At 66.2% G+C, this 55,209-nt stretch carries 51 protein-coding genes, 2 tRNA genes, 3 rRNA genes and 1 riboswitch (2 of these 57 running past the window's edge); of the genes, 35 read left to right on the forward strand and 21 right to left on the reverse strand.

The window, feature by feature from the left end:
* From ACSQ86_RS04395 to rrf, 5 genes are all read left to right on the forward strand, one after another.
* Positions 1–417: ribosomal RNA gene (locus ACSQ86_RS04395) — 16S ribosomal RNA — on the forward strand; it begins 1,118 nt to the left of the window's first position.
* Between the two features lie 69 nt (positions 418–486).
* A tRNA-Ile gene (locus tag ACSQ86_RS04400) sits at positions 487–563 on the forward strand.
* Positions 564–590: 27 nt separating this feature from the next.
* A tRNA-Ala gene (locus ACSQ86_RS04405) sits at positions 591–666 on the forward strand.
* 321 nt (positions 667–987) lie between these two features.
* Positions 988–3,860, forward strand: a 23S ribosomal RNA gene (locus tag ACSQ86_RS04410).
* Positions 3,861–3,978: 118 nt separating this feature from the next.
* Positions 3,979–4,091 (forward strand): 5S ribosomal RNA (gene rrf / locus ACSQ86_RS04415).
* Together the 16S, 23S and 5S rRNA genes with 2 tRNA genes alongside form the textbook arrangement of a ribosomal RNA operon.
* Positions 4,092–4,165: 74 nt before the next feature.
* Here the strand turns inward: rrf and ACSQ86_RS04420 are convergent.
* Positions 4,166–5,089: an MBL fold metallo-hydrolase gene (locus ACSQ86_RS04420; protein ID WP_436308540.1), complete on the reverse strand. Its 924-nt coding sequence runs from the start codon at positions 5,087–5,089 to the stop codon at positions 4,166–4,168.
* Positions 5,086–6,777 carry an AMP-binding protein gene (locus ACSQ86_RS04425; protein WP_436308541.1) on the reverse strand — a complete coding sequence of 564 codons (1,692 nt, stop codon included), beginning with the start codon at positions 6,775–6,777 and terminating at the stop codon, positions 5,086–5,088. The genes ACSQ86_RS04420 and ACSQ86_RS04425 overlap by 4 nt, the downstream gene beginning before the upstream one ends.
* Before the next feature lie 103 nt (positions 6,778–6,880).
* Here ACSQ86_RS04425 and ACSQ86_RS04430 point away from each other — a divergent pair, with 103 nt between their 5' ends.
* The gene (locus ACSQ86_RS04430; RefSeq protein ID WP_436308542.1) at positions 6,881–7,765 is read left to right on the forward strand and encodes an esterase/lipase family protein; all 885 of its coding nucleotides are present in this window, start codon (positions 6,881–6,883) and stop codon (positions 7,763–7,765) included.
* An 18-nt stretch (positions 7,766–7,783) separates the two neighbouring features.
* On the opposite strand, the gene phhA is transcribed toward ACSQ86_RS04430, so the two are convergent.
* The 3 genes from phhA to hppD are packed head-to-tail and all read right to left on the reverse strand — an operon-like array spanning position 7,784 to position 10,631.
* Positions 7,784–8,653 carry a phenylalanine 4-monooxygenase gene (gene phhA / locus ACSQ86_RS04435; protein WP_436308543.1) on the reverse strand — a complete coding sequence of 290 codons (870 nt, stop codon included), beginning with the start codon at positions 8,651–8,653 and terminating at the stop codon, positions 7,784–7,786.
* A 19-nt stretch (positions 8,654–8,672) separates the two neighbouring features.
* Entirely contained in the window at positions 8,673–9,476 is an 804-nt protein-coding gene (locus tag ACSQ86_RS04440) for a transporter substrate-binding domain-containing protein (RefSeq protein WP_093109450.1), read from the reverse strand.
* Between the two features lie 27 nt (positions 9,477–9,503).
* Positions 9,504–10,631: a 4-hydroxyphenylpyruvate dioxygenase gene (gene hppD, locus ACSQ86_RS04445; RefSeq protein ID WP_093109451.1), complete on the reverse strand. Its 1,128-nt coding sequence runs from the start codon at positions 10,629–10,631 to the stop codon at positions 9,504–9,506.
* A 165-nt stretch (positions 10,632–10,796) separates the two neighbouring features.
* Between hppD and ACSQ86_RS04450 the strand changes: the two genes are divergently transcribed.
* The 4 genes from ACSQ86_RS04450 to lnt all read left to right on the forward strand — a co-directional run bounded on the left by ACSQ86_RS04450 (position 10,797) and on the right by lnt (position 14,625).
* The gene (locus ACSQ86_RS04450) at positions 10,797–11,270 is read left to right on the forward strand and encodes an Lrp/AsnC family transcriptional regulator (RefSeq protein WP_093109452.1); all 474 of its coding nucleotides are present in this window, start codon (positions 10,797–10,799) and stop codon (positions 11,268–11,270) included.
* 108 nt (positions 11,271–11,378) lie between these two features.
* A complete protein-coding gene (locus tag ACSQ86_RS04455) occupies positions 11,379–12,104 on the forward strand; it encodes a GNAT family N-acetyltransferase (protein WP_436293819.1) in 726 nt (241 codons plus the stop codon).
* 71 nt (positions 12,105–12,175) lie between these two features.
* Complete coding sequence (locus tag ACSQ86_RS04460) at positions 12,176–13,054, forward strand: HlyC/CorC family transporter (protein ID WP_093109454.1); 879 nt, start codon at positions 12,176–12,178, stop codon at positions 13,052–13,054.
* On the forward strand, positions 13,051–14,625 hold the full coding sequence (lnt, locus tag ACSQ86_RS04465) for an apolipoprotein N-acyltransferase (protein ID WP_436308544.1): 1,575 nt from the start codon (positions 13,051–13,053) through the stop codon (positions 14,623–14,625). The genes ACSQ86_RS04460 and lnt overlap by 4 nt, the downstream gene beginning before the upstream one ends.
* Here lnt and ACSQ86_RS04470 read toward each other — a convergent pair.
* The 6 genes from ACSQ86_RS04470 to ACSQ86_RS04495 all read right to left on the reverse strand — a co-directional run bounded on the left by ACSQ86_RS04470 (position 14,585) and on the right by ACSQ86_RS04495 (position 20,153).
* A complete protein-coding gene (locus ACSQ86_RS04470) occupies positions 14,585–15,943 on the reverse strand; it encodes an FAD-binding oxidoreductase (protein WP_436302823.1) in 1,359 nt (452 codons plus the stop codon). The two genes, lnt and ACSQ86_RS04470, sit on opposite strands and share 41 nt — an antisense overlap.
* 7 nt (positions 15,944–15,950) lie before the next feature.
* Positions 15,951–16,757, reverse strand: coding sequence for an ABC transporter permease (locus ACSQ86_RS04475; protein WP_093109457.1), 807 nt, complete (start codon positions 16,755–16,757; stop codon positions 15,951–15,953).
* Positions 16,754–17,596, reverse strand: a complete 843-nt coding sequence (locus ACSQ86_RS04480) for an ABC transporter ATP-binding protein (protein ID WP_436302824.1) — start codon at positions 17,594–17,596, stop codon at positions 16,754–16,756. Before ACSQ86_RS04480 ends, ACSQ86_RS04475 begins: the two co-directional genes overlap by 4 nt.
* 7 nt (positions 17,597–17,603) lie before the next feature.
* Positions 17,604–18,599 (reverse strand): ABC transporter substrate-binding protein, encoded by a 996-nt coding sequence (locus tag ACSQ86_RS04485; protein WP_244503970.1) that lies wholly within the window; start codon positions 18,597–18,599, stop codon positions 17,604–17,606.
* A 67-nt stretch (positions 18,600–18,666) separates the two neighbouring features.
* Complete coding sequence (locus ACSQ86_RS04490; protein ID WP_093109459.1) at positions 18,667–19,533, reverse strand: creatininase family protein; 867 nt, start codon at positions 19,531–19,533, stop codon at positions 18,667–18,669.
* Positions 19,534–19,565: 32 nt separating this feature from the next.
* Positions 19,566–20,153: an NAD(P)H-dependent oxidoreductase gene (locus tag ACSQ86_RS04495; protein ID WP_436302826.1), complete on the reverse strand. Its 588-nt coding sequence runs from the start codon at positions 20,151–20,153 to the stop codon at positions 19,566–19,568.
* Positions 20,154–20,329: 176 nt separating this feature from the next.
* On the opposite strand from ACSQ86_RS04495, the gene ACSQ86_RS04500 reads away from it, so the two are divergent.
* The 4 genes from ACSQ86_RS04500 to ACSQ86_RS04515 are packed head-to-tail and all read left to right on the forward strand — an operon-like array spanning position 20,330 to position 23,634.
* Positions 20,330–20,992 (forward strand): redoxin domain-containing protein, encoded by a 663-nt coding sequence (locus ACSQ86_RS04500; RefSeq protein WP_436302828.1) that lies wholly within the window; start codon positions 20,330–20,332, stop codon positions 20,990–20,992.
* A gap of 18 nt (positions 20,993–21,010) precedes the next feature.
* Positions 21,011–21,664, forward strand: a complete 654-nt coding sequence (locus tag ACSQ86_RS04505) for a 2OG-Fe(II) oxygenase family protein (protein ID WP_436302829.1) — start codon at positions 21,011–21,013, stop codon at positions 21,662–21,664.
* A 19-nt stretch (positions 21,665–21,683) separates the two neighbouring features.
* Positions 21,684–21,884: a DUF6494 family protein gene (locus ACSQ86_RS04510; RefSeq protein ID WP_093109463.1), complete on the forward strand. Its 201-nt coding sequence runs from the start codon at positions 21,684–21,686 to the stop codon at positions 21,882–21,884.
* Positions 21,885–21,909: 25 nt separating this feature from the next.
* The gene (locus tag ACSQ86_RS04515) at positions 21,910–23,634 is read left to right on the forward strand and encodes a SagB/ThcOx family dehydrogenase (RefSeq protein WP_436302830.1); all 1,725 of its coding nucleotides are present in this window, start codon (positions 21,910–21,912) and stop codon (positions 23,632–23,634) included.
* Here the strand turns inward: ACSQ86_RS04515 and ACSQ86_RS04520 are convergent.
* Positions 23,631–24,266, reverse strand: a complete 636-nt coding sequence (locus ACSQ86_RS04520; protein WP_436306254.1) for a TetR family transcriptional regulator C-terminal domain-containing protein — start codon at positions 24,264–24,266, stop codon at positions 23,631–23,633. The two genes, ACSQ86_RS04515 and ACSQ86_RS04520, sit on opposite strands and share 4 nt — an antisense overlap.
* A 229-nt stretch (positions 24,267–24,495) precedes the next feature.
* Between ACSQ86_RS04520 and ACSQ86_RS04525 the strand changes: the two genes are divergently transcribed.
* From ACSQ86_RS04525 to ACSQ86_RS04550, 6 genes are all read left to right on the forward strand, one after another.
* Positions 24,496–25,566 (forward strand): asparaginase, encoded by a 1,071-nt coding sequence (locus ACSQ86_RS04525; RefSeq protein ID WP_436302831.1) that lies wholly within the window; start codon positions 24,496–24,498, stop codon positions 25,564–25,566.
* A 238-nt stretch (positions 25,567–25,804) separates the two neighbouring features.
* Positions 25,805–26,710 carry a glycine--tRNA ligase subunit alpha gene (gene glyQ / locus ACSQ86_RS04530; RefSeq protein ID WP_093109466.1) on the forward strand — a complete coding sequence of 302 codons (906 nt, stop codon included), beginning with the start codon at positions 25,805–25,807 and terminating at the stop codon, positions 26,708–26,710.
* A gap of 3 nt (positions 26,711–26,713) precedes the next feature.
* The gene (gene glyS, locus ACSQ86_RS04535) at positions 26,714–28,864 is read left to right on the forward strand and encodes a glycine--tRNA ligase subunit beta (protein WP_436302833.1); all 2,151 of its coding nucleotides are present in this window, start codon (positions 26,714–26,716) and stop codon (positions 28,862–28,864) included.
* A 10-nt stretch (positions 28,865–28,874) separates the two neighbouring features.
* Positions 28,875–29,456: a D-glycero-beta-D-manno-heptose 1,7-bisphosphate 7-phosphatase gene (gmhB, locus tag ACSQ86_RS04540; RefSeq protein ID WP_093109468.1), complete on the forward strand. Its 582-nt coding sequence runs from the start codon at positions 28,875–28,877 to the stop codon at positions 29,454–29,456.
* Positions 29,456–30,211 (forward strand): lysophospholipid acyltransferase family protein, encoded by a 756-nt coding sequence (locus tag ACSQ86_RS04545; protein ID WP_093109469.1) that lies wholly within the window; start codon positions 29,456–29,458, stop codon positions 30,209–30,211. The genes gmhB and ACSQ86_RS04545 overlap by 1 nt, the downstream gene beginning before the upstream one ends.
* Before the next feature lie 9 nt (positions 30,212–30,220).
* Positions 30,221–31,111 carry a M48 family metallopeptidase gene (locus ACSQ86_RS04550; RefSeq protein WP_436302834.1) on the forward strand — a complete coding sequence of 297 codons (891 nt, stop codon included), beginning with the start codon at positions 30,221–30,223 and terminating at the stop codon, positions 31,109–31,111.
* Positions 31,112–31,123: 12 nt separating this feature from the next.
* On the opposite strand, the gene ACSQ86_RS04555 is transcribed toward ACSQ86_RS04550, so the two are convergent.
* The 6 genes from ACSQ86_RS04555 to ACSQ86_RS04580 all read right to left on the reverse strand — a co-directional run bounded on the left by ACSQ86_RS04555 (position 31,124) and on the right by ACSQ86_RS04580 (position 37,760).
* The gene (locus tag ACSQ86_RS04555) at positions 31,124–31,894 is read right to left on the reverse strand and encodes an SDR family oxidoreductase (RefSeq protein ID WP_093109471.1); all 771 of its coding nucleotides are present in this window, start codon (positions 31,892–31,894) and stop codon (positions 31,124–31,126) included.
* Between the two features lie 56 nt (positions 31,895–31,950).
* Complete coding sequence (locus ACSQ86_RS04560; RefSeq protein ID WP_436302835.1) at positions 31,951–33,762, reverse strand: ATP-binding response regulator; 1,812 nt, start codon at positions 33,760–33,762, stop codon at positions 31,951–31,953.
* A complete protein-coding gene (locus ACSQ86_RS04565) occupies positions 33,755–34,384 on the reverse strand; it encodes a response regulator (RefSeq protein ID WP_436308545.1) in 630 nt (209 codons plus the stop codon). Before ACSQ86_RS04565 ends, ACSQ86_RS04560 begins: the two co-directional genes overlap by 8 nt.
* Positions 34,385–34,445: 61 nt before the next feature.
* The gene (locus ACSQ86_RS04570; RefSeq protein WP_436302836.1) at positions 34,446–35,360 is read right to left on the reverse strand and encodes a pseudouridine synthase; all 915 of its coding nucleotides are present in this window, start codon (positions 35,358–35,360) and stop codon (positions 34,446–34,448) included.
* A gap of 13 nt (positions 35,361–35,373) precedes the next feature.
* Positions 35,374–36,702, reverse strand: coding sequence for a leucine-rich repeat-containing protein kinase family protein (locus ACSQ86_RS04575; RefSeq protein ID WP_436302837.1), 1,329 nt, complete (start codon positions 36,700–36,702; stop codon positions 35,374–35,376).
* A complete protein-coding gene (locus ACSQ86_RS04580) occupies positions 36,699–37,760 on the reverse strand; it encodes an MBL fold metallo-hydrolase (protein ID WP_436302838.1) in 1,062 nt (353 codons plus the stop codon). The genes ACSQ86_RS04575 and ACSQ86_RS04580 overlap by 4 nt, the downstream gene beginning before the upstream one ends.
* Positions 37,761–37,858: 98 nt before the next feature.
* Here ACSQ86_RS04580 and ACSQ86_RS04585 point away from each other — a divergent pair, with 98 nt between their 5' ends.
* The 9 genes from ACSQ86_RS04585 to iaaH all read left to right on the forward strand — a co-directional run bounded on the left by ACSQ86_RS04585 (position 37,859) and on the right by iaaH (position 47,198).
* Complete coding sequence (locus tag ACSQ86_RS04585) at positions 37,859–38,254, forward strand: MerR family transcriptional regulator (protein ID WP_093109477.1); 396 nt, start codon at positions 37,859–37,861, stop codon at positions 38,252–38,254.
* A 41-nt stretch (positions 38,255–38,295) separates the two neighbouring features.
* Positions 38,296–39,003, forward strand: a complete 708-nt coding sequence (gene can, locus ACSQ86_RS04590; protein WP_093109601.1) for a carbonate dehydratase — start codon at positions 38,296–38,298, stop codon at positions 39,001–39,003.
* 4 nt (positions 39,004–39,007) lie between these two features.
* Positions 39,008–40,819: a bifunctional isocitrate dehydrogenase kinase/phosphatase gene (gene aceK, locus ACSQ86_RS04595; RefSeq protein WP_436302839.1), complete on the forward strand. Its 1,812-nt coding sequence runs from the start codon at positions 39,008–39,010 to the stop codon at positions 40,817–40,819.
* 164 nt (positions 40,820–40,983) lie between these two features.
* Positions 40,984–42,168: an acetyl-CoA C-acyltransferase gene (locus ACSQ86_RS04600; RefSeq protein WP_436308546.1), complete on the forward strand. Its 1,185-nt coding sequence runs from the start codon at positions 40,984–40,986 to the stop codon at positions 42,166–42,168.
* Positions 42,169–42,280: 112 nt separating this feature from the next.
* Positions 42,281–42,796 (forward strand): hypothetical protein, encoded by a 516-nt coding sequence (locus tag ACSQ86_RS04605; protein WP_436302841.1) that lies wholly within the window; start codon positions 42,281–42,283, stop codon positions 42,794–42,796.
* A gap of 141 nt (positions 42,797–42,937) precedes the next feature.
* Positions 42,938–44,185, forward strand: coding sequence for a glutamate carboxypeptidase (locus ACSQ86_RS04610; RefSeq protein ID WP_436302842.1), 1,248 nt, complete (start codon positions 42,938–42,940; stop codon positions 44,183–44,185).
* A 22-nt stretch (positions 44,186–44,207) separates the two neighbouring features.
* Positions 44,208–45,338, forward strand: a complete 1,131-nt coding sequence (locus tag ACSQ86_RS04615; RefSeq protein WP_093109482.1) for an acyl-CoA dehydrogenase family protein — start codon at positions 44,208–44,210, stop codon at positions 45,336–45,338.
* Positions 45,339–45,464: 126 nt separating this feature from the next.
* Complete coding sequence (locus ACSQ86_RS04620; protein WP_280142657.1) at positions 45,465–45,596, forward strand: hypothetical protein; 132 nt, start codon at positions 45,465–45,467, stop codon at positions 45,594–45,596.
* 81 nt (positions 45,597–45,677) lie between these two features.
* On the forward strand, positions 45,678–47,198 hold the full coding sequence (iaaH, locus tag ACSQ86_RS04625) for an indoleacetamide hydrolase (protein ID WP_436302843.1): 1,521 nt from the start codon (positions 45,678–45,680) through the stop codon (positions 47,196–47,198).
* Here the strand turns inward: iaaH and ACSQ86_RS04630 are convergent, their stop codons facing one another.
* The gene (locus ACSQ86_RS04630; RefSeq protein ID WP_436302844.1) at positions 47,199–47,924 is read right to left on the reverse strand and encodes a response regulator transcription factor; all 726 of its coding nucleotides are present in this window, start codon (positions 47,922–47,924) and stop codon (positions 47,199–47,201) included.
* A gap of 112 nt (positions 47,925–48,036) precedes the next feature.
* Here ACSQ86_RS04630 and ACSQ86_RS04635 point away from each other — a divergent pair, with 112 nt between their 5' ends.
* The 5 genes from ACSQ86_RS04635 (at position 48,037) to ACSQ86_RS04655 (ending at position 53,301) form a co-directional block, all read left to right on the forward strand.
* Positions 48,037–48,474, forward strand: a complete 438-nt coding sequence (locus ACSQ86_RS04635; protein ID WP_436293802.1) for a YchJ family protein — start codon at positions 48,037–48,039, stop codon at positions 48,472–48,474.
* Positions 48,475–48,665: 191 nt separating this feature from the next.
* Positions 48,666–49,508 (forward strand): DUF3047 domain-containing protein, encoded by an 843-nt coding sequence (locus tag ACSQ86_RS04640; protein WP_436302845.1) that lies wholly within the window; start codon positions 48,666–48,668, stop codon positions 49,506–49,508.
* 3 nt (positions 49,509–49,511) lie between these two features.
* The gene (locus ACSQ86_RS04645) at positions 49,512–50,489 is read left to right on the forward strand and encodes a rhodanese-like domain-containing protein (protein ID WP_436293801.1); all 978 of its coding nucleotides are present in this window, start codon (positions 49,512–49,514) and stop codon (positions 50,487–50,489) included.
* A gap of 27 nt (positions 50,490–50,516) precedes the next feature.
* Positions 50,517–50,621, forward strand: a riboswitch (TPP riboswitch).
* A 79-nt stretch (positions 50,622–50,700) separates the two neighbouring features.
* Positions 50,701–52,581 (forward strand): phosphomethylpyrimidine synthase ThiC, encoded by a 1,881-nt coding sequence (gene thiC, locus ACSQ86_RS04650; protein WP_436302846.1) that lies wholly within the window; start codon positions 50,701–50,703, stop codon positions 52,579–52,581.
* Positions 52,582–52,617: 36 nt separating this feature from the next.
* Positions 52,618–53,301 (forward strand): HAD family hydrolase, encoded by a 684-nt coding sequence (locus tag ACSQ86_RS04655; RefSeq protein ID WP_093109490.1) that lies wholly within the window; start codon positions 52,618–52,620, stop codon positions 53,299–53,301.
* A gap of 16 nt (positions 53,302–53,317) precedes the next feature.
* Here ACSQ86_RS04655 and ACSQ86_RS04660 read toward each other — a convergent pair whose 3' ends face one another.
* Entirely contained in the window at positions 53,318–53,515 is a 198-nt protein-coding gene (locus ACSQ86_RS04660; protein ID WP_436302847.1) for a hypothetical protein, read from the reverse strand.
* Positions 53,516–53,587: 72 nt separating this feature from the next.
* On the reverse strand, positions 53,588–54,646 hold the full coding sequence (locus ACSQ86_RS04665; RefSeq protein ID WP_436302848.1) for an AraC family transcriptional regulator: 1,059 nt from the start codon (positions 54,644–54,646) through the stop codon (positions 53,588–53,590).
* Positions 54,647–54,776: 130 nt separating this feature from the next.
* On the opposite strand from ACSQ86_RS04665, the gene ACSQ86_RS04670 reads away from it, so the two are divergent.
* Positions 54,777–55,209, forward strand: the 5' end (the start) of a protein-coding gene (locus ACSQ86_RS04670; protein WP_436302849.1) for an isovaleryl-CoA dehydrogenase. It continues 740 nt past the right edge of the window; 433 of the gene's 1,173 nt are visible here — the first part of the coding sequence; the start codon lies at positions 54,777–54,779; its stop codon lies beyond the right edge, outside the window.

The raw sequence follows: 55,209 nt of genomic DNA on the forward strand, positions 1-55,209 counted from the left end.
GTTGCTACATTTAGTTGGGCACTCTAGTGAGACTGCCGGTGACAAACCGGAGGAAGGTGGGGATGACGTCAAGTCCTCATGGCCCTTATAGGTGGGGCTACACACGTCATACAATGGCTGGTACAAAGGGTTGCCAACCCGCGAGGGGGAGCTAATCCCATAAAACCAGTCGTAGTCCGGATCGCAGTCTGCAACTCGACTGCGTGAAGTCGGAATCGCTAGTAATCGTGGATCAGAATGTCACGGTGAATACGTTCCCGGGTCTTGTACACACCGCCCGTCACACCATGGGAGCGGGTTCTGCCAGAAGTAGTTAGCCTAACCGCAAGGAGGGCGATTACCACGGCAGGGTTCGTGACTGGGGTGAAGTCGTAACAAGGTAGCCGTATCGGAAGGTGCGGCTGGATCACCTCCTTTCTGGAAACAAGCCACTTAAATTGAACGCCCACACTTATCGGTTGTTGGAAGATGTCGAGTCTTCGACATGGGTCTGTAGCTCAGCTGGTTAGAGCACCGTCTTGATAAGGCGGGGGTCGTTGGTTCGAGCCCAACTAGACCCACCATTCCTTCCGATAGTCTCGTGAGGACCCGGGGGATTAGCTCAGCTGGGAGAGCACCTGCTTTGCAAGCAGGGGGTCGTCGGTTCGATCCCGTCATCCTCCACCATACACCGGTAGTTTGAAATTCAACACCAAAGAGGCTTTGTGCGTGAGCATGAGGCTTCTTTGTTGTTGATCGAGATCTCTTGATCAATCGGCTGTTCTTTAAAAATTCATAGAGTCGAATCAGCGTTGCTGATGGAAACTGCACATTCGTAAAGGTTTAGTGCAGACCGTGCCATCAGCGACATGAATTTTTGATTGCGTCAAATGAACTTCAATTTCGAGTCAAATCGAAAGTATGAAGACGGCATAACGCGTCAGGTGAAAGACCTGACATATTCCTTGAAATGATTTTGGTTTCTGTGAAGAAACGTCAAAGTTATAGGGTCAAGTGAATAAGAGCACGTGGTGGATGCCTTGGCGATGATAGGCGACGAAGGACGTGATAGCCTGCGATAAGCTTCGGGGAGCTGGCAAATTAGCTTTGATCCGGAGATTTCCGAATGGGGAAACCCACCGAAAGGTATCGCATGATGAATACATAGTCATGCGAGGCGAACCGGGTGAACTGAAACATCTCAGTAGCTCGAGGAAAAGACATCAACCGAGATTCCGAAAGTAGTGGCGAGCGAAATCGGAAGAGCCTGTTAGTGATAGCACAAGACTTAACGGAACAGCTTGGAAAGGCTGGCCATAGCGGGTGATAGCCCCGTACGTGAAAAGACCTGTGTGGTACTGAGCTAACGACAAGTAGGGCGGGACACGAGAAATCCTGTCTGAATATGGGGGGACCATCCTCCAAGGCTAAATACTCATCATCGACCGATAGTGAACTAGTACCGTGAGGGAAAGGCGAAAAGAACCCCGGGAGGGGAGTGAAATAGATCCTGAAACCGCGTGCTTACAAAAAGTCGGAGCCTCGTAAGGGGTGACGGCGTACCTTTTGTATAATGGGTCAGCGACTTACATTCAGTGGCAAGGTTAACCGAATAGGGAAGCCGTAGAGAAATCGAGTCCGAATAGGGCGTCCAGTCGCTGGGTGTAGACCCGAAACCAAGTGATCTATCCATGGCCAGGATGAAGGTGCCGTAACAGGTACTGGAGGTCCGAACCGACTAGTGTTGCAAAACTAGCGGATGAGCTGTGGATAGGGGTGAAAGGCTAAACAAACTTGGAAATAGCTGGTTCTCTCCGAAAACTATTTAGGTAGTGCCTCAAGTATTACCGTCGGGGGTAGAGCACTGTTTTGGCTAGGGGGTCATGGCGACTTACCAAACCAAGGCAAACTCCGAATACCGACGAGTACAGCTTGGGAGACAGAGCACCGGGTGCTAACGTCCGGACTCAAGAGGGAAACAACCCAGACCGCCAGCTAAGGTCCCTAAAATTGGCTAAGTGGGAAACGAAGTGGGAAGGCTAAAACAGTCAGGATGTTGGCTTAGAAGCAGCCATCATTTAAAGAAAGCGTAATAGCTCACTGATCGAGTCGTCCTGCGCGGAAGATGTAACGGGGCTAAGCCAGTTACCGAAGCTGCGGATTTGCAATTTATTGCAAGTGGTAGGAGAGCGTTCTGTAAGCCTGTGAAGGTGCGTTGTAAAGCGTGCTGGAGGTATCAGAAGTGCGAATGCTGACATGAGTAGCGTTAAAGGGGGTGAAAAGCCCCCTCGCCGTAAGCGCAAGGTTTTCTACGCAACGTTCATCGGCGTAGAGTGAGTCGGCCCCTAAGGCGAGGCAGAGATGCGTAGCTGATGGGAAACAGGTCAATATTCCTGTACCGATGTGTAGTGCGATGTGGGGACGGATCTTAATAGGTCATCCGGGTGTTGGATATCCCGGTTTAGTTGGAAGTAGGCGATGGGTAGGCAAATCCGCCCGTCATATACCGAGGCCAACGATCGAGCCAGCTTGCTGGTGAAGTGACTGAACGAGGTTCCAGGAAAAGCCACTAAGCTTCAGCTACACACGACCGTACCGCAAACCGACACTGGTGCGCGAGATGAGTATTCTAAGGCGCTTGAGAGAACTCAGGAGAAGGAACTCGGCAAATTGACACCGTAACTTCGGAAGAAGGTGTGCCCTATTAGTGTGAAGTGAACAACGGAGCATGAATGGGTTGCAAAAAATCGGTGGCTGCGACTGTTTATTAAAAACACAGCACTCTGCAAACACGAAAGTGGACGTATAGGGTGTGACGCCTGCCCGGTGCTGGAAGATTAAATGATGGGGTGCAAGCTCTTGATTGAAGTCCCAGTAAACGGCGGCCGTAACTATAACGGTCCTAAGGTAGCGAAATTCCTTGTCGGGTAAGTTCCGACCTGCACGAATGGCGTAACGATGGCCACACTGTCTCCTCCTGAGACTCAGCGAAGTTGAAATGTTTGTGATGATGCAATCTCCCCGCGGAAAGACGGAAAGACCCCATGAACCTTTACTGTAGCTTTGTATTGGACTTTGAACAGATCTGTGTAGGATAGGTGGGAGGCTTTGAAGCAGGGTCGCTAGATCTTGTGGAGCCAACGTTGAAATACCACCCTGGTGTGTTTGAGGTTCTAACCTAGGTCCATTATCTGGATCGGGGACAGTGCATGGTAGGCAGTTTGACTGGGGCGGTCTCCTCCCAAAGCGTAACGGAGGAGTTCGAAGGTACGCTAGTTACGGTCGGACATCGTGACGATAGTGCAATGGCATAAGCGTGCTTAACTGCGAGACTGACAAGTCGAGCAGATGCGAAAGCAGGACATAGTGATCCGGTGGTTCTGTATGGAAGGGCCATCGCTCAACGGATAAAAGGTACTCTGGGGATAACAGGCTGATACCGCCCAAGAGTTCATATCGACGGCGGTGTTTGGCACCTCGATGTCGGCTCATCTCATCCTGGGGCTGTAGCCGGTCCCAAGGGTATGGCTGTTCGCCATTTAAAGAGGTACGTGAGCTGGGTTTAAAACGTCGTGAGACAGTTTGGTCCCTATCTTCCGTGGGCGCTGCAGATTTGAGGAAGCCTGCTCCTAGTACGAGAGGACCGGAGTGGACACACCTCTGGTGTATCGGTTGTCACGCCAGTGGCATTGCCGAGTAGCTAAGTGTGGAAGAGATAACCGCTGAAAGCATCTAAGCGGGAAACTCGTTTCAAGATGAGATCTGCCGGGGCCTCGAGCCCCCTGAAGAGTCGTTCAAGACCAGGACGTTGATAGGTCGGGTGTGGAAGCGCAGTAATGCGTTAAGCTAACCGATACTAATTGCTCGTGCGGCTTGACCCTATAACTTTGATCTACGATCAAGGTGTTATGCCAAGTTGACGCATTCAAAACACTCAAAGCTGATTCCAAACTCTATGAATTCGTTGTATTGACCCAGTCAATGCAACAACCCTTTATGCCTGATGACCATAGCGAGGTGGTCCCACTCCTTCCCATCCCGAACAGGACAGTGAAACGCCTCAGCGCCGATGATAGTGCGGGTTCCCGTGTGAAAGTAGGTCATCGTCAGGCTCTTACAGCCCCAAAAAGCCCAACCAGAAATGGTTGGGCTTTTTGCTTTTGAGTATTCCAAAAGCAATGAATGGTTACTTGTTTCGGACTTCCGTCTCATCGGCAAAGGCGGCTCCGGCCTTGACCAATTCCGCAAGAACCTCAGCGCTCAACTCATCGAGGGACGACGAGGCAAAGAAGCGCGCACGAATGACGTCGAAGTAAGGTGTGCTTCGAGCCCAGTTTTTCCATTCGTCGACGCTCGTCGTCTGCAGTTCCAGCAGCTTGAATTTCATGAGCACCTTGAGCGCATGTCGGGCGTGCTTGACGGGATCACGCGATAGAGCCTCAAGCCTGCGCCGCGCCAATGAAAGCGCTTCCGCCACCTCGCTGAAGACGCCCCCATGGCCCGGGATCACGCATACCGGATCCAGCGCTTCGATCAAGTCGAGGGTGGCAGCCACCTCATCGAAGGACGGCTCCCCTGCCAACTCGGGAAACACGATGCCGAAGCCGTTCTCCCAGAGCGCATCGGCCGAGATCAGGGTGCGTGAGCCGGGCTCGAACAGGATGATCGAATGCGGGTCGTGGCCCGGCGCGGCATGCACCTGCCAAGCCAGGTCACCCAGCACCACATCCCGGCCCGGCGCCAGAAGACCGTCGAAGCGAAAGCGAGGGCACTGCTGCCCGGTCGCCCGATAGCTCAGCGCATCCTCATCCCAGATTTGCACCAGAGATGCCTCTCCCGGCGGAATGAAGGTACGCGCCATGGGATAACGCCGCTGCAGCGCCGCGTTGCCGCCGCAGTGGTCGCTGTGCAAATGCGTGCTCAGCACAAGGTGGAGCGGCCGGTCTCCGAGCGCGGCCTCGACCAGCGCCAGTGTCTGGCTGCAATGCGTCGCGTAGCCGGTGTCGACCAAGGCCGTCTCGTCACGGCCCACCAAGAGGATGTTGTTGGACGAAAGCCATCCGCGCTCAAAAACCTGGAGCTGCGCCGGCAGACCAGCGGCCGCGCTCAAGCCGTCGCGCCTGGTCGCAGCTGGCGCCGGAGGACCTTCCCGACATTCGTCTTTGGCAGACTCTCTCGAAACTCGATGTGCTTCGGACGCTTGTAGCCGGTCAGCTGATCATTGCAGTAGCGCATCACGGTCTCCTCGGTCAGCAAGTGATCCTTGCGGACGACGAAAACCTTGATCGCCTCGCCCTGCTTCTCGTCCGGCACCCCGATCGCCGCGCACTCGACAACGCCGGGGCACAGCGAGATGACATTTTCCAATTCGTTCGGGAACACGTTGAACCCGCTCACCAGAATCATGTCCTTCTTGCGATCGACGATTCGGCTGTAGCCGTCTTCCTGCATCACCGCGATGTCGCCGGTCCGCATAAAGCCGTCGGCGGTGAATGCCGCCGCGGTCTCGGCCGGCTGGTTGTAGTAGCCGGTCATGACGTTGGGCCCCTTGATGCACAACTCTCCCGCCTCTCCCGGGGGCAGCGAGCGGCCTTCGTCGTCCTTGATGGCGATTTCGATGCTGGGCAGCGGCAACCCGATGGTTCCGGTGAACGCGGTGTTGGAGACCGGGTTGTTGGTCCCGATCGCGCAGGTCTCGCTCATACCCCAGCCTTCGATCATCGGGCAGCCCGTGGCTTCGAACCACTTGCGGGCTGTGCCCTCGGACGCCGCCATGCCACCGGCCTGCGAGACAAAGAGCGTCGAGAAGTCGATGGTCTTGAACTGCGGGTGCATCAGCAGGGCATTGAACAAGGTGTTCACCGCCGGCAGCATGTGGAAGGGTCGCTTCTTGAGCACGGCGATGAACTTGTCGAAGTCGCGCGGGTTGGGGATCAGCGTCAGGTGCGAGCCCTGGCGGATCGCGAGCAGGCACAGCGTCAGCGCGAAGATGTGATACAGCGGCAGCGCCGCAATGCTGTTGACCTTGGACAGATCGCCCGCCCGTTCCAGTGCGGGCGTGAACCAGGCTTCGGCCTGCAGCGTCGCGGCGACGATGTTGCGATGGGTCAGCACCGCGCCCTTCGACAGCCCCGTGGTTCCACCGGTGTATTGGAGGAAGGCGATCGAGTCGAGCGTGCTGGGGTCCGGGGCCAGCGTACGCCCCTTGCCCTCGGCCATGACCTGGGGAAAGGGCGTGACGGTGCGCCCGTTGTCCAGCGGTAGCTTGTATGGCGGAACCATCTTGGCGAGATGCCGCACGGCCACCGTGATCCAGGTGCCGTAAAGGCCTCCGAGCAGATCGCCCATCGAGGCGACCACCACGTGCTTCAAGGGCGTCCGCTCGATCACCTGCTCGAGCGTCGCCGCAAAGTTCTCGAGGATGACGATCGCCGTCGCACCCGAATCCTTCAGCTGGTGTTCGAGCTCGCGCGCCGTATACAGCGGGTTGACGTTGACGCAGGTGTAGCCCGCGCGCAGCACGCCGCACATCGTGACGGCGAACTGCGGCACGTTGGGCAGCATGATGGCCACGCGCGCGCCGGGCTCCAAGCCACGCGACTGCAGCCATGCGCCCATCGCCTTCGACAGCGCGTCGAGTTCGCCATACGACATCCATCGTTCCATGCACACCGAAAACGGCCGCTCGGCGTAGCGCGTGAATGATTCGTCGAACAGCTGCCCCAGCGAGCGGTACTGCTCGGGATGGACTTCGTGCGGCACGCCGGCCGGGTAGTTCTTCAATATGGATGACTGCATGCGATCTCCTTTGGCGCGGATTGTCGAAGCGGGTCCGCCCTTGCCGCCAGCGGGCTTGTCCTAGGGTGGCGCCCGATCTGTCGCGCATGCGATAGTCGGCCGCATGGTTGCGCGTCTCCAGCAGTGTCTTGTGCTCGGTGGTCTTCTTGTCGCGATCGCCTGGGCGAGCTTCTGGTGGAGCCGGTCGCCGCTCGTGGCTGTGCTCAGCCTCATCGCGTTGACCTGTACCCACACGACCGTCCTTGCGATCGAGTTCGTGGCGAGCTACCGCATCAACGGCCGCGACCCTCTTCCCCGCGCCCGAGTGCCCCAGTGCATCGGGGCGTGGCTGGCCGAGAGCTGGCTCGCGCCTCGCGTTTTCTGCTGGTACCAGCCCTTTCATTCGCGTGCCGTGCCTGATCACCTGCCGGCCAACGGTCGAAGGGGCGTGGTGCTGGTCCACGGCTTTCTATGCAACCGCGGCTTCTGGAGCCCCTGGTTGCGCGAACTGCGCGCCGACGACCGTGCCTTCGTTGCGGTCGATCTCGAGCCTGTCTTCGGCTCGATCGACCACTATGCACAGACCATCGACGACGCGATCCTGCGGGTGACTGCAGCGACCTCCCTGCCGCCGATGCTGATCTGCCACAGCATGGGTGGTCTGGCCGCCCGAGCCTGGCTGCGCGACGCCGATCCAACGCGCGTGCACCGCATCGTCACCATCGGCACGCCGCACCGCGGCACCTGGCTCGCGCGCTTCGGCCGCACGGTCAATGGGCGCCAGATGCGAGTGGGAGGCGATTGGATGCAGAAGATCGAAGGCGAGCGGGCCAGCACGCGGCAGGTTTCCTTCACCTGCTGGTACTCGAACTGCGACAACATCGTCTTTCCGACGTCGAACGCGACGCTGCCCGGCGCCGACAACCGTCTCGCCGACGGGCGTGCGCATGTGGAGATGGCCTTCGATTCCAGGTTGAGGCGCGAGACCCTGGCCCTGCTCGCGCGCTGAAGCGCGCCGGGAAAACAGCTAGGCCGTGGATTCGCCCGGCAGCAGCACGCCAGCCTCGATGTCGGGCTGCATCGCGAGTTCCTGGTAGAGCGGCGTGAAGTCCGGCGCCGTCAGTTCGAACAACTGGGCAAAGCTGTCGATGACGAAGTAGGTGCTCTGGTAGCTGTCGATCTTGTAGCGGGTGCGCATGGTGCGCAGCAGATCGAGCGGCAGCCGGTAGGGCTCAGGGCTGCGTACCGCGTGCCTCAGCTCGCCGACCGAGCTCAGGACGCCCGCGCCGTAGGCGCGCAAGCCGTCCGGCTGGCGAATGAGCCCGAACTCGACCGTGTACCAGTAGAGCCGCGCAAGCTTCTCGCCGGCGCCCAGCTCGTGCGCCTTGATGCCGCCCTGGCCGTAGCGCTGCACATAGTCGGCGAAGGACGGATCGAAGAGCATCGGCACATGGCCGAACAGATCGTGGAACACGTCCGGCTCGACGATGTAGTCGAACTCTTCGGGCTTGCGGATCCAGTCCGTCACCGGGAACTTGCGGTTCGCGAGCAGCGTGAAGAAGGGCAACTCGGGGATGAGTCCGGGCACTGCGACGACTTCCCAGCGCGTCGCCTTGTAGAGCCGCTCGTTGATCTCCTCGAAGCGCGGAATGCGGTCCTTCACGCCGAGCGAAGGCAGCGACGCGATGAAGGCATCGCAGGCGAGGCCCGGCAACTGTGCGGCTTGGCGTTCATAGAGACGCCGGTAGGTGTCGTGGTCGGCCGGCGTGTAGCTGGCCCAGTCCTGCGGGCAGGTGTAGTCGGCGAGAACGGCGCCGCCGCGCGAATAGTCGCCGCGCGGCGGGCGCTCCGATTGACCGTAGACGGCGGGCATGACCGCACCTGTTGGCGTCTCCATGAAAAGCTCCGATGTTTTCTTACTTGAGCCAGCGGTCCATCACGCGCTGGAACTCACCGCCCGCTTGCGACAGGTGCAGCCATTGGTCGACATAGGCCTTGAAGGCCATGTCGTCGCGCGGCAGCATCCAGGCCATCTCGCCGTATTGCAGCGGCTTGTCGGGATTGACGGCGCACAGACCCGGCTTCAGCTTCTGCTGGGTGATGGCCTCGGCAGATTCGGTCACGAAGACGTCGGCGCGGTTCGCGAGCAGCTCGTCGAAGATCGTCACGTTCTCGCCGTGCATCGTGAGCTTGGCGCGCTTGAAGTTGGCGCGCGCGAAACGCTCGTTGCTGCCGCCCGGGTTGAAGATCACGCGCACTTCCGGCTTGTCGATGTCGGCGACGCTCTGGTACTTGGCGACGTCCGCGCAGCGTGCGATCGGCGTCTTGCCGTTGACCATGTAGGGCGCGCTGAAGAAGGCACGCTTCTGGCGCTCGGTCGTCACCGACACGCCGCCCACGGCCAGATCGCACTTGCCGGCCGCAAGATCGGGCAGCAGATTGGCCCAGGTCGTCTTGACCCATTCCGGCTTCGCATTGAGGCTGGTGCTGAAGCTGGCCATCAGGTCGACATCGATCCCTTCGTAGCTCGCATCCGGCTTCTGGAAGCTGAAGGGCTTGTAGTCGCCCGGCGTGCAGATGCGAAGCACGCCAGCCTTTTGCACCGCGTCGAGATGCGACGAGGCCGCGCCCGCACGCTGCTGCGGATTCATGGCGCAGCCGCCGAGGACGAGGACCGCGGCTGCGATCCATGACGAGCGAATCCAAAAGGTCTGACGCATTCCGCGCTCCTGTGTGTGATGGGGCGGCTATTGTGCGGCGGCCAGCACACCACGGCGCATCTGGTCGAGCTCGATGCTCTCGAACAGCGCCTTGAAGTTGCCGTTGCCGAAGCCGTCGTCGCCCTTGCGCTGGATGAACTCGAAGAAGATCGGGCCCAGCTGGTTCTCGCTGAAGATCTGCAGCAGCAGCGCGTCCTTCTTGCCGTCGATCAGGATCTTGCGCTTGTGCAGGTCCTCGACGTTTTCGCCGTGGCCCGGAATGCGCTTGTCCACCAGTTCGTAGTAGGTGTCGATGGTGTCGAGCAGCTTGACGCCGTTGGCGCGCAATGCGTCGACGGTCTTGTAGAGATTGTCCGAGCCCATTGCGATGTGCTGGATGCCTTCACCGTGGTAGAGGTCGAGGTACTCCTGGATCTGGCCGGCCTGTTCCTTGCCTTCCTCGTTGATCGGGATGCGGATCTTTCCGCACGGGCTGGTCATTGCCTTGCTCTTCACGCCCGTGACCTGGCCTTCGATGTCGAAGTACTTGACCTCCTTGAAGTTGAACAGGCGCTCGTAGAAGTCCGCCCACTCGTTCATGCGGCCGCGATGCACGTTGTGCGTCAGGTGGTCGATGTAGGTCAGACCGTTGCCCTCGGGCGCCAGCGCTTCGATCGCGCTGAGGCCGGGCAGGGCTTCGAAGTCGACGTCGTAGAAGCCGATGTTGCCGATGTCGCCGAACTGCGCGCCGTTCTTGCCGCGCCACCGGTCGACCAGGTAGATCAGGCTGTCGCCGATGCCCTTGATCGCCGGAATGTTGAGCTCGCCCGGGCCGGCCTTGTCGGCAAAGCCCCAGGCGCCGAGCGCGATGGCGCGCTCATAGGCGGCCTTGGCGTCCTGCACGCGGAAGGCGATGGCGCAGACGCTGGGCCCGTGCTGGCGCGCGAAGCGCTGGGCAAAGGAGTCCGGCTCGGCGTTCACGATGAAATTGATCGTGCCCTGGCGGTACAGCAACACGTTCTTGTGACGGTGCTTGGCCACGGCCTTGAAGCCCATGCGCTCGAACACCTGGCCCATGGCGGCCGGATCGGGTGCGGCATATTCGATGAATTCGAAGCCATCGGTGCCCATGGGATTCTCCCAAGGGGTGAAGGCGGGGGCGTCGGCGGTGCTCATGGGCTTGTCTCCAATGGAAGGCGAGAGGATGGGAGGGCGGGATTCAGTGTCGCGCCGCGCATGCGCAGCGTCCGTGTTGAACTGTAAAAGCGCCAGTCATCATGATTTCAGCGTTATTGCGCCTGCTGCGCGGCTTAAACGCAAGAAAACTGCGAAAATACAGAAATGGACGCACTCGACAAGCAAGATCGTATTATTCTGCGCACCCTGCAGATTGACGGACACGCCACCTACGACCAACTGGCCGAAGAGGTGAGCCTCTCGCCCAGCGCCGTGCTGCGGCGGGTCAAGCGCCTGGAGGAAAGCCGCGTGATCGACCGCTATGTGGCGCTCGTGAAACCCGAAGCGGTCGGCCTGGGGCTCACGGCTTATCTCAATGTCCGGCTCGAAAAGCACACCGAGAGCCACAAGCGCAACCCCATGGACCTGTTCCGCGCCAGCGTCCAGACCTGGCCCGAGGTGGTCGAATGCGCCGCGCTGACGGGCGAAATGGACTACCTCCTGCGCGTGGTCGTCGCCGACATGGCGCACTACAGCCGTTTCATCATGGACACCTTGCTCAAGCACCCCAGCGTGCAGGACTGCAAGACCAGCTTCGTGCTCGACCGCGTCAAGGCGACCACTGCTGTGCCCGTGTAACAACATATTGGTTGCGTGCACCCCACGGGATTGGTATTCGTTTACCAATGACCTACTTTTTCGTCCCTATGGTCTTGTTGGTTAGGGGAAAACCCTTATATTGAATGCATGCTTACCGCCAAGGCACTCCTCAAAGCCTCGCTTGGCCTCGGCTCTTTCCTGAAAGCGCCGATGGTTGAGACCCAGCCACGCGCCGCCGCGCCCGCACCCGTCATGGTGCCGATCCGCTCGATCGGCCCACGCGAGCGCGACCGCATTGCGCAGCATCTTCTTGCTCTCAAGCCGCACGATCGCTACCTGCGTTTCGGCTATGCAGCCTCCGACGAGCAGGTCCAGCGCTATGTCGACGGCCTGGACTTCGACCGCGACGAGCTGTTCGGCATCTACAACCGTCGTCTCGACCTGATCGCGATGGCCCATCTCGCGTTCGCCCCGGCAGACCAGCACAAGGATTGCGCCGAATTCGGGGTTTCGGTGGCCGAACATGCGCGCGGGCGCGGCTACGGTGCGCGGCTCTTCGAACGCGCGGTGGTGGTCGCGCGCAACGAAGGCGTCGGCATGCTGTTCATCCACGCGCTGAGCGAGAACGCCGCCATGCTCAAGATCGCGCGCAATGCCGGTGCGACCGTGGTGCGCAGCGGCTCCGAGTCCGAGGCGCACCTGCAACTGCCCGATGCGACCTTTGACAGCCGCATGAGCGAGATCGCGCTGGAACATTACGCCGAAGTCGATTTCCAACTCAAGACGCGTGCCAAGCAGTTCTGGGCTTTTCTCGCCAGCGTGCAGGAAATCCGCAGCGGCGTGCGCGCCGCCCGCGACCAGTCCTCGCCCTGAACGGGGCCATACCGGGGGAGGCACGTGCTTCTTCCGGTATCCTTGTGATCCCCCAACTCCGCCCTCCCGCAGTGGCCGACCCTCACCCTGAACGCGCGCCCGTCGAACGCGAAGACAAGCGCAGTTTTCTGCAGAAGCTCGCCGAATTCATCCATCCGGGCCCCGACTCGCGCGACGAGCTGATCGAAACGCTCGCCGATGCCGAGGACAACGATGTGATCGGCGCCGAATCGCGCGTGATGCTCGAAGGCGTGCTCCGCATGGCAGACATGACCGCCGGCGACGTGATGGTGGCGGCGCCGCGGATGGACCTGGTCAACATCGACGCGCCCTACGACGCGCTGCTGCACCTCGTGATCGACACCGCGCACTCGCGCTTTCCGGTGTACGAGGGGGAAAAAGAAAACATCATCGGCATCCTGCTCGCGAAAGACCTGCTCAAGCTGCAGCGCGCGCCGGGCCTGAACATCCGCGCGCTGCTGCGGCCCGCCACCTTCGTGCCCGAGAGCAAGGGCCTGAACGATCTGCTGCGCGAGTTCCGCGGCAACCGCAACCACCTCGCGATCGTGATCGACGAGTTCGGCCGCGTGGCAGGCCTCATCACCATCGAGGACGTGCTGGAGCAGATCGTCGGCGAGATCGAGGACGAGTTCGACATCGCAGAGGACGAGGGCGACATCTTCGGCCTGGCCGACCGCACCTACCGCGTCTCGGGCGACACGCCGATCGAGCGCGTGGCGGAGGCCTTCGGCATCGTCTTCGACGAAGAAGTGCTGAGCGAAGACTTCGACACCATCGGCGGCCTGATCGCGCACGAGATGGGTCATGTGCCCAAGCGCGGCGAGCACTATGCGCTGGGCGCCTTCGACTTCGTCGTGCTGCACACCAAGGGTGGCGCGGTGCGCTGGTTCAAGGTCTCGCCCGCACGCGGCGACGACGCGACCGATTGAAAACGCTCGCGCGCGCGCTGGGCTTCGGCATCGCGGGGCTCGCGCAGGCCGCGTCGATTGCGGCCCCCTGGAACGGGCAGCCGCTCTGGTGGCTGCAGCTGATCTCGCTCGCGGCGCTGGCCTGGCAGCTCGATGCGCTGCGGGCTCGCACCAGCCCGCGCCCTTCGTGGCGCAGCGCAGCCTTCTACGGCTGGCTGTTCGCGACCGCCTGGCTCTGCGGCACTTTCTGGTGGCTCTTCGTCTCGATGCACACCTACGGCGGCCTCGCTGCGCCGCTCGCTGCGCTGGCGGTGCTTGCGCTCTCTGCGGCGCTGGCGCTGTACTACGCCGCGGCCTGTGCCTTCTTCGTCGCGTTCGCACCGGCCAGCCGGGCGTACGCGGCCGCGCTGTTCGCGGCCCTGTGGACCCTGGCCGAGCTGTTGCGCAACAGCTTGTTCACCGGCTTTCCGTGGGGTGCCGGCGGCTACGCGCACGTCGACGGGCCGCTTGCCGCCTATGTGCCCTGGCTCGGCGTCTACGGCGTCGGCATGCTGGCCGCGGGCATCGCGACGCTGGCAGCCCTGTTGCTTCGCCATGCGCGCGGCCGCGCATTGGCGGCGCCGGTCGCCGTGGCGCTGGTGCTGCTTTGCGCGCCCGCTCTCATCGGCGCGGCACGCGGCGAAGCCGATGAGGCAGCACAGTCGCGCGGCCGCCTCGGCCTCGCGCTGCTGCAAGGCAACATCCCGCAGGACGAGAAATTCATTCCAGGCGGCGGCATCGCGACCGCGCTGAGCTGGTACGGCGAGCAGCTGCAGAGCGCGACCGCATCGCTCGTGATCACGCCCGAGACTGCGCTGCCTCTGCTGCCTTCGCAATTGCCGCCCGGTTATCTCGATGCGATCGCTGCGCGCTATGCGAACGGCAAGCAGGCCGCCATCGTGGGCCTGCCCTTGGGCGATGGCCGGCTCTACACCAACACCGTGCTGGGCTTCGGCCCGGGCCAGGGCACACCCTATCGCTACGACAAGCACCACCTCGTGCCCTTCGGCGAATTCATTCCGGGGATGTTCCGCTGGTTCACCGAGATGATGAACATCCCGCTCGGCGACTTCAAGAGCGGCGGCCTCGCGCAGCCGCCCTTCGCGTGGCAGGGCCAGCGCATCGCGCCCAACATTTGCTATGAAGATCTGTTCGGCGACGAGATCGGCGCGAACTTCCGCGACGAAGCCAGCGCGCCCACCATGCTGCTCAACGTGAGCAACATCGCCTGGTTCGGCGACAGCATCGCGATCGACCAGCACCTGGCCATCTCGCGCATGCGTGCCCTCGAGTTCCAGCGGCCGATGGTGCGCGCCACCAACACCGGCGCCACCGTCGTCATCGACCACCGCGGCCGCGTCACGCATGCGCTGCCGCGGCTCACGCGCGGCGTGCTGGTGGCAGAGGTCGAAGGCCGCACCGGACTGACGCCCTATGCGATGTGGGTCTCGCGCTTCGGCCTCTGGCCGCTGTGGGGGCTGGCGCTGCTGATCGTGGCGGCGAAGCTGCTGCTCAGCCGGCGACAGGCCAGTCGCGCAACTTCCCGGGGTTGAGCAGGCCCTGCGGGTCGAAGCGCTTTTTCATTTCGATCACCTCGGGCGGCAGCGGACCGCCGGCCTTGCCGTCCTCGACGATGTTGACGTGAGGGTTGTTGATGTGCACGCCGCGCTCGCGGTGCAGGCGGATGATCTCGTCGAGCCGCTCCTCGGTCGTGAAGCGCACCAGCTGCAGCCCGCTGCAGGTCATCAGGCCTGCGGCAGTGCGCAGGAACTCCAGGTGCATCATGACCTCGCCCGCGAACAGCTGCTCCATCTCGGCGACTTGCTGCACATGCTGTCCCGGCGTGAAGCCGCTTTGCAGATAGGTCAGGTTCTTGTCGACCTTGAGGGCATGCAGCGTCGTGTGGTTCCAGGTGAACTCCATCAGCGTGCGGTTGCTCTTCCACACCTCCTCGGCCGTCTTGCGGTAGCTCACCGTGCCGCTGTGCGCTTCAACGAGTTCCAGCATCGGCGCCTCGCAGGATTCGGCCACCAGAGAGAGCACCGCATGGCAGCCCTTCGGCAGATGCTCGGCCAGCTGCGCCAGGTGGTCCGGCACCGGGCTTCCGAAGAAGGCGACCTCGCGTTTGACGATCCCCGGTGCATGGGCGAGTGCATCGGCAAAGGCCAGCGCCTGGTCGAAGGACTCGAAGACGACCAGGCTCTCCAGCCACGGATGGGCCGGTGCCAGCCCCACCTCAAGCTCGAGCACCAGCCCGTTGGTGCCCCACAGGTGGTGCATGCGCAAGGCTTCCGCGCCGCGCAGCTCGACGACCTGCGGTTCGGCCTCGATCGTCATCGCGCGCAGGCCCAGCACGTTGCCGGTGGCGCCCAGCGGCCCGTAGTTGATCGAACCCACGCCGCCGAAGCCGCCGCCGAAGAGCCCGCCCAATGTCGCGCTGCGGTAGGTGGAGGGCACGCAGCGCAGTTCCTGGCCCGAAGGCCGCGTGTGCTTCTCGAGCTCGCCGAGCCGGATGCCCGCCTGTGCGCGCGCCACGCCGGGGCGCACCCATTGCATGGCGTTGTAGCCCGTCATGTCGAGCACCACGCCGCCTGCGAGCGGCGTGGTCTGGCCGTAGTTGCCGGTGCCGCTGCCGCGGATCGTGATCGGCACGCCGCGGCGCGCGCAGGCGCTCACCACCGCACGGATCTCGTCTTCGGTGCGCGGGCGCACCACGGCATCCGCGCGCTTGTCTTTCAGCTGGCGCTGCAGCACCGGGCTGAACCACGAGAAGTCCTGCGAGAGCCGGGCGATGCGGTTCTCGTCGGTGATCCAGTCGAGTTCGGGCAGTTCCAGATGCAATTGCTCGATGGCGGATGCGGGCGCGTTCATGAAGAAATCAGTCTTGTGAAAGTTCGCTCGCGTGCCAGGAGCCGAGCGCGAGCTTGGTGAGCCAGGCCATCAGCACGAACAGCGCGACGCCGGTCAATGAAATCAGGAGCAAGGCCGCGAACATGCGCGGGATGTTGAGCTGGAAGCCGGCCTGCAGGATCTGGTAGGCCAGCCCCGCGCCGGAGCCGCCGGTGCCCGCCACGAATTCGGCCACGACGGCGCCGATCAGCGCCAGGCCGCTCGAGATGCGCAGCCCGCCGAAGAAGTAGGGCAGCGCGCTCGGAATGCGCAGGCGCACCAGCTGCTGCCAGCGCGTCGCACGGTTGAGCTTGAAGTAGCTTTGCAGGTCGGGCTCGACGCTGCGCAGGCCGAGCGTGGTGTTGCTGATGATCGGGAACAGCGCGACCAGCGCCGCGCACACCACCATCGCCGCGGTCGGGTTCTTGACCCAGATGATGATGAGCGGCGCCACTGCGACGATCGGCGTCACCTGCAGCAGCACGGCATAGGGAAAGAGCGCGGTCTCGATGCGCTTGCTCTGCACGAAGAGGAAGGAGATCAGCACGCCCGCGATCGTGGCCGCCACGAAGGACAGGACGGTGATCTTCAGCGTGACGAGCAGCGCGTTTCCGAGCGGCACCCAGTCGGCGATGAGCGTCTTCATCATCAGGTAGGGCGAGGGCACGAGGTAGGGCGGCAGCTCCATGGCCGTGACCAACCCCTGCCACAGTGCGAGCAGCACCACGCCCACCAGCACCGGATACAGCACGCGCTGCGCGCGCGGCTGCTGCAGAAGAGGCAGCCGCGCGCTCAAACCGCGGACTCCTCGTGCGTGCCATTGCTGGCGCGCAGCAGGCTGTCCTGCAGCCGCTTCGCATAGCGACTGAACTGCGGCGAGACCATGAAGTCGGCGCTGCGCGGATAGGGCTCCTCGATCAGGACCTGCTCGACCACGCGGCCCGGCCGCGCCGCCATCATGATCACGCGGTTCGACAGGAACACCGCCTCGTGGATCGAGTGGGTGACGAAGATCACGGTCAACTTTTTCTTGCGCCAGAGGTCGAGCAGCTCGGCATCGAGCTTGTGGCGCGTGATCTCGTCCAGCGCGCCGAAGGGCTCGTCCATCAGCAGCAGGTCGGGCTGGGTCACCAGCCCGCGCGCGATCGACACGCGCATCTGCATGCCGCCGGAGAGCGCGCGCGGCAAAGCCTGCGCGAACTTGTCCAGGCCCACCAGCTCGAGCGCCTCCGCGACGCGGGCGTCGGCCTCCTTGCGCGGCACGCCGGCCAGATCCAGCGGCAGGCGCACGTTGCTGCGCACGCTGGCCCAGGGCATCAGCGTCGGCGACTGGAACACGAAGGCCATCTTGTGGGCGCAGCTGTGGAGCTCGGCCACCGGCTTGCGCCACAGCAGGAGGCGGCCGTCGCTCGGCTCCAGCATGCCGGCCACCATCTTGAGCAGCGTGCTCTTGCCGCAGCCCGAGGGGCCCAGCAGCGTGACGAACTCGCCTTCTGCGATGGCGAGGTCCACCGGCAGCAGCGCCTGAGTGCCGTTGGGGTAGGTCTTCTCCGCCGAGAGCACCTCGACCGCGGGCGTGGCGGGTACAGCGGGTGCCGCGGGCGGCGCGAGGACGGCGGGCTCGATGCGATTCATGACGATGTCAGGGCAGGACCTTGGCGTCCTTCACGAACTCGGTCGTGTAGGTCTTCGCGATCTCGACCTTGGCCGGGTCGAGCAGCTTGGCGGCGACCAGGAAGTCGTAGCTCGCCTTGGCGCGCGCATCGGTGATCACGCCGATGCCCATCGTCGCGGCATCGCCGCCGGTGACCATGCCCATCTCCTTGAGCTTGGCGACGCTGTAGGCCAGCTGGTCGTCGGTCATGTTGGGGTTGTCCTTCTTGATCAGCACGTTGGCCGGCGCCGGGTCGGCCAGGTAGCTTTTCCAGCCCTCGGCCGAGGCCTTGACGAAGGCCGCCACCTGCTTGCTGCGCTCCTTCACGGTCTTGTCCATGCACGACACCGTGGTCGCGTAGGCCGGAAAGCCGTGGTCGCTGAACATCAGCACGGTGCTCTTCACGCCCGCCTTCTGGATCGCATAGGGCTCGGAGGTCAGGTAGCCCTGCTGCGCGGTGTTCTTGTCGGCCACGAAGGGCTGGATGTTGAAGGTGTAGGGCCGCGTCTGCTCGTCGGTGAGGCCGAACTTGGCCTTCAGCCAGGGCCAGTAGCCGCGGTTGGCCTGCGAGCCGATCAGGATGGTCTTGCCCTTCAGGTCCTCGAACTTCTTGACGTCGTCGTGCGCGATCAGCACCTGCGGGTCTTTCTGGAAGAAAGCCGCCACGTTGACCACCGGCACGCCGCCTTCGCGCACCTGCATCATCTGGATGTCGCTCGAGCCCATGATGCAGTCGGCCTGGCCGGCGGCCATCATCTGCGTGATGTTGACCTGCGGGCCGCCCATCTTGATGGTGACGTCCAGCCCGTACTTCTTGTAGATGCCCTGCGCGACTGCCTGGTAGAAGCCGCCATGCTCGGCCTGCGCATACCAGTTCGTCATGTAGGTGAACTTGTCCTGGGCTTGCGCCGGGGCGGCGACAGCGAAGGCGAGGGCGGCTGCGGCAGCCAGTTGACCGAAGCGGAAAGCAGGATGGTGGCGCATGGTGTGGACCTCTCTCGGTGGGAAAAAAAGAACGATGGAAACGGGCGCTCTATGCAAGTAGCGGGCCTCAGGCAATGGGCTGGAAAGCGGACTGGATGAAGCCCTGCTGGTGCCCGCGCTCCCAGGTGGCTTCTTCGCGCACCACCCAGCGCAGCGCGTAGAGCTCGGTCAGCGCCTGCACCCAGCTCGCGGCGAGCGTGTCGAGGATCTCTTCGCCCTGTTCGCGCGTGGCGCTGGTGGGGTCGCCGATCACGCCGCTCGGGCCGAAGTCGCGCGCGGTCCAGGCGCAGGCCGGGCGGCCGTCGGCCGACAGCAGCTTGATCGGGAAGGGCGGCGGAAAGTTGGCCGCGGCACGTTCCATGTGCACCGTGTCGGGCGCGAGCGCGAGCATCAGCGCGGTCTCGGAATGGCCGGCATGCATCGACAGCTTCTTTTCCTGTTCGCTGATTTGGCTGCTCGAGGCATTGGGCAGGCGCGAGACGCCGTGCGGCACGACCACGAAGTCGCCATGGCGCAGGCGCAGCTCGCGCGCGGCCATCTCCAGCACCTGCGGCTGGCCGCCGTGGCCGTTGGCGAACAGCAGCTTGCGAAAGCCGGCGCGGTAGACCGACTCGCCGATCTCGGTCACGGTCGAGAGCAAGGTGGTGCCGGTCAGCGTCATGGTGCCGGGAAAGTGCAGGTGCTCTTCCGATTTGCCGTAGGTGATGGTCGGCAGAGCGAAGGCGCGCACCTCGGCCGGCAGGCGCTCGAGCGCCTTGCCCATCACGCCGGAGGAAATCACGCTGTCGACCGAACAGGGCAGGTGCGGCCCGTGCTGCTCAATTGCGCCGCAGGGCAGCACGATCACCGTGTTCTCGCGGTCGGGCAGCGCGTCGATCTCGGTCCAGCTCAGGTAGGGCAGGAAGCGGTGGGGCGGGATGTAGCCGTGGAGCATGGGGCGTCCTGTGTGGGAAGAGGGGGGTGTGCTCAGGCGAAGCGCGCCATCGCGTCGCCGACGCGCTGCATGAAGCGTTTCCGCTGGGGCTCGGTCGCCACGTTCATGTGGTAGTGCGCGTGGTAGTCGACGCGCGCCTGCCGGCCGGTGAGGCGCGGCATGTAGCGCGTCACGATCTTGCGCGGCGGGTCGCCCATGTACCAGGCCACCCAGCGCGGGCGGCCGTAGGTCACGACGGCCGAGATGCGCTTGATGTGCGTCAGCATCGGTTTCACGTTGGCCGGGTCGCTGAGGTCGAAGGCCACGCCCGGCATGAAGAGGCGGTCGAAGTAGCCCTTGAGCATCGCCGGCAGGCCGAAGCACCAAGTCGGAAAGCAGAACACGATGCCCTCGGCCCACTGCAGCCGCTCGATGTAGGGCCTGAGCGGCAACTGGTTGCTCGGCACCTCGTGGTAGCCCAGGCGCTCCTCGCGCGAGAGCACGGGATTGAAGCCTTCGGCGTAGAGATCGCAATCGTCCACCTCGTGCCCGGCCGCGCGCAGGTTGCGCAGCACTTCCTGGTGCAGGGCGGCGTGGAAGCTGGTTTCGACCGGGTGGCAGTAGACGACGAGCACGCGCATGGGTGTTTGACCGCTTAATCAGAGCAAGTGGTCAGCTTATGCAAGCGACATGCCAGCGATCCCGCACCGAAAGAGGGAGTGGTCTTGCTCGTTGTGCCTTCCTTCGACAAGTGATACGGTCGAATTTCCGTCGTTCGCCTGAACGCACAACAAAGGAACATGCCGTGGGAGACCCGATGCGCCCGCTGCAACCTGGAGAACCCGCGCCCGAGTTCGCGCTTCCCGCGATCAATGTCGAAGGCGCAGTCTCTCTCGCCGACCTGCGTGGTCGCCCGTTCCTGATCGGCTTCTTCCGCGGGCTGCACTGCCCGTTCTGCCGGCGGCAGGTGATGCAGCTCGGTGCCCTGCAGCCTGCGCTGCGCGCCATCGGGGTCGAGACCCTGGCCGTGATCAACACGCCGCTCGAACGCGCCCGGCTGTACTTCCGCTACCACCCGACGCCGATCATGCTTCTGAGCGACCCGGATTGCCGCACGCACCAGGCCTTCGGCGTGCCGCACATCGAATTCCTGCCCGAAGGCAGCAGCGAGCGGTCCGAATGGCCTTCGCGTGCGAGCATGGCGGAATTCGAAGCCGCGCGCATCAACCCGACCGGCGAGCTGCCGGAACCGACGCAGCCGATGGCAAGCAACGCCATCCTCAACGCCATGGACGGCTTCGAGCTCGACGAAGTCGATACTGCGATCCTCGCGAACCACGCCACTCAGCTCGCCGGCCACTTCCTGGTCGATGGAGCCGGCATCGTCGCGTGGGCACAGATCGAGGCGCTCGACGGGCCCAACAGCCTCAGCATCTTCCCGAGCGCGGCGCAGATCATCGCCGCCGCCGGCAGCCTGTGATGCTGACGAGGCGCGGCCATGGTCAAGGAAAGCAACCGGTGGATGGAAGCCTCGGATGTCATTCCGATGTTCCCCAGCCTGGTCTGGAAAATCCAGTTCGAGGCCGGCTTGCGCGACGCGCTGGCACGAAGCATCCTCGCAGCGCTGGCCGACATGCGGCGCGGCCTGCCGCCGCTCGAAGCCGGCCGCGGCTGGCAGTCGGGGCAGGCCCTGCATGAACGCGAGGACTTTCGCGAGCTGGTTTCGTGTGTCCGTCGCGGCGTCACGAGCATCCTGCGATTTCTGCGATTTCTGCGAATCGGCGATGCCGCCTTCGAGATCACGGCCTACTGGGCCACCGTGCTGGCCAAGGGCGCCGCACACAAGATTCACAGCCACCCCAACAATTTCCTGAGCGGTGTCTACTACGTGTGCACCCCACCGGGCGCCGACGCCATCAACTTTCATGACCCGAGGCGTCAGACCGCCGTCATCAGGCCCCCGGTCGTGGAACTGACTGCTGACAACACCGACCAGGTGGTGGTCAAGGTGCGCAAAGGAACGCTTCTGATGTTTCCCTCCTTCCTGGAGCACTCCGTCGATGCCAACCTGAGCGAAGAAGAACGAATCAGCGTCAGCTTCAACGTGATGTTCTCTTCGTTCACGCAGCAGTTGAGCAAGCCGCTCTGGTAACACCAACCGGGAGATCCTGATGGACGACGAGACACTCAACCTCAGCATTCGCAAGTTCCTCAAGATGGTCGGCGTCAGCTCGCAGCGCGAAATCGAGCAGGCGGTGGCGAAGGCCGTCGCCGCCGGCACCGGCGCCGAGACCTTTGCTGCCACCATGACCCTGGAGATCCCGGCGCTGGGGCTCAAGGTCGGGTTCGACGGCGACATCAAGCTGAATTGAGCGTCCGCCGCCGGCGACCGCCGAGATGCACGACGCCGACAAGCTCGAAGCGGTGCTGCGCTACCACGAGTGCACCAAGCACCAGTTCCACCGCTATGCGCGCTCCGCCGGCACCCTGGATTGGGTGAACCAACCCAACCCGTTCCGCCGTTACGAGGGGGCGCCGCTCACGCAGTTGCCCATCCTTGGCGCGGACGAAGAGCCGGTGTCGCCTCGCTACCAGGAGATCTATCGTCGGGGCGCGGTGCCGAGCGCGCCCGTCATGGTCCGCTCGCTGTCGCGGCTGTTCGAGTACGCGCTTGCGCTGTCGGCCTGGAAGCAGGCGGGCGGCACGCGTTGGGCGCTGCGCAGCAACCCTTCGAGCGGCAACCTGCATCCCACCGAGGGCTACCTGCTGATCGGCGCGTGTCCCGGGCTGGCGCCGGCACCCGGCCTGTACCACTACGCGCCGAGAGAGCACGGTCTGGAACGGCGTGCCAACGCCTCCGCTGAGTGGTTCGCGCAGCTGATGCGAGAGTTTCCCCCAGAGGCCTTTCTGGTCGGACTCTCGTCCATCCACTGGCGCGAAGCGTGGAAGTACGGCGAACGCGCGTTCCGCTATTGCCAGCACGACGCGGGCCATGCCATCGGCACGCTTCGCATCGCAGCCGGGACCCTGGGATGGAGCGCTGTCGTGCTCCATGGCCTGGCCGATGAAAGCATCGAAGCCTTGCTGGGGCTGAACCGGGCCGAGGACTTCGCAGGCGCCGAGCGCGAACAGCCGGAGCTCGTCATGCTCGTCTGGCCGAACGAGGCGGCCGGGCGGTGGTGTGCAGGCGCGCAGCGCGCGTTGCCGCTCGGCCTGGATCCGCTGCTGGCGCGCGAGCTCACGCAGCAAGACTGGTGCGGAACGGCGAACCGACTCAGCCGCGACGACCCGGTCGACTGGGCCGTCATCGACGAGGTGACGCTCGCCTCACGCCAACCGACCGGCGAGCGCGATGGCTTGGACCTGTTCGACGCGCCAGCCCCGGCGCATCGAAGCGCAGCGTTCCCGATCGGGCCGTCGGCGGGCAGGATCATCCGCCAGCGGCGCAGCCTCCTGGCCTGCGACGGCCGGACCTCGATCACGGCCGAGCGCTTCTACGCCATGCTCGCGCGCGTGATGCCGCGCGTGGAACTGGAGGCGAACCGGCGGCCGTTGCCCTGGGATGCCATGGCCTGGGAGCCGCGCATCCACCTCGCCTTGTTCGTTCATCGGGTGGACGGGCTCGACCCAGGGCTGTACGTACTCGTCCGCGACCCGGCCAAACTGGACAAGCTGAAGCGCGCCATGCATCGGCACTTCGACTGGTCCAGGCCCCCTGGATGCCCGGCGGACCTTCCCCTTCACAGGCTGGAAAGCGGCGATGCGAGACAGCTCGCGACGCAAGTGAGCTGCTCGCAGGACATCGCGGGCGACGGGGTCTTTTCGCTCGGCATGATCGCCGAGTATCGGGACGCCTTGTTCACGCACGGCCCCTGGTTCTATCGCCCGCTCTTCTGGGAAACCGGGGTGATCGGGCAGGTGCTCTACCTGGAAGCCGAAGCGGCGGGCATCGGAGCCACGGGCATCGGCTGCTTCTTCGACGACCCGGTGCACCAGGTGTTCGGCTTCAGCGACCTGGAGTTCCAGTCGCTCTATCACTTCACGGTTGGCGGCCCGGTGCAGGACAGCCGGCTGACCACGCTGGCGCCCTACGGTGCGCATGCGCAGGACAAGAAGGACTAAGCCTTGATCCCGCAGCCGCCCAGCACGAAAGCCACCAGCTCGCGCGCGATCGGTTCGCGATCGATCGGCGCATCCGGCGGCAGCCCGAGCATCACGCGCGTCTGCAGCGCGTAGTCGGCGTAGCTCTGCGTCATCGCCCAGATGTGCATCAAGAGCAGGCGCGCATCCAGCGGCCGCATCTGCCCGCGCGCGATCCAGCCGTTGATGATGTCGACCTTCTTTTGCGTCCAGGCGCGCGCGTTGGGCCAGTACCGCTCGAGGTTGCGGCCGCCGTCGAGCACTTCGCGCGTGAAGATGCGCGAGATCTCGGGGTTGTCGAAGGCGTGGTCGAGCTTCTTGCGGATGTAGTCGCCCAGCACGGCCCCCGGGTCGTTGGCATGCTCCTCGAAGGAGAACACCACCTTCCAGTCGTGCAGCACCTGCATCAGCAGTTCTTCGTAGAGCTCTTCCTTGCCGGCGATGTAGTAGTGCAGCTGGGGCTTGGTGAGGCCGGCGCGCGCCGCGATCGCCTGGGTCGAAGTGCCCTTCAGGCCATGCAGGCTGAATTCGGCGATGGCCGCGCTGCGGATCGCGGCCAGGATGCGTTCGCGCCCCGGCCGGGCACGCGACAGCGGGCCGTCCGGCGCCGGCATCTGCTGCGCCGCTACGGGCGCGGGGGAAAGGGTTGGGCTCGTCATCGCTTGGGCGGGCTGTGCCGCCGTGGCGATGGTAGCGCTTCGATCCGATCTCGCCCGCGGCGCGCTGCCGGGCGGCCTGCATCGTCGCATGCACACAAGGCATTTCAGGGCTGTGACGGCGTGGCACGCTTCCTGTATCGTCTCGCGGCTTCGTGAAGTTAGTCACACCCCAACAGGAGCTTCCATGTTCTTCGCCCCCCGTTTCCGCAGCTTCGCGGCGGCCGCCGCGCTGGTCGCCGCCAGCGCCATCGCGCACGCCCAGCAATCCCTGCCCAACGTCGTGATCCTCGCGACCGGCGGCACCATCGCCGGCGCCGGCGCCTCGGCCGTCAACAGCGCCACCTATGCCGCCGCAAAGGTGCCGGTCGACAAGCTGATCGCCGGCCTGCCCGAGATCTCCAAGGTCGCCAACGTGCGCGGCGAGCAGGTGTTCCAGATCGCCTCGGAAAGCTTCACCAACGACAACCTGATGGTGCTGGCCAAGCGCGTTTCGGCGCTGTCGAAGCAGGCCGACGTCGACAGCATCGTGATCACCCATGGCACCGACACGCTGGAGGAAACCGCCTACTTCCTGAATCTGGTGGTGCGCACGTCCAAGCCGATCATCGTGGTCGGCTCGATGCGCCCGGGCACGGCGCTCTCGGCCGACGGCGCGCTGAACCTGTTCGACGCCGTCAACGTCGCCGCCAGCAAGGATGCCGGCGGCAAGGGCGTGCTGGTGACGATGAACGACGAAATCCAGAGCGGCCGCGACGTCAGCAAGGTCGTCAACATCAAGACCGAGGCCTTCAAGAGCCAGTGGGGCCCGCTGGGCATGATCGTCGAAGGCAAGAACTACTGGTTCCGCGCGCCGGTCAAGCGCCACACGACGCAGTCGGAGTTCAACATCGACGAGATCACGGCGCTGCCCGCGGTCGACATCGTCTACGGCTACGGCAGCGTACCTGCCACCGCGATCGACGCGCTGGGCAAGAGCGGCGTGAAGGCGCTGATCCACGCCGGCACCGGCAACGGCTCGGTGGCCGACCGCATCGTGCCGGTGCTGCAGAAGCTGCGCGGCGACGGTGTGCAGATCATCCGCAGCTCGCGCGTGTCCGACGGCTTCGTGATCCGCAACGCCGAGCAGCCCGACGACAAGTACGACTGGGTGGTCGCGCACGACCTGAAGCCGCAGAAGGCGCGCATCCTGGCAATGGTGGCCCTCACCAAGACCAACGATCCGAAGCAGCTCCAGCGCATCTTCTGGGAGTATTAGCCCACCCCCAGGCTTCGCGCACTTCGTGTCGCTTCGCCAACCCCCTTCGAGGGGGCAACACCAGCGGCCCGGCAAAGCCGGTTCCGCGGTGTTCCGCGGAGGAAGGCGCGACACCTGGCTCCGCACAACCGGCCGCAGTGGCGCAAGCCCTGCGGCCGTTCCTGCGTCTGGGCGCTCTTAAAATGACCGGTTCGTCGCGTCGGAAGCCGCCTGCCTCCGACCGGCCACCAGGCCCACCATGCTGACCTTCCAACAAATCATCCTCAAGCTTCAGTCCTACTGGGACGCCCAGGGCTGCGCGCTGCTGCAGCCCTACGACATGGAGGTGGGCGCCGGCACCTCGCACACCGCCACCTTCCTGCGAGCGCTGGGCCCCGAGCCCTGGAAAGCTGCCTACGTGCAGCCGAGCCGCCGCCCCAAGGACGGCCGCTACGGCGAGAACCCGAACCGCCTGCAGCACTACTACCAGTACCAGGTCGTGCTGAAGCCGGCGCCGAGCAACATCCTCGAGCTCTACCTCGGCTCGCTCGAAGCGCTGGGCTTCGATCTCAAGAAGAACGACATCCGTTTCGTCGAGGACGATTGGGAGAACCCGACGCTCGGTGCCTGGGGCCTGGGCTGGGAGGTCTGGCTCAACGGCATGGAGGTGACGCAGTTCACCTACTTCCAGCAGGTCGGCGGCATCGACTGCAGGCCGATCACCGGCGAGATCACCTACGGGCTGGAGCGGCTCGCGATGTACCTGCAGGGCAAGGAAAGCATCTACGAACTGGAATGGGCGCCCGGCATCAGCTATGGCGACGTGTACCACCAGAACGAGGTCGAACAATCGACCTACAACTTCGAGCACAGCGACGCCGACTTCCTGTTCACCGCCTTCGCCGCGCACGAGAAGCAGGCGAAATACCTGATGGAACAAAAGCTTGCGCTGCCGGCCTACGAGCAGGTGCTCAAGGCGGCCCACAGCTTCAATCTGCTGGACGCGCGCGGCGCGATCAGCGTGACCGAACGCGCGGCCTATATCGGCCGCATCCGCAATCTCGCGCGCAGCGTCGCGCAGAGCTACTACGAAAGCCGCGAACGGCTCGGATTCCCGATGGCGCCGCGCGAATGGGTCGCTGAGATCTCGAAGAAGGCGGCCTGAGCGATGACCTCCAAGAACAACCTGCTCGTCGAACTCTTCGTCGAGGAACTTCCTCCCAGGGCGCTGAAGAAGCTCGGCGACGCCTTCGCCGGCGTGCTGCGCGACCAGCTGGTGGCCCAGGGCCTGGCCGATGCCGGCTCGGTGCTCACCGCCTACGCCTCGCCGAGGCGCCTCGCGGCGCACCTCACGAACGTCCTGGGGCAGGCCGCCGACCGCGCGGTCTCGCAGAAGCTCATGCCGGCGACGGTGGGGCTCGATGCCTCCGGCAACGCAAGCCCCGCACTGCTCAAGCGCCTCGCCGCGCTGGGCGCCGACGCCTCGGCCGTGCCCGGCCTCAAGCGCGCGATGGACGGCAAGGCCGAAGCCCTGTTCTTCGAAAGCACCGCCCGCGGCGCGACGCTGGCCGAGGGGCTGCAGAAGGCGCTGGCCGAGAGCATCGCCAAGCTGCCGATCCCCAAGGTCATGAGCTACCAGCTCGAGACCGGCTGCGAGCTGCCCGGCTGGAGCAGCGTGAGCTTCGTGCGTCCGGCCCACGGGCTGGTGGCGCTGCATGGCGACACGGTGGTTCCGGTCGAGGCGCTGGGCCTTTCGGCCGGGCGCGAAACGCATGGCCACCGCTTCGAGGCGCAGGTCGATCCGATTGTGCTGCGCGACGCCAACAGCTATGCGGCGCAACTGGCCGACGAAGGCGCCGTGATCGCCGGCTTCGAGGCGCGCCGCTTCGAGATCGCGCGCCAGCTGGCCGAGGCGGCGTTGACGGTCGGCACCGGCTCGCAGCCGATCGACGACGACGCGCTGCTCGACGAAGTCACGGCGCTGGTCGAACGCCCCAACGTTCTGGTGTGCGAGTTCGAGCGCGAGTTCCTCGATGTGCCGCAGGAGTGCCTCATCCTCACGATGAAGGCCAACCAGAAGTACTTTCCGTTGCTCGACGCCGCGGGCCGGCTCACCCACAAGTTCCTGGTGGTCAGCAATATCCGGCCCGACGATGCCGGCGCGGTGATCGGCGGCAACGAGCGCGTGGTGCGCCCGCGGCTGGCCGACGCCAAGTTCTTCTTCGACCAGGACCGCAAGAAATCGCTGGCCTCGCGCGTCGAGTCGCTGGCCAAGGTGGTCTATCACAACAAGCTGGGCACCCAGGGCGAACGCGTGCAGCGCGTGATGCGCATCGCGCACGCCATCGGCGAGCAGCTGGGCGCCGCGTCGCACGACAGCACGCTAGCGCCGCACGCGGTGCAGGCCGCCCAGTTGGCCAAGGCCGACCTGGTGACCGACATGGTCGGCGAGTTCCCCGAGCTGCAGGGCACCATGGGCCGCTACTACGCGCTGCACGACGGGCTCGAGCCCGCGGTGGCCGATGCGGTCGAAGACCATTACAAGCCGCGCTTCGCGGGCGACGAGCTGCCGCGCAACCCCGTCGGCATCGTGGTCGCGCTGGCCGACAAGCTCGAGACCCTGGTGGGTATGTTCGGCATCGGCAACCTGCCCACCGGCGACCGCGATCCCTTCGCGCTGCGCCGTCATGCACTGGGCGTGATCCGCATGTTGATCGAGCGCCAGCTGCCGATCGAACTGCGCGCCTTGCTCGGCCAGGCCTTCGCCGCCTTCGCGCCGAAGGCGGGCGAAGCCGCGCTCGCCGACCCGACCGAGGCGCTTGAAGCCTTCCTCTACGACCGCCTGGCCGGCAGCCTGCGCGAGCAGGGCGCCAGCGCCCAGGAGGTCGACGCCGTGCTGGCGCCCCAGCCGCAGCGCCTCGGCGAGGTGCCCAAGCTGCTGGCCGCCGTGCGCGCCTTTGCCGCGCTGCCCGAGGCGCCCGCGCTGGCGGCGGCCAACAAGCGCATCGGCAACATCCTCAAGAAGTCGCCCGAAGCCGATGCGCACGTGAGCGAGCTGCTGCTGCTGGAGCCGGCCGAAAAGGCGCTCCATGCCGCGATGCAGAAGGTCGTGCCCGTGGCCAATGCGCAGTTCGACGCCGGCGACTACACCGCCTCGCTGCAAACCCTGGCCGCGCTGCGCGAGCCGGTCGATGCCTTCTTCGACGGCGTGATGGTCAATGCCGAGCAGTCCGACCTGCGCCTCAACCGACTCGGCCTCCTGATGCTGCTGCATGCGGCGATGAACCGCGTGGCGCAGCTCGAGCGCCTCGCCACCTGATCGGCACGCCATGAAAATCGTCATCCTGGACCGCAACGGCACGCTCAACGTGCACCGCGAGGACTTCGTCAAGAGCGACATCGAATGGACGCCGCTGCCCGGCGCGCTGGAGGCGGTTGCGCGGCTCAACCACGCCGGCTGGCACGTCGTGATCGCGTCCAATCAGTCCGGGCTCGGCCGCGGACTGTTCGACATGGCTTCGCTCAACGCCATGCACGCCAAGATGCACAAGATGCTGGCCGCGGTGGGCGGCCGCGTCGATGCGGTGTTCTATTGCCCGCACAGCCCCGACGAGGGCTGCGAGTGCCGCAAGCCCAAGCCTGGCCTGTTCCACCAGATCGGTGAGCGCTATGGCGTCGACCTGGCCCACGTGCCGGTTGCGGGCGACAGCCTGCGCGACATGCAGGCCGGCGCGGCCGCCGGCTGCGAGCCGCACCTGCTGCTGACCGGCATGGGCGCGGCCTGCCGCGGCGTGACGCCGTTGCCGCCCGAGTACCCGCCGAACACGCAGGTCCACGACGATCTGGCGGCTTTCGTCGACTTCCTGCTGGAACGCGAAGAGCAGCAGGCCACCCTGCAGGTGGCCGTCTGATGGCCTTCCTTCGCTCTCTCGTCCACGCGCTGTGGATGCTCGTCACGGTGATCCCCTGGGGCATCATCATGGTGGTCAGCTCGCTCTGGAAGCGCGGCATTCCGCTGTACTGGATGGCCGCGCGCTGGCTCGGCTGGGCCATCGGCGGCGCGCGGCTGCTGCTGGGCATCAAGACGCGCGTGAGCGGCATGGAGAACCTGCCGCAGGACAAGCTCGCCGGCTGCGTGCTGCTGGTCAAGCACCAGTCGACCTTCGAGACCTTCCTGATGCCCACGCTGATGCCGCATCCGCTGGCCTTCGTGTTCAAGAGGGAACTGATCTACGTGCCCTTCTTCGGCTGGGCCATGGCGCGGCTCGACATGATCCACATCGACCGCAGCCAGCGCACGCAGGCTTTCAACAAGGTCGTCGCGCGGGGCCGCGAGCTGCTGGCGCAGGGCATCTGGATCATCATGTTTCCCGAAGGCACGCGCATTCCGCGCGGCCGGCAGGGCGTCTACAAGACCGGCGGCACTCGGCTCGCGTGCGAGACCGGCGTGCCGGTGATCCCGATCGCCGTGACCTCGGCCAAGGTCTGGCCGCGCAAGGCCTTCATCAAGCGCCCGGGCGTGGTCGATGTCTCGATCGGCCCGGCCATTTCGAGCGTCGGGCGCCGGCCCGACGAGCTGATGCGCGAGGTCGAGGCCTGGATCGAGGGCGAGATGCGCCGGCTCGATCCCGAGGCCTACGTCTCGACCGAGACGGTTTCGGCCTGAGGCCCGGCCATGCGCAGCCTGCTGCAGTTCACGCTCGACCTGTTCGACGAGCCTGCGCCGCCTGCGCCTGCGCCCGCCGTCGAACAAGCGCCGGCGGGCACCGTCTTCCCGCCTGCGATCCCGCTGGCCGATGCGATGAGCCCGGCCAGCTTCGTCCATCCGCGCGCCACGCGCGAGCTCGTGCTGGGCGACGCCCGCGTGGCCTACGAGTTCACGCGCGGCAAGCGCCGCACCATCGGCTTCGTGGTCGGTGCCGAGGGCCTGTCGGTGCGCGCGCCGCGCTGGGTGGCGCTGCGCGACGTCGATGCCGCGGTGAAGGAGAAGGCCGACTGGATCCTGCGCAAGCTGTCCGAGACGCAGCAGCGCCATGCGCGGCTGGAAGCGGCGCGCATCGAGTGGAAGGACGGCGTCAGCTTTCCCTTTCTCGGCGAGCCGGTGGTGGTGCGGCTCGATCCGCACCATGCCTTCGACGGCATCGGCGCCATGCTCGATGCGGGGGCGGGCATTGCGCCGCACACGCTGCGCCTCGCGCTGGCGAACAACGCCAATCAGGCCCAGATCCGCGATGCCGCGCAAGCCTGGCTCATGCGCCAGGCGCGGCGCGTCTTCACCGAGCGGCTCGACCACTTTGCGCCCCGCCTCGGCGTGGCCTGGCGCAAGCTGGCGCTGTCGAACGCCTCCACGCGCTGGGGCAGCGCCAGCGCCGACGGCGCGATCCGCCTGCATTGGCGGCTGGTGCACTTCAAGATGTCGGTGATCGACTACGTGGTGGCGCACGAACTGAGCCACCTGCGCGTGATGGACCACAGCCCGCGCTTCTGGGAGACGGTGGAGAGCGTGCTGCCGGACTACGGCGCGCTGCGGCAGCAGCTCAAGGAGCACCCGGTTCCGCCGTGGTGAACCGGGTGTCGTTCAGCGTGCGTGCGTGACGCCGCCGTCGACGACCAGCGTCGAACCCATCACGTAATCGCCAGCGCGCGATGCGAGGTAGATCGCCGCAGCCGCCATGTCTTCCGGCTCGCCGATGCGTCCCGCCGGAATGTGCCCCTTGATCTCGTCGCCATGGTCACGCGCGACCTTGTTCATGTCGGAAGCGAAGGCGCCCGGCGCGATCGCGCTGACGACGATGCGGTCCTGCGCGAGGCGCAGCGCCATGCGGCGCGTGAGCTGGATCAGCCCGGCCTTGCTGGCCGCGTACGAGTAGGTTTCCTGCGGATTGATCGAAATGCCGTCGATCGAGGCGATGTTGATGACCTTCGCCAGGTGGTCGGTAGCCGCCTTCTTGAGCATCGGCGTCAGCGCCTTGGTAAGGAAGAAGGGGGTCTTGAGGTTGAGGTCGACCACCTTGTCCCAGCCGCTCTCGGGAAATTCCTCGTAGGGCGCGCCCCAGGCGGCGCCGGCGTTGTTGACCAGGATGTCGAGCGTGCCCTCGTGCTTGGCATAGGCGTCGACCAGGGCTTGCGCGCCCTCCAGCGTCGACACGTCGGCCGGCAGCGAGACGCAGTGGCCGAAGGCCGAGAGTTCCTTGGCCGTCTGGTCGCAGGCCGCGGCCTTGCGCGCCGAGATGTAGACGCGGGCGCCCTGCGCCAGGAAGCCTTCGGCGATCATGCGGCCGATGCCGCGCGAACCGCCGGTGATGAGGGCGCTGCGGCCCTCGAGCGAAAAGAGTCGGGTGGTGTCCATGCGCTGTGTCTCCTGAATATGCGCAGGAGCTTAGTGCGCACGGGCGCCAGCCGCCGTCACCTTGGTGCCAGCGGTTCCTCTTCGTCCAGCGCCAGCACCACCTCTTGCAGGGTGCGCGCGAGCCGGTCGCCGTCGAGCGGCTTGTGCAGGATGCGCGCCGCCACGCTCGAGAACTCGCGGAAGCGCATCGGCGCGGTCTCGCCGGTCACGATCACGGCCGGCAGATCCGGCTTCTTCTGGCGCAGTCTTTCGATCACGTCGAGGCCCGTCTCTTCGCGCAGGCGGTAGTCCACCACCATCACGTCGGGCTCGAAGCCTTCGGCCAGCGCCTGCTCGGCCTTGAGGCCGTTGGCGACGCCCTTCACCGACCAGCCCAGCTGGTGCAGATAAGTGCACATCGCGGACAGCACCTCGGCCTCGTCGTCGACCAGCAGCACGGCCAGGCGCGTGCCGTCGAAGGAACGCGCCAGCGAATTCGCCACCTCGGGGTGGGAGTCGTCCAACGGAACGGCAGGCGCGATATGGAGCTCGAAGGTGGTGCCGCGGCCCGGCTCGCTGTCCAGCTTGAGCTCGATCTTCAACAGGTCGGCCGTGCGGCGCACGATCGCGAGCCCGAGGCCCAGGCCCTGCGCGCGGTCCCGCGAGGGATTGCCGATCTGGTAGAACTCCTCGAACACCCGCTCGCGCTCGTTCTCCGGGATGCCGGGGCCGGTGTCGCTCACCCGCACCACGACCCGGCCGTCGGGCCCCGGCTGTGCCGACAGCGTCACGCCGCCGCTGGTGGTGAACTTGATGGCGTTGTTCACGAGGTTGCCGACGATGCGCATCAACTGGTCGCCGTCGGTGAGGCCCCAGAGCGGCGCGTCGGGCGCCAGCACCTTCATGAAGAGGCCCTGCTGCGCCGCCAGCGCCGCATATTCGTCGCGCGAGGCGCGCAGCACGGCGCCGATGTCGTGCGGCGCGAACTTGGCTTCGATGGTGTGGGCGTCGAGGCGCGAGATGTCCAGCAGGCCGTCCAGGAGGCTGCTGCTCTGGCGCAGCGCGCTGCCGATGCCGCGGCTCACCTCTTTCAGGAGCGGATCGGTGGCGCGCCGGGCCAGGATGTCCAGCGTGGTCGCGTTGATCGACAGCGCATGCAGCGGTTGGCGCAGATCGTGGCTGGCCGCCGCGAAGAAGCGCGTCTTGGCCTCGCTGGCGGCGGTGGCGCGGTCGCGCTCCTGGCGCACGGCTTCGGACAGAACCGCGTTGTCGTCGACCACGTTCATGAGCTTGTGCAGCATGCGTCCCTGGTCTCTGACGGTGGCCAGCAGCATGAAATAGACGAGCACGATGCCGGCCCCGAACATGTAACCCACCGCCCCGCCGCGCCAGGCCCAGCCGCCGGCCAGGCACAAGAAGGTGAGCGTGCAGAAGCCCACGAAGGCGCGCTGCGAGCCCGCGACCGAGGCGGCGCCGATGGTGCAGCCGGCCATCAGCACCGCGGCCACCGCCAGTGGCGCGAAGTCTCCTGGCGCGAAGAAGGCGAAGGGAACGATGGCCGCGGTCGAGATGCCGTTGAGGTCGAAGCCGCGCAGCAGCCGCGGCAGGTACTGCAGCTGGGTCTCGGGTTCGGCGCGCTCCACTGCCAGACCCAGGCGCCAGCGGTACACCATCACGGCGCCGGTGAGGGCCAGCCAGATCCAGGGCCAGACCTGCACGCCCTGGCGCCAGACGATGAAGGCCACCAGAATGTAGCCCAGATAGTTGAGCGGCAGGCGCCGCGAGTACTGCAGGATCAGCGCCAGCCGGCGCTCGAGAATGCGGCGCCCGATGCGTGCCTCGCGCGTGCTGCCGGCGAGCGGAATCGGCGCGGACGCGGTGTCAGTCAATGCGGATGCCCTCGCGCGATGCCTGGTAGGCGGCCTCGGTGCGGTTGCGCACGCCGAGCGCGGTGTAGACCGCGGTCAGGTGGGCCTTGACGGTGGACTCGGCGATGTTGAGCTGGCGTGCGATGAGCTTGTTGGGCAGGCCGCGCGCGGCTGCGCGGTAGACGTCCATCTGGCGCGCGGTGAGGCCTGCGAGCCGAGGGTCGTTGCCCGTGTTCGGCTGGGCTTCGACATCGGGCGGGGCCGCGTTGAGGGTTTCCAGCGGCAGGAAGATGCGTCCGGCCAGCACGTGCCGCAGCGCAGCGACCATCATTTCCGAGCTGTACTTCTTGGGAATGAAGCCGGCCGCGCCCAGGTCGACCGAGTTGCGGATCAGCGTGGCGTTGGTCTCGCCGGACAGCACCACGATGCGCGCCATGCAGCCCGCATCGCGCAGCCGGCGAATGGACTCTTCGCCATCGCAATCGGCCAGGTGCCAGTCGAGCAGCACCAGGTCGAACTCCGCGAGCTCCACCAGCTTCGCGGCATTCGTCATTTCGCCCGTGGTCTCCACGCGCAGCTCGGGAACCAGGACGCTCAGCAGGTTCTTCATGCCCTGCAAGAACATCACGTGGTCATCAATCATCAATACGTTCATCGGTACCTCTGGCCCGAGTATTCATCAGATTGAGGCCGGAATGAACGGGCTAAGACTTTGGTCGAAGCGGCAGTGAAAGCGCTCTTGCACTTTTGAATTCGCGCCGAATGCCGGTGACCGGATCGCGAAAGGCCAGCCCCTTGGCCAAGAGCTGCAGCGGCCGCTCGAAGTCTTCGTCGCCTTCGGGCAGAAGCTCGGGATAGATCGCGTCGTTGCAGATCGGCATGCCGAGCGCTGCGCAGTGCACGCGCAGCTGATGCCTGCGTCCCGTGCGCGGCGCGAGAAGCAGGCGGGCCCAGCCCTCGCCGGCCTCCAGCAGCTCGAGGCGCGTCTCGGAGTTGGGCTCGCCGGGCACTTCCCGCATGCGCATGAAATGCGAATCGTCCACAAGGCGGCTGCGGCGCACGGCGGGCAGCGCCAGATCGCCATGCCAGGGCACGATGGCCTCGTAGTGCTTGGCGATCTCGCGCTTGGCGAACAGCGCGTGGTAGATGCCGCGGGTCGCGGGCTGGACCGAGAACAGCACCACGCCGGCGGTCTCGCGGTCGATGCGGTGCAGGGGCGCCAGGTCGTCGAGGCCCAGCTTGCGCTTCAGGCGCACGAGCAGGCTCTCCTGCACGTACTTGCCCACCGGCGTGACCGGCAGGAAATGGGGCTTGTCCACGGCCAGCAGCTGCTCGTCCTGGAACAGGATGACTTCGTCGAAAGGGATGCGGCGCTCCGTCTCGAGCGAGCGGTAGTAGTAGATGCGCAGCCGCGGCTGGTAGGGCCGCGTTTCGGTGACGGGCACGCCGTGCTCGTCGACCACTTCGCCCGAGCGCATGCGCGCTTCCCAGGTGGCGCGCGGGATGGCCGCGAAGCGCTGCACCAGGAACTCGGCGATGGTGGGCCAGGGGCCGGGCGGCAGCGCGACGCAGCTCGGGCCGACGCCGTCGCGGGTGGGCAGCGGCAGGGGAGCGGGCATGGCGGGTTCGCGCTCAGGCGGCTGCGAGGGCCGATGCGATCTCGGCGAAGGCCGGGCGCGCGGCGGGCTCGGGCTGCACGCAGCGTGCCTGAAGACCAGTCAGCAGTGCGAGCGCGGCATGGTCCTCGCCGTCGGCCGGCCGGGAGCGCGCCAGCAGCTCCGCCAGCAGATGGCCGAAGGCGCACACCTCGATGCGCTGCAGCGCCTGGGCCTGCGCGCCGTCGTCCAACGGCAGGAAGGAGGCGGCGCCGAAGTCGCCCAGGAGACAGTCGCCCTGGCCGTCCCACAGGATGTTGTGGGCGTAGAGATCGCCGTGCAGGATGCCGTGCGCATGCAGCTGTGCCGCGGCCGAGGCGATGCCGCGCGCCATGCGCAGCGCGGTCGGCACCGGCCAGCCGGCGGCATCGGCATAGACGTCGCGCGTGCAGGAAGCCAGGCTGGGCGGGCCGGCCAGGTTGGCGAAGCGCGGATCCACCAGCGCCAGCACGAGGCCGGGCGTGGCCTCGGGGTGGTTGCCGACCTGGCCCCGCACTGCTATCAGGTTGGGGTGCGCGCCGGCGGCGATGCAGGCCGCCATCTCGCTGTGAGGCCAGCCGTCGCTGGTGACGGCACCCTTGAACAGCTTGACTGCCACCGGTTGGATGCCACCGTCAGCCCCGGTCCAGTCCGCCTGATGAATCAGGCCGGAAGCGCCTTCACCGAGCTTGTGTTGCAGCGAGAGAGAGTTCCAGTCGATGGCCGGAATGGCCTCTGCGGCCAGCGCCGCCGCTTCGGCTCGATCGTCGAAGGGATTGCCCGCGAAAGCCAGCCACGAAAGCCGCGGCAGCGAGAGCAGCCATTCGGGCAGGGCATCGAGGCGGTTGGCCGAGATGCGCAGCAGCTCGAGCCCTTGGCAGGCGGCCATCTCGGCCGGCAGCGACTGCAGGCGGTTGCCGGCAAGCATCAGCTTCTGCAGCCGCGTGCAGCGGCCGATGGTGGGCGGCAGGGCCTCGATCTCGTTGTCCGTCAGGATCAGCCAGCGCAGCGACGCCGGCAGCGAGGCGGCCGGCACGCTGCGGATGCGATTGGCCTTGAAGCCCACCATATCGAGTTGCGCGCATTGCCCCACCGATTCGGGCAGACGCGTGAAGCGGTTGTTCGAGCAGAAGAGCACCCGCAGCCGGTGCAGCCGGCCCAGGTCGTCCGGCAGGGCGCTGAGCGCATTGCCCGAGAGATCGAGCACCTCCAGCGTGTCCGCCAGTTCGAAGATCTCGCGCGGGAACTCGGTGAGTCCGCACGCGAGGTCCAGCCGCCGGACACCGGCCAGCCGGCCCTCACGCAGCTGGGCCAGCGTGTTGTTCATGCGAACACGCCGAAGCGGTAGACGCCGTCCTCGCCCTTGCGGCGCTGCAGCAGCCCTTCGAACCACAAGAGGTGCAGGTGGGCCACCGTCTCGCCCATCGCAAAAGTCATCTGGTGCAGATCGAGCTGGCGCTTGAACAGGATCGGCAGGCCCTCGGCCGCGCTGTGCGGCTTCTGCGTGCAGGCCTCCAGCAGCTCGGCCAGGCGGTCGCGATGGTGCTCCTGCAACTGCTCGACGCGCCGGTGGATGCCGGTGAAGGGCTTGCCGTGCGAGGGCAGGCCCAGCGTGCCCGCAGGCAGGGTCTTGAAGCGCTCGATGCTGTCGAGGAAGAGGCGCAGCGGATTGGCCTCGGGCTCGCCCGCATGCACGCTCACGTTGGTCGAGATGCGCGGCAGCATCATGTCGCCGCCGAGCAGCGCGCCAAGCTCCTCGCAATAGAGCGCGATGTGCTCGGGCGCGTGGCCGTAGCCGCTGATGCAGCGCCAGGCGCGCCCGCCGATCGAGACCGTGGCGCCGTCGAGCAGGCGCACGAAGCTGGCCGGCACCGCGGGCACCATGTTCGCGTAGTAGTTGCTGCGCGCGCGAATCTTGGCCACCGATTCGGGGTCGACCAGGCCGTGCGAGGCGAAGAAGTCCGCCGCCGCGTCGCCGCCGGCCAGCGTGTCGCCGGCGCTGGTGAGCACGCGCGCCACGTGGTAGTCGGTGGCGCTGATCCACAGCGGTGCGTTCCAGCGCTCGCACAGCCAGTCGGCCAGGCCGATGTGGTCGGGGTGCATGTGGGTCACGAGCACGCGCAGGATCGGCAGGCCTTCGAGCTGGGTGGTGAAGATTTGCTCCCACTGCGCCCGCGAGGCATCGTGGGCGATGCAGCAGTCCACCACCGTCCAGCCCTCGACGCCGTCGAGCGTGTCGCGCAAGAGCCAGAGGTTGATGTGGTCGAGCGCGAAGGGCAGCGCCATGCGGATCCAGCGCACGCCGGGCGCGACCTCGAAAGTCTCGCCCGGTGCAGGCAGCGTGTCGCCGAAGGGGTATTGGAGTTCGCGTTCGAGGAGGTTCATGTACGATTGACGTTAACGTAAACGTCAGGGGGAAGAGCCATCATTGTAGGCAGTGCAGCCCGAATGTGCTGTCACCGCCGCAACCCCGCACCCGCATCATGCCTTCGCAGACTTTCACCATCGGCGAACTCGCCAGGGAATTCGACCTCACCACGCGGGCGATCCGCTTCTATGAGGACATGGGGCTGCTCGCCCCGGAGCGCGCCGGGCAGCAGCGCGTCTACACCGCGCGCGACCGTGCACGGCTGACGCTCACCCTGCGCGCCAAGCGGCTCGGCCTGAAGCTGACCGAGGCCAAGGAGATCCTCGACATGTACGACAGCCCGCGCGACACGGCCGCGCAGCTGCAGCGCTTTCTCGGCGTGCTCGGCAACCACCGCGCCCAGCTCGAGGCCCAGTTGGCCGAGCTGGAGACCAACCTCGCCGAGGTCCGCGCACAGGAAAAGCAGGCGCGCGCCGCGCTCGCGCGTGCCGTCAAACCCAAGGCCCGCTGAGGGCCCGATATTCACCCCAGTCACCGACAATGGACAACACCATGCCCGACAACCTCGATGACCTGTTCTCCCACAACCGCAGCTGGGCTGCGCGGATGGAGCGCGATCGCCCCGGCTTCTTCACCAGCCTGGTGAAGCAGCAGACCCCCAAGTACATGTGGATCGGCTGCTCCGACAGCCGCGTGCCCGCCAACCAGATCACCGGCCTCGAGCCGGGCGAAGTGTTCGTGCACCGCAACGTGGCCAATATCGTGGTGCACTCCGACCTCAACGCGCTGTCGGCGATCCAGTTCGCGGTCGAGCGCCTCAAGGTCCGGCACATCATGGTGGTCGGCCACTATGGCTGTTCGGGCGTGCAGGCCGCGCTCGAAGGCGCGCGCATCGGCATCGCCGACAACTGGATCCGCCACATCCAGGACGTGCGCGACCGGCACCGGGTTATGCTCGAAAGCCTGCCGGAAACCGTGCGCGCCGATGCGCTGTGCGAACTCAACGTGGCGGAGCAGGTGGTCAATGTGGCGGTCAGCACCGTCATGGTCGACGCCTGGAGCCGCAACCAGACGGTCACCATCCACGGCTGGGCCTTCGGCGTGCACGACGGGCTGCTCGAGGACTTGGGCATGACCGTCGACGGCTCCAAGCCGCTGGACAACCTGTACCGCGCAGCGGTGCAGCGCATTCGCTACAAGTGGAGCAAGCCGGGCGAAGCCGCCCAACCCGTTCCGGACGTGCTCAAGGAAACCGACTGAGACCATGTTCCCCCAGCGCCTCGACTCGCCGCTGGCCTACGACATCGCAAAGGCGATGCGCGACGGCTTCAACCGCCACTACCAGCTGTTCCGCGCCGAGTCGGCGCGCGCCAAGCACCGCTTCGAAACCGCCGACTGGCACGGCCAGCAGCGGGCGCAGCGCGAGCGCATCGAGTTCTACGATCTGCGGGTGAGCGAGGCGGTGGCGCGGCTCGAGAAGGAGTTCAAGGCCGGCGACCAGCCGATGGACGTCTGGCACCAGGTCAAGCTGCACTTCATCGGCCTCCTGGTCGACCACCACCAGCCCGAGCTGGCCGAGAGCTTCTTCAACTCGGTAACCACCAAGATCCTGCACCGCGCCTACTTCCAGAACGACTTCATCTTCGTGCGGCCGGCCATCAGCACCGAGTACATCGAGCCGCGCGATGCGCCCACCTACCGCGCCTACTACCCCGAGCGCGAGACGCTGGCCGACACCATCGAGCGCATGCTCGAGGACTACGCGCTGCAGGGCGGCTACGCCAACCTGAGGCGCGACGCCGAGCGCGTGGCGGCCGCCATCCTCGGGCGCTTCCACCAGGTCAAGCTGCGCGCCAACTTCCAGCTGCAGGTGCTGTCGGGCCTGTTCTACCGCAACAAGGGCGCCTACGTGGTCGGCAAGATCATCAACGGTTTCATCGAACTGCCCTTCGCGCTGCCGATCCTGCACGACAGCGCGGACAAGTTCTACATCGACGCGGCGCTCTTCGGCGAGGAAGACCTGCAGATGCTCTTCAGTTTCGCGCGCGCCTACTTCATGGTCGACATGGAAGTGCCCTCGGCCTATGTGCAGTTCCTGCGCTCGCTGATGCCGCGCAAGCCGCGCGCCGAGATCTACAACGCACTCGGGCTGGCCAAGCAGGGCAAGACGCTCTTCTATCGCGATTTCCTCTACCACCTCAACTACTCGAGCGACAGGTTCCGCATCGCGCCCGGCATCAAGGGCATGGTGATGCTGGTGTTCGACCTGCCGTCCTTCCCCTACGTGTTCAAGGTCATCAAGGACTTCTACCCGCCGCAGAAGGACACCACGCGCGAGCAGATCAAGGGTAAGTACATGCTGGTCAAGCAGCACGACCGCGTGGGCCGCATGGCCGACACGCTGGAGTACAGCGACGTCGGCTTCCCGCTCGACCGCTTCGAGCCCGAGCTGATCGAGGAGATCCAGAAGTTCGCGCCCAGCCAGCTCGAGATCGGCGACCGCGACGGCAACGGGGAGATGGAGGTGGTGCTCAAGCACGTCTACATCGAGCGCCGCATGATCCCGCTCAACATCTACCTGCACGAAGCCCTCGACCAGATGGAGCATCCCGAGCATGCCAAGCGCGCGGGCAAGCAACTGGAGCATGCGGTCATCGAGTACGGCAATGCCATCAAGGACATGGTTGCGGCCAACATCTTTCCGGGCGACATGCTGTGGAAGAACTTCGGCGTCACGCGCGGCGGCAAGGTCGTGTTCTACGACTACGACGAGATCGAATACCTCACCGACTGCAACTTCCGCCGCGTGCCGACGCCGATCCACGAGGAAGACGAGATGAGCGGCGAGGTCTGGTACTCGGTCGGCCCGAAGGACGTGTTCCCCGAGACCTTCGGCCCCTTCCTGCTCGGCAACGAGGCGGTGCGCGAGGCCTTCATGGCCCACCATGCCGACCTGCTCGACGCCGCCTTCTGGCAAAGCCACAAGGAGCGCATCCAGGCCGGCCAGATGCTGGACGTTTTTCCCTACGACGAGGCGCAGCGGTTCATTCACGATGGCCATGCGCCTTACTTTTAGCTCGCCCCCAGGCTGCGCGCACTTCGTGTCGCTCCGCCAACCCCCTACCGGAGGCAACACCTGCGGGCCGGCAAAGCCGGTTCCGCGGTGTTTCGCGAATGGGGCCAGGGTGGGCGCGAGAGTAGATTTTTGCTAGTGCACATTTTTCTAAAGGAGCAACTTCCATGACCGAATCCATCGTCATCGTCGGCGCCGCCCGCACCCCCATGGGCGGCTTCCAGGGCGACTTTTCTACCCTCGCGGCGCACGACCTGGGCGGCGTCGCCATCAAGGCGGCCGTCGAGCGCGCGGGCATCGCGTCCGAGGCGGTCGGCGAGGTGCTGTTCGGCAATTGCCTGATGGCCGGCCAGGGCCAGGCGCCAGCGCGCCAGGCGGCCTACAAGGGCGGCCTGCCCGACAGCGCAGGGGCCGTCACGCTCAGCAAGATGTGCGGCTCGGCCATGAAGGCCGCGATGCTCGCGCACGACCTGCTGCTCGCGGGCACGCACGAAGTCATGGTCGCGGGCGGCATGGAGAGCATGACCAACGCGCCCTACCTCATGCTCAAGGGCCGTGGCGGCTACCGCATGGGCCACGACCGCATCTTCGACCACATGATGCTCGATGGCCTCGAAGACGCCTACCAGCCCGGCCGCTCGATGGGCACCTTCGGCGAGGACTGCGCGGCCAAGTACAAGTTCACGCGCGAGCAGCAGGACGCCTTCGCGATCGCCAGCGTGGAGCGCGCCAAGGCCGCCACCACCTCGGGCGCCTTCAAGGCCGAGATAGCGCCGGTCACGGTCAAGGGTCGCGGCGGCGACACCGTGATCGAGATCGACGAAGGCCCCGGCAAGGTCAAGCTCGACAAGATCCCGCAGCTCAAGCCGGCCTTCAAGAAAGAGGGCGGCACCATCACCGCGGCCTCGAGCTCGTCGATCAACGACGGCGCCGCCGCGCTGGTGATGATGACCGAGAGCACCGCCAAGAAGCTCGGCGCCAGGCCGATCGCGCGCCTCGTCGGCCATGCCACCCACGCTCAGCAGCCCGAATGGTTCTCGACCGCGCCGGTGGGTGCCGTGTCCAAGCTGTTCAAGAAGACCGGCTGGGGCGTGAAGGACGTCGACCTGTGGGAAGTCAACGAAGCCTTCGCCGTGGTGCCGATGGCGCTGATGCACGAGCTCGACGTCTCGCACCACATCGTCAACGTGCACGGCGGCGCCTGCGCGCTGGGCCACCCGATCGGCGCCAGCGGCGCACGCATCATGGTCACGCTGATCCATGCGCTGCAGCAGAAAGGCAAGAAGCGCGGCGTGGCGACGCTGTGCATCGGCGGCGGCGAGGGCACGGCGGTCGCGCTCGAATTGGTCTGAGGCAAGAGCAGGCACGATAACTGCAGTTCAGACCGCAACGAAGGCGGCGGCCGTTGGAAAAAAGGCGCCGTCCATTCGATGCGCGACCTTTCCACGCTGGAGTTCTCTTTTCATGCCGTCTCCGATTTCGAAGGCTCAGTTCGACAAGCTTCGCGCACTGGTCGACCAAGGGCGCATCCATACGGCCTATGACTACCTCGCCGACCGCGGCTACTACTACGCGTGCTGGGCCGCCGGCGATGTCGACGACAGCCTGCCGCCCGAGGCACGGGGCCGCACGGTGCCCGGCCTGGGCCTGGAGGCCCGCCAGAAGCTGACGGACCACGAGCTCGCGCGCTTCCGAACCAGTATGGCAAAGGGCTATCTGGGCGCCTTGCGGGCCCAGTTCGAAAACGGGCCCTCCATCACGCGCGACGTCAGCGCGGAAGAGACCGCCGAGTTTCATGGTGAGGTCTTTCGAACTCACTTTCTCGGCATCAAGGACTGGACCCTCTGCGTTCCCTTCGAGCTGCAGGAAAAAGCCGGCGGCCTCGAAGCAGTCGAGCGCTACTGGGACGGCGTGCTGCGAACCGCCGCCAAGCTGAGTGCGCGAGCCATTGCGCGCTCGGCCGCGCTGATCGCCGCCTAGCGACAGGCACGGTGCGCGGTTGACATTTTTTTGCCATATCGCCGCGCGCTGTGACATTTCTTGTTCGGCGCGGGGGCGAGCCGTGTCGCATTGAGCGGTACCTAGAATGATGGGCTTGCCCACTCCTAGGAAACCCTGTTCATGCTTCCGGCCATTCCCCGCCACGCGCTCGCCGCACTGTTCGCCTCCGCTTTCCTTGCCCCCGCCGCCTGGAGCCAGACGCGTGACGAGGCGCTTTTCAGCGCCGCCACCGCCGAGCAGCCGGCCGTCGTGAAGACGCTGGAGCGGCTGGTCAACATCGAGACCGGCACCGGCGACGCCGAGGGCATGGCCGCCGCGGGCAAGTACTTCGAGGATGAGCTCAAGGCGCTGGGCTTCACTGTCACGCGCAGCAAGTCGACCGGCATCGTGGTCGGCGACAACATCGTCGGCAAGCTGAAGGGCAAGGGCGGCAAGAACATCCTCCTGATGTCGCACATGGACACGGTCTACCTGAAGGGCATCCTGGCCAAGGCGCCCTTCCGCGTCGAAGGCAACAAGGCCTACGGCCCCGGCATCGCCGACGACAAGGGCGGCAACGCGGTCGTGCTGCACACGCTGAAGCTGCTCAAGGAGCGCGGCTTCCAGGATTTCGGCACGCTCACCGTGCTGTTCAACACCGACGAAGAGAAGGGCTCCTTCGGTTCGCGCGACCTGATCCAGGAAGAGGCCAGGGCCAGCGACTACGTGCTCTCCTTCGAGCCCACCGGCGCCGAAGCCGAGAAGCTTTCGCTCGGCACCTCGGGCATCGCCTACGTGCAGGTCAACATCAAGGGCAAGGCCTCGCATGCGGGCGCGGCGCCCGAGCTCGGCGTCAATGCGCTGATCGAGGCCTCCGACCTGGTGCTGCGCACCATGGACATCGACAACAAGGCGCAGAACCTGCGCTTCAACTGGACCATCGCGAAGGCCGGTGCGGTGTCGAACATCATTCCCGACAGCGCCAGCCTCAACGCCGACGTGCGCTACGCGCGCAACGAAGACCTGGAAGCCGCGATGAAGACGCTGGAAGAGCGCGCGCAGAAGAAAAAGCTGCCGAACTCCGAGATCAAGGTGCTGGCCACGCGCGGCCGTCCGGCCTTCAATGCCGGCGAAGGCGGCAAGAAGCTGGTCGACAAGGCGGTGGCCTACTACAAGGAAGCGGGCGGCACGCTCGGCGTGGAGGAGCGCACCGGCGGCGGCACCGACGCGGCCTACGCGGCGCTCTCGGGCAAGCCGGTGATCGAAAGCCTGGGCCTGCCGGGCTTCGGCTACCACAGCGATTCCGCCGAGTACGTGATGATCGACGCCATCCCGCGCCGCCTCTACATGGCCAGCAAGCTGATCATGGACCTCGGCGCATCGAAGTAGACAGGCAAGCAGGAGGGTCACCATGCTGCTCAACGCCGACCAGGAAGCGATACGCGACGCGGTGCGCGATTTTGCGCAAGCCGAACTCTGGCCTCATGCCTCGCGCTGGGACCGCGAGCACAGCTTTCCCAAGGAAGCGCACGCAGGCCTGGCGGCGCTCGGCGCCTACGGCATCTGCGTGCCCGAGGAAGACGGCGGCGCCGGCCTCGACTACCTGACGCTCGCGCTGGTGCTGGAGGAAATCGCGGCCGGCGACGGCGGCACCAGCACCGCGATCAGCGTCACCAACTGCCCGGTCAACGCGATCCTCATGCGCTACGGCAATGCGCAGCAAAAGAAGAAGTGGCTGCAACCGCTGGCCCAAGGGCAGATGCTCGGCGCCTTCTGCCTGACCGAGCCGCAGGCCGGCAGCGATGCCTCGTCGCTGCGCAGCACGGCGCGCAAGGACGCGGACGGCTGGGTGATCGACGGCGTCAAGCAGTTCATCACCAGCGGCAAGAACGGCCAGGTCGCGATCGTGATCGCCGTCACCGACAAGGGCGCGGGCAAGCGCGGCATGAGCGCCTTCATCGTGCCCACCGACGCGTCGGGCTACACGGTCGCGCGGCTCGAGGACAAGCTGGGCCAGCATTCGAGCGACACCGCCCAGATCAACTTCGACGCCTGCCGCATCCCGGCGGAGAACCTGATCGGCCAGGAGGGCGAGGGCTACAAGATCGCGCTCGGCGCGCTCGAGGGCGGCCGCATCGGCATCGCCGCGCAGAGCGTGGGCATGGCGCGCAGCGCCTTCGAGGTGGCGCTGGCCTACGCCAAGGAGCGCCAGGCCTTCGGCGGCTCGATCTTCGAGCAGCAGGCCGTCGGCTTCCGGCTCGCGGAATGCGCGACCCAGCTCGAAGCCGCGCGCCAGCTGATCTGGCATGCGGCGAGCCTGCGCGACGCGGGCCGGCCCTGCCTCAAGGAGGCGGCGATGGCCAAGCTCTTCGCGAGCGAGATGGCAGAGAAGGTGTGTAGCGCGGCGATCCAGACGCTCGGAGGCTACGGCTACGTCAACGACTTCCCGCTGGAACGCATCTACCGCGACGTGCGCGTGTGCCAGATCTACGAAGGCACCTCCGACATCCAGAAACTCCTGATCCAGCGCGCCCTGGCTTGAAGATGGCAGCTTCGCACTGTCGAAAGCTGTATGGCGCCTGCGGCCAGGTTCCCTGCCGATTGGCGGATTCACGCGCGCGCTGCGAACGACCAGACTGGTGCCAGTGGAAACGATGAGGAGCGCATCATGGCAACGGATCTCATGACTCTCGGCGTGCTTGGAATGGTCATGCTGGGCGGCTGGCTGATCGATCATGTGGGCCAGCAGGCCAAGGCGCGCCTCGCGCGCGCTCGGAAGCCGGTGCAACGCAGGCCCTAGCTCTGCTGTCATCGATCTGGATGACAGACAGGCGCCGCCCAGCGGCGCAACATGGCGGCCTCTCTCCTCGGAGCTCTCGCCATGTCTCATTCGAATTCCGCCCTGGCCCTTCGCGCAGCGGCCCTCTCGTTCATCGCGGGGCTCGGCCTGCAGTCCCACGCGCAATCCGCGCCCCCGGACATCGCCACGCTGACCGCCAGCGAGGCCGCGCAGCGCCTCTGCGCCGGTTCGCTGACCAGCGAGCAGCTGGTCTCGGCCTACCTCGCGCAGGCCAGGGCCAAGCCGCAGCTCAATGCCTTCATCACGCTCGACGAGGCCGGCGCCCTCAAGGCCGCGCGCGCGGCCGACACCGCGCGCAAGCGCGGCGGCCCGTGCAAGCCGCTGGCCGGCGTGCCGGTGGTCATCAAGGACAACATCCAGGTCCAGGGTCTGCCCGCCACCGCCGGTACACCGGCGTTGAAGGGTTTCGTGCCGTCGACGGATGCGCCCGTGGTCGCCAAGCTGCGCGCGGCGGGTGCGATCGTGCTGGGCAAGACCCACATGCATGAGCTGGCCTTCGGCGTGACGGGCTACAACCCCGCGTTCCAGAGCGGGCCCGAGGTCGGCGTGCGCAATGCCTATGACGCGACCCGCATCGCGGGCGGCTCCTCCTCGGGCAACGGCGCGGCGCTCGGTGCGCGCATGGCGCCGGCTGCGCTCGGCACCGACACCGGCGGCTCGGTGCGCATTCCCTGCGCCTTCAACGGATGCGCGGCGCTGCGTCCGACCGTGGGCCGTTATTCGCAGCAGGGCATCGCGCCGGTCTCGCACACGCGCGACACCGCCGGGCCGATGGCGCTGTCGGTGGCCGACCTGGCGCTGCTCGACGCAGCCATCGCCGGCGGCGCACCGTTGGTGCCGGCCGAGCTGAAGCGCGTGCGGCTCGGCGTGGTGCCGGCCTTCTTCGCGAACCTCGATGCCGACACCAAGGCCGCCACCGATGCGGCGCTGGCCAAGCTGCGCGCGGCAGGCGTCACGCTGGTGGACGTCGAGATGCCGAAGCTGATGGAGCTCAATGGCGCGGCCGGCTTCCCGATCGCGTTCTACGAGGCGCACGACGACATGGTGGCCTACCTCGCGAAGTACCGCACCGGCGTCGACATCCGGCAGCTGGCCGCGGCCGCTGCCAGCCCCGATGTCAAGGGTGCCTTCGAAGGCCTCGTGATCCCGCGCAAGCTGCCGGCCCCCAACGGCGTGGTCGATGCCAAGCCTGCCTACGACAACGCTATCGCCAAGGCCCGGCCGGCGCTGCAGAAGCTCTACCGCGACACCTTCAAGGCGAACAGGCTCGATGCGCTCGTGTTTCCGACGGTGACGCGCGTCGCGCTCGCCGCCACGCAGGAGGCCAGCAGCCCGAAGAACTTCGGCGCGCTGATCCAGAACACCGACCCCGCCGGCAACGCCGGCATCCCCGGCCTGCAACTGCCCTCGGGCCTGGGCGCCACGAGCGGCCTGCCGATCGGGCTGGAATTCGATGGCCCGGCGGGAAGCGACCGCAAGCTGCTGGCGCTGGGGCTGGCGGTCGAAGGGGTGCTGGGCCGACTGCCGGCACCCACGAAGTAGTCAGCGATCGCTGCCGGGCGCGGTCCAGCCGGCCAGCGCCGAACGGCGCTCGATGCCGAGCTTGCCGAAGATGCGCCGCAGGTAGGTGCGCACCGTCGGCACGCCGACTTCCATGCGCCGCGCGATGTCCTTGTCGGTCAGACCCTCGCGCACCGCCCGTGCGACCTGCTGCTCGCGCGGGCTCAGCTGCGGCCACGCAGCAGCAGGCTTTGCGTCGACGCGCTGCAGCGCGCCGGCGAAGGCCGGCTCGATCAGGTCCAGCAGCGCCTTCTCGTGCTCGCCGAAGTCGCCGCGTCCCCGGCAGCGCCAGATGCGCAGGTCGCCCAGCGCGCGCTCGCCATGGAAGGCGTGCAGGTTCATGCCCCAGTGCAGGCCGTCGCGCGAGAGGAAATCGTTGAAGAAGGGTGTGCGCATCAGCTCGCGCTGCGGCATCACTTCGGTCACGCGGGTGGCACGGCGGCGCGATTGCAGGACGAAGGTGATCGGATCATGGTGCTGGTGCCATTCGGCATAGCGGTCGAGATTGGCCGGGTCCATGTTGAGCGCCACCCGGCGGCCGAAGCTGCCGCTCTCGGCATCCCACACGAAGGAGGCGAACTGGTCGGCATGCAGCAGGTCGAGCAGTGCCCAGCCGATGCGCTCGCGGATCTCGCGTTCGCCCTGGCTTTCTGCGAGCAGCGCGAAGATGCCGCGCAGCGCGTGCTGTTCCGAAGCTCTCAGGTACATGGCCGCCTCCTCCTTGTGCCGAGCTTAGTGCGCGAGCAAGTGCCGCGCCATCCGTGGCGATTCAGGGTTTGCGAGAGGGTTTGCACAATGCGCGAGAATCTGTCCTTCCCTCATGTCCACTTCCTCTCCCAACTCCGCGCGCGTTCCCTGCCCCTGCGGACGCCGCGACCGCCGGGAGCTGCCGCTGCCCTATGCCCAGTGCTGCGGGCGCTACCTCGACGATTTCGAGCGCACGCCGGCGACGGACGCCGAATCGCTCATGCGTTCGCGCTACACGGCTTTCGTGCTCGAGCGGGCCGACTATTTGCTCGCTACCTGGCACGTGTCGACGCGCCCTGCGACGCTCGGCTTCGAGCCCGGCGTCAAATGGCTGGGCCTCGAGGTGCGCTCGCGTTCGGTGCTGGACGCCGACCATGCCGAGGTCGAGTTCGTCGCCCGCCAGCGCAGCAGCGCGGGCGTGGCGACCCGGCTGCATGAACGCAGCCGCTTCGTGCGCGAGGACGACGGCGCAGTCAGCCGCTGGTACTACCTCGACGGCGATCTGCGCTGAAGCCGCGGGGCAACTGAAAAATCTGTTGCCGCCCCGCGCGGCCTGCATTGCGCGCTAGCAATTCGATAGCGCGCGGCGCGCCATTGTGTCCAGAACAGAGACAGTCCGATTCCGTTTGGCCTATTTATCCGCGGCCGTTGTGCCCGCACACTCTCTTCCAGACTTCAACACAACCTGGACCAGAGGGCGACATGACCCGCAGCACGAGGATTCCGACCGCATACCGGCAGTGGCTTTGGGCCATGCTGGCGGCACCGGTCCTGGGCGCTGCGCTCTGGATGGCCTGCGCCCCGGCGGCACACGCCGGCGACGCCGCCGACATCACGCCTTTCTCGAGCGCGCGCGGTGCCGAAGCCCCTGCGCCGTGGCGCTTCACCACGCTGCCCAACAAGACGCCGACCCGCTTCGAGGTCGTGCAGCAGGATGGCCGCCGTGTCCTGAAGGTCGAGGCCGACCAGTCCTACGGCAACCTCGTGCATGCCACCCAGGTGCCGCTCGACGCCTCCACCACGCTGGCCTGGCGCTGGCGCGTCGACGACTTCGTGAAGGACGCCGACCTGCGCAAGCGCAGCGGCGACGACGGCGCGGCCAAGCTCTGCGTGTTCTTCGACTTCCCCACCGACCGGCTGTCCTTCGGCGAGCGCACGCGCCTGGCGCTGGCACGGCGCACCACGGGCGAGCAGGTGCCCAGCGAAGCGCTGTGCTACGTATGGGACAACAAGGAAGCCAAGGGCAGCACGCTCGTGAACGCCTTCACCCAGCGCATGCGCATGGTGGTGCTCGAGTCGGGGCCGGCCGCCACGCCGGGCACGTGGGCGAGCGAGCGCCGCAACCTGTTGGCCGACTACCGGCGCGTCTTCGGCGACGAGGCCGGCGACACCATGCCCGACGTGGTCGCGGTCGCGATCTCGGCCGACGCGGACAACACGCAGGGCCACGGGCTGGCCTATTTTTCCGACATCGATCTGCGCAGCATCGCGCCCACGCGCAGCGCCGGAGGCTTTGCGGCGGGGCGTCCCGTGCCCGGGGAATAGCGGATGGACGATCTCGTCACGCTCCTCTCGGCCCAGGGTGCCGCCGTGGTGTTCCTCGCCACGCTGGCGACCCGCCTCGGCGCGCCGGTGCCGGCCGCGCCCTTTCTCGTTATCGCCGGCGGATTGTCGGTCGGCGGGCAGGTGTCATTCGCCGCCGTGCTGGCGGCCGCCCTGGTCGGCAACATCCTCGGCGACGGCGCCTGGTTCCTGGCCGGGCGCCGCTGGGGCTACCGCGTGATGCGCCTCCTGTGCCGCATCTCGCTGTCGGCCGACTCCTGCGTACGGCGCAGCGAGGCCATCCTCGGCCGCTGGGGCGGGCTGTCGCTGATCGCGGCCAAGTTCGTGCCCGGCGTGTCGGTGGTCGCGCCGCCGATGGCGGGCGCCCTGGGCATGTCGAACACGCGCTTCCTGTCCTACGAGACCGTGGCCGCGCTGATCTGGACGCTGGGCTTCCTCCTGCTGGGCCGCATCTTCCACGCGGCGATCCAGGACGTGCTGGCGGTGCTGTCCAGCGTCGGCCTCACGGCTGCGGCTGTCGGCACGCTGGTGCTCGTCGCTTTCGTCGCCTGGCGCTATCGCCGGCGCCGCATCGCGCTCGCTGCCGACGACATCGAGCATATCGAGGCCGGCGCGCTGCGCGAAGCCTTCGCGGCCGGTGCCCGCCCGACGCTGATCGACGTGCGCTCCGCCGAGGGACGCGCGCTGGATCCGCGCGCGATTCCGGGCGCCATCGGCATCGCGCTGCGCGAGCTCCCCGTCGAGCTGGCTGCCTTTGCCGACGGGCGCGAACTCATCGTGTTCTGCGACTGCCCCAACGACGAGTCCGCCATCGCTGCCGCGCGCGTGCTGATGAAGGCCGGTTTGCCGCGCGTGCGCGTGCTCGCCGGCGGGCTCTCGGCCTGGAGCGCCGCCGCCGCGATCGAGGTCGATGAAGAGGCACTGCCGGCCGGCGCGCCGGACATCGCCGCACATCCCGCTTGATCCCTGCCGCGAACGAGGCCTAGAATCGGTCCCGCTCCGGGGTGCACGCAGATGTGTGCTGAGATGGCCAAGCGCCGAACCCGCGAACTTGATCTGGTTCATACCAGCGTAAGAAGAGCTGCAACTCCCCGGCCCCGGACATTCTTTTTTCCGCCGTGCCGATCCTGGAGCGATCGCGGAGCACCCGTCCAACGAACCGGAGTGCCCCCGCATGAATGCCCCTGACAAGTTCGCCTCGCTGCTCACGCTGACGCGCGAGCCCTTTCCTGCCTCGACCAAGAGCGCCATCGCCGGCAGCCGGCCCGACCTGCGCGTGCCTGTGCGCGACGTGCGGCTCACCAACGGCGAGCAGGTCTCGCTCTACGACACCTCGGGCCCGTACTCGGACCCTTCGGCCGAGATCGACGTGCGCCAGGGCCTGCCCGGCGTGCGCGGCGCCTGGATCGCCGAGCGCGGCGACACCGAAAGCTATCAAGGCCGCACCCACCAGATGCTCGACGACGGCGCCACCCATGCCGACCGCGATGCGCAGCGCCTGGCCGAGCTGCGCGCTGCCGCCTCGGGGCTGCAGCGCACGCCGCTGCGTGCCAAGTCCGGCATGAACGTGAGCCAGATGCACTATGCGCGCCGCGGCATCGTCACGCCCGAGATGGAATACGTGGCGCTGCGCGAGAACGGCAAGCGCGAATGGATGGCCGAGTACCTGGCCGACGCGGCGCGCGAGAAGCGCCTGGCCGGCAACCCGATGGGCGCGCGGATCCCGAAGATCATCACGCCCGAGTTCGTGCGCGACGAGGTGGCGCGCGGCCGCGCCATCATCCCGGCCAACATCAACCACCCGGAAGTCGAGCCGATGGCGATCGGGCGCAACTTCCTGGTCAAGATCAACGCCAACATCGGCAACTCAGCCGTCACTTCCAGCATCGAGGAAGAGGTGGAAAAACTGGTGTGGGCGATCCGCTGGGGCGCCGACAACGTGATGGACCTGTCCACCGGCCGCAACATCCACACCACGCGCGACTGGATCGTGCGCAACAGCCCGGTGCCCATCGGCACGGTGCCGATCTACCAGGCGCTCGAGAAGGTCGGCGGCGTGGCGGAAGACCTCACGTGGGAGATCTACCGCGACACGCTGATCGAGCAGGCCGAGCAGGGCGTGGACTACTTCACCATCCATGCCGGGCTGCGCCTGCCCTTCATTCATCTCACGGCCGATCGCCGCACCGGCATCGTCTCGCGCGGCGGCTCGATCATGGCCAAGTGGTGCATCGCGCACCACCAGGAGAGCTTCCTCTACACGCGCTTCGAGGAGATATGCGAGATCATGAAGGCCTACGACGTGAGCTTCTCGCTCGGCGACGGCCTGCGTCCCGGCTGCGCCGCGGACGCCAACGACGAGGCCCAGTTCGCCGAGCTGCGCACGCTGGGCGAGCTCACGCAGATCGCGTGGAAGCACGACGTGCAGACCATGATCGAGGGCCCCGGCCACGTGCCCATGCACATGATCCAGGCCAACATGGACGAGCAGCTGAAGCACTGCCACGAGGCGCCTTTCTACACGCTGGGCCCGCTGACCATCGACATCGCGCCGGGCTACGACCACATCGCGAGCGCGATCGGCGCCGCCATGATCGGCTGGGCCGGCACCGCGATGCTGTGCTACGTCACGCCCAAGGAGCACCTGGGCCTGCCGGACCGCGACGACGTGAAGCAGGGCATCATCGCGTACAAGATCGCGGCCCACGCAGCCGACGTGGCCAAGGGCCATCCGGGCGCGCGGGCGCGCGACGACGCGCTCAGCAAGGCGCGCTTCGAGTTCCGCTGGCAGGACCAGTTCAACCTCGGCCTGGACCCCGACACCGCGCGCGAATTCCACGACGAGACCTTGCCCAAGGACTCGAGCAAGGTGGCGCATTTCTGCTCGATGTGCGGCCCGAAGTTCTGCTCGATGAAGATCACGCAGGAGGTGCGCGAGTACGCGGCGCAGCGCGGCATCGACGAGGCGAAGGCCCTGGACGAGGGCATGGCGGGCAAGTCGGCCGAGTTCAAGGCCGGCGGGGGCGAGATCTACATCCCGATCCAGGCGCGTTGAGCCGGGAAGGCAGAGGGTGGTTGATACCATCGCCCCATGCCTTCCATCCCCTTCGACGCCGTCCTCTTCGACTGCGACGGCGTCCTCGTCGACTCCGAACCCATCACCAACCGCGTGCTCGCCGAGATGCTCGGCGAGCTCGGCTGGCAGCTCACGGTGGAAGAGTCGATGCGCCTTTTCACCGGCAAGGCGGTGAAGGACGAGGCCGCGCTGATCGAGGCCAACACCGGCTTCGCCATCACGCCCGAATGGCTGCACGGCTTTCGCGGCCGCCGCAACGAGGCGCTCGAACGCGAGTTGGTCGCGATCCCCAACGCGGCCGGCGCGGTGCGCGCGCTGCACGCGGCGTTCGACGGGCGCATCGCCTGCGCTTCGGGCGCCGACCGCCACAAGGTGGAGTTGCAGCTCGACAAGATCGGCATCCTCGACTGCTTCGCCGGCCGGATCTTCAGCGGCCACGAGATGCCGCGCTCCAAGCCCGCGCCCGACGTGTACCTGGCCGCTGCCGCGGCGCTGGGCGTCGATCCGGCGCGCTGCGCGGTGGTCGAGGACACGGTGACCGGCGCGACGGCCGGCGTCGCCGCGGGCGCCACCGTGTTCGGCTACAGCCCTTCCGATCTCGGCCACAGCGGGCCGGAGGCGCTGCTGGCCGTTGGCGTGACGCAGGTGTTCAGCGACATGGCGCAGCTGCCGGCGCTGCTGGCCGCCCGCGAGCGCTGAGCGGAAAAGAAAAACTTCAGTTCGCGCGCTGCGTGGCGGCCTTGGCCATCGCGGCAAGGGCCTGCGTCATGGCCTGGGCGCGTGCCGACCAGAAACGGGCGATCAGCTTGTCGGCGTTCTCGACCACCGCGGGATGGATGCGCGAGCGGCCCGAGGTGGCGGCGAATTCGACCAGGGCCGCGTATTCGGAGGTGTCGGTGTCGGGAGTGTGCATGCCTCGATCCTAGGGCGGGAGGGCTCGCGCCTTGAGCGCAGGTGCGAGCGCAGCGATGAACTTTGTCACGGATCATCCTCGCGAGGCAAGCCTCCGACCGGCCTCCGATGCGCCGCCGCGACGAAATGCGCCGGGTGTTACACCTGCCCAGGTCCGGAACGCACGGGAAAAGCTTTTTTCGTTGCGAAATCCCACCGCCAGCGCAATCTGCTTGATCGGCCGCTCGGTGCGGCGCAGCTGCTCGGCCGCCTGCTCGTGCCGCACTTCGTCCTTCAGCGCCTGCAGCGACACGCCTTCTTCCTGCAGCTGGCGATGCAGCGTACGGGCCGACAGGTTCAGGATCGCAGCCAGCGCCTCGGCCGTGGCCGCCTCCCTGCCGCGCGTGCGCAACAGCTCGCGCACGCGCTGGCCCAGCAGCCGGTCGCGGCGGTACTGCAGCACGGTGAGCGGCAGCGCGCGCCGCAGCATGGTGCGCAGCGCCTGCTCGTCGCGCTGCAGCGGCAGGGCCAGGTAGCGCTCGTCGAAGCTGTAGCTGGCCGCCTCGGCGCCGAAGCGCAGCTCGCCGCCGAACATCAGCGGATAGGCATCGCGGTGCGGCGGCGCCTCGAAGGGAAAGCTGGCCTCGCGCAGCGAGACCCGCGAATCGATGACCCAGGAGGCATAGCCGTGCAGAAAGCGCAGGTTCGACACCAGGCAGAACTCGCGCAGCTCGCCGAGCGCGGCGTGCTCCCGGATCGACACCGTCGCCACGCCGCCGGCCACCTTCAGTTCGAGCGCGATGTCCTCGGTCAGGAGCCGGTGGTGCCGGCACCAACGCTTGATGGCAACCCCGAGGTTGGGTGAGTTCAGCGAGGCGCGGCACAGCATGCCGTAGGTGCCCCAGGGCAGGCGGCGGCCGAACCAGCCGAGCGCCTCGTCGTCGAGCTCTTGCATCGCGAAACCCGACAGAACCTCGAACTGTGCGGCCGTCACGCGGGCCTGGGCATTCTTCAGATCGCGCGGCGCAATCTGTGCCACTTCCAGGGCCCGGGACGGGTCCATGCCGTAGCGCTCGTAGCCCAGCACGATCGCTCGCACGAAGGCCATTGGCGTGGCGGCGCGGACGGCCGGTTTGAAGAGGGAAGACGACATGGAAGAATGCGATCTTGATGACGCAATATGCAACCATTGTGGCGCCAATTGCAACGGCAGGGGGCGTAAGCTGCGGCTTCCCGCGCGGGATTTCCGGCGCCAACGACACCGCTTGTGAGGAGACAACCCCATGCATGACCCCGGCCTGAACTTCGACCTGGGCGAGACCATCGATTCGCTGCGCGATGCGATCCAGAACTTCGCCGCCAACGAGATCGCGCCGCGCGCGGCCGACATCGATCGCGAAAACCTGTTCCCCCACGACCTCTGGAAGAAGCTCGGCGAGCTCGGCCTGCACGGCATGACGGTGAAGGAGGAATACGGCGGCACCGAGCTCGGCTACCTTGCCCACATCGTGGCGATGGAAGAGGTGTCGCGGGCCTCGGCCTCGGTCGGTCTCTCCTACGGCGCGCACTCCAACCTGTGCGTGAACCAGATCCACCGCAACGGCAGCGAAGCGCAGAAGAAGAAATACCTGCCGAAGCTGGTGAGCGGCGAGCACGTGGGTGCGCTCGCGATGAGCGAGCCCAACGCCGGCTCCGACGTGGTCAGCATGAAGCTGC

Source organism: Variovorax sp. LjRoot130 (genome assembly GCF_964253755.1).
Classification (GTDB): Bacteria; Pseudomonadota; Gammaproteobacteria; order Burkholderiales; family Burkholderiaceae_C; genus Variovorax.

What these genes read in the sequence shown, in the direction of transcription:
- ACSQ86_RS04425 (WP_436308541.1), bottom strand. Translation starts at nt 6,777, where the DNA reads ATGCAGTCATCCATATTGAAGAACTACCCGGCCGGCGTGCCGCACGAA.
- ACSQ86_RS04430 (WP_436308542.1), top strand. Translation starts at nt 6,881, where the DNA reads ATGGTTGCGCGTCTCCAGCAGTGTCTTGTGCTCGGTGGTCTTCTTGTC.
- phhA (WP_436308543.1), bottom strand. Translation starts at nt 8,653, where the DNA reads ATGGAGACGCCAACAGGTGCGGTCATGCCCGCCGTCTACGGTCAATCG.
- ACSQ86_RS04440 (WP_093109450.1), bottom strand. Translation starts at nt 9,476, where the DNA reads ATGCGTCAGACCTTTTGGATTCGCTCGTCATGGATCGCAGCCGCGGTC.
- hppD (WP_093109451.1), bottom strand. Translation starts at nt 10,631, where the DNA reads ATGAGCACCGCCGACGCCCCCGCCTTCACCCCTTGGGAGAATCCCATG.
- ACSQ86_RS04450 (WP_093109452.1), top strand. Translation starts at nt 10,797, where the DNA reads ATGGACGCACTCGACAAGCAAGATCGTATTATTCTGCGCACCCTGCAG.
- ACSQ86_RS04455 (WP_436293819.1), top strand. Translation starts at nt 11,379, where the DNA reads ATGCTTACCGCCAAGGCACTCCTCAAAGCCTCGCTTGGCCTCGGCTCT.
- ACSQ86_RS04470 (WP_436302823.1), bottom strand. Translation starts at nt 15,943, where the DNA reads ATGAACGCGCCCGCATCCGCCATCGAGCAATTGCATCTGGAACTGCCC.
- ACSQ86_RS04480 (WP_436302824.1), bottom strand. Translation starts at nt 17,596, where the DNA reads ATGAATCGCATCGAGCCCGCCGTCCTCGCGCCGCCCGCGGCACCCGCT.
- ACSQ86_RS04485 (WP_244503970.1), bottom strand. Translation starts at nt 18,599, where the DNA reads ATGCGCCACCATCCTGCTTTCCGCTTCGGTCAACTGGCTGCCGCAGCC.
- ACSQ86_RS04490 (WP_093109459.1), bottom strand. Translation starts at nt 19,533, where the DNA reads ATGCTCCACGGCTACATCCCGCCCCACCGCTTCCTGCCCTACCTGAGC.
- ACSQ86_RS04495 (WP_436302826.1), bottom strand. Translation starts at nt 20,153, where the DNA reads ATGCGCGTGCTCGTCGTCTACTGCCACCCGGTCGAAACCAGCTTCCAC.
- ACSQ86_RS04500 (WP_436302828.1), top strand. Translation starts at nt 20,330, where the DNA reads ATGCGCCCGCTGCAACCTGGAGAACCCGCGCCCGAGTTCGCGCTTCCC.
- ACSQ86_RS04505 (WP_436302829.1), top strand. Translation starts at nt 21,011, where the DNA reads ATGGTCAAGGAAAGCAACCGGTGGATGGAAGCCTCGGATGTCATTCCG.
- ACSQ86_RS04510 (WP_093109463.1), top strand. Translation starts at nt 21,684, where the DNA reads ATGGACGACGAGACACTCAACCTCAGCATTCGCAAGTTCCTCAAGATG.
- ACSQ86_RS04515 (WP_436302830.1), top strand. Translation starts at nt 21,910, where the DNA reads ATGCACGACGCCGACAAGCTCGAAGCGGTGCTGCGCTACCACGAGTGC.
- ACSQ86_RS04520 (WP_436306254.1), bottom strand. Translation starts at nt 24,266, where the DNA reads ATGCCGGCGCCGGACGGCCCGCTGTCGCGTGCCCGGCCGGGGCGCGAA.
- ACSQ86_RS04525 (WP_436302831.1), top strand. Translation starts at nt 24,496, where the DNA reads ATGTTCTTCGCCCCCCGTTTCCGCAGCTTCGCGGCGGCCGCCGCGCTG.
- glyQ (WP_093109466.1), top strand. Translation starts at nt 25,805, where the DNA reads ATGCTGACCTTCCAACAAATCATCCTCAAGCTTCAGTCCTACTGGGAC.
- glyS (WP_436302833.1), top strand. Translation starts at nt 26,714, where the DNA reads ATGACCTCCAAGAACAACCTGCTCGTCGAACTCTTCGTCGAGGAACTT.
- gmhB (WP_093109468.1), top strand. Translation starts at nt 28,875, where the DNA reads ATGAAAATCGTCATCCTGGACCGCAACGGCACGCTCAACGTGCACCGC.
- ACSQ86_RS04545 (WP_093109469.1), top strand. Translation starts at nt 29,456, where the DNA reads ATGGCCTTCCTTCGCTCTCTCGTCCACGCGCTGTGGATGCTCGTCACG.
- ACSQ86_RS04550 (WP_436302834.1), top strand. Translation starts at nt 30,221, where the DNA reads ATGCGCAGCCTGCTGCAGTTCACGCTCGACCTGTTCGACGAGCCTGCG.
- ACSQ86_RS04555 (WP_093109471.1), bottom strand. Translation starts at nt 31,894, where the DNA reads ATGGACACCACCCGACTCTTTTCGCTCGAGGGCCGCAGCGCCCTCATC.
- ACSQ86_RS04565 (WP_436308545.1), bottom strand. Translation starts at nt 34,384, where the DNA reads ATGATTGATGACCACGTGATGTTCTTGCAGGGCATGAAGAACCTGCTG.
- ACSQ86_RS04570 (WP_436302836.1), bottom strand. Translation starts at nt 35,360, where the DNA reads ATGCCCGCTCCCCTGCCGCTGCCCACCCGCGACGGCGTCGGCCCGAGC.
- ACSQ86_RS04575 (WP_436302837.1), bottom strand. Translation starts at nt 36,702, where the DNA reads ATGAACAACACGCTGGCCCAGCTGCGTGAGGGCCGGCTGGCCGGTGTC.
- ACSQ86_RS04580 (WP_436302838.1), bottom strand. Translation starts at nt 37,760, where the DNA reads ATGAACCTCCTCGAACGCGAACTCCAATACCCCTTCGGCGACACGCTG.
- ACSQ86_RS04585 (WP_093109477.1), top strand. Translation starts at nt 37,859, where the DNA reads ATGCCTTCGCAGACTTTCACCATCGGCGAACTCGCCAGGGAATTCGAC.
- can (WP_093109601.1), top strand. Translation starts at nt 38,296, where the DNA reads ATGCCCGACAACCTCGATGACCTGTTCTCCCACAACCGCAGCTGGGCT.
- aceK (WP_436302839.1), top strand. Translation starts at nt 39,008, where the DNA reads ATGTTCCCCCAGCGCCTCGACTCGCCGCTGGCCTACGACATCGCAAAG.
- ACSQ86_RS04600 (WP_436308546.1), top strand. Translation starts at nt 40,984, where the DNA reads ATGACCGAATCCATCGTCATCGTCGGCGCCGCCCGCACCCCCATGGGC.
- ACSQ86_RS04605 (WP_436302841.1), top strand. Translation starts at nt 42,281, where the DNA reads ATGCCGTCTCCGATTTCGAAGGCTCAGTTCGACAAGCTTCGCGCACTG.
- ACSQ86_RS04610 (WP_436302842.1), top strand. Translation starts at nt 42,938, where the DNA reads ATGCTTCCGGCCATTCCCCGCCACGCGCTCGCCGCACTGTTCGCCTCC.
- ACSQ86_RS04615 (WP_093109482.1), top strand. Translation starts at nt 44,208, where the DNA reads ATGCTGCTCAACGCCGACCAGGAAGCGATACGCGACGCGGTGCGCGAT.
- ACSQ86_RS04620 (WP_280142657.1), top strand. Translation starts at nt 45,465, where the DNA reads ATGGCAACGGATCTCATGACTCTCGGCGTGCTTGGAATGGTCATGCTG.
- iaaH (WP_436302843.1), top strand. Translation starts at nt 45,678, where the DNA reads ATGTCTCATTCGAATTCCGCCCTGGCCCTTCGCGCAGCGGCCCTCTCG.
- ACSQ86_RS04630 (WP_436302844.1), bottom strand. Translation starts at nt 47,924, where the DNA reads ATGTACCTGAGAGCTTCGGAACAGCACGCGCTGCGCGGCATCTTCGCG.
- ACSQ86_RS04635 (WP_436293802.1), top strand. Translation starts at nt 48,037, where the DNA reads ATGTCCACTTCCTCTCCCAACTCCGCGCGCGTTCCCTGCCCCTGCGGA.
- ACSQ86_RS04640 (WP_436302845.1), top strand. Translation starts at nt 48,666, where the DNA reads ATGACCCGCAGCACGAGGATTCCGACCGCATACCGGCAGTGGCTTTGG.
- ACSQ86_RS04645 (WP_436293801.1), top strand. Translation starts at nt 49,512, where the DNA reads ATGGACGATCTCGTCACGCTCCTCTCGGCCCAGGGTGCCGCCGTGGTG.
- thiC (WP_436302846.1), top strand. Translation starts at nt 50,701, where the DNA reads ATGAATGCCCCTGACAAGTTCGCCTCGCTGCTCACGCTGACGCGCGAG.
- ACSQ86_RS04655 (WP_093109490.1), top strand. Translation starts at nt 52,618, where the DNA reads ATGCCTTCCATCCCCTTCGACGCCGTCCTCTTCGACTGCGACGGCGTC.
- ACSQ86_RS04660 (WP_436302847.1), bottom strand. Translation starts at nt 53,515, where the DNA reads ATGCACACTCCCGACACCGACACCTCCGAATACGCGGCCCTGGTCGAA.
- ACSQ86_RS04665 (WP_436302848.1), bottom strand. Translation starts at nt 54,646, where the DNA reads ATGTCGTCTTCCCTCTTCAAACCGGCCGTCCGCGCCGCCACGCCAATG.